General features: G+C 51.0%; 53 protein-coding genes (2 of these 53 cut by a window edge). 9 read left to right on the forward strand and 44 right to left on the reverse strand.

The window, feature by feature from the left end:
• The 10 genes from D3P09_RS00590 to D3P09_RS00635 form a co-directional block, all read right to left on the reverse strand.
• On the reverse strand, positions 1-998 hold the 5' portion of the coding sequence (locus tag D3P09_RS00590; RefSeq protein WP_243643858.1) for a chitinase. It extends 85 nt beyond the left edge of the window; only the first 998 of its 1083 coding nucleotides appear in the window; the start codon lies at positions 996-998; its stop codon lies off the left edge, out of view.
• Positions 999-1253: 255 nt separating this feature from the next.
• On the reverse strand, positions 1254-1610 hold the full coding sequence (locus tag D3P09_RS00595) for a nucleotide excision repair endonuclease (RefSeq protein WP_120106193.1): 357 nt from the start codon (positions 1608-1610) through the stop codon (positions 1254-1256).
• 100 nt (positions 1611-1710) lie between these two features.
• Positions 1711-2298: a DUF4304 domain-containing protein gene (locus D3P09_RS00600; RefSeq protein WP_341538273.1), complete on the reverse strand. Its 588-nt coding sequence runs from the start codon at positions 2296-2298 to the stop codon at positions 1711-1713.
• A gap of 87 nt (positions 2299-2385) precedes the next feature.
• A complete protein-coding gene (locus tag D3P09_RS00605) occupies positions 2386-3288 on the reverse strand; it encodes a protein kinase family protein (RefSeq protein WP_243643859.1) in 903 nt (300 codons plus the stop codon).
• Positions 3289-3362: 74 nt separating this feature from the next.
• A complete protein-coding gene (locus D3P09_RS00610) occupies positions 3363-4841 on the reverse strand; it encodes an Lsa family ABC-F type ribosomal protection protein (RefSeq protein WP_120106198.1) in 1479 nt (492 codons plus the stop codon).
• A gap of 281 nt (positions 4842-5122) precedes the next feature.
• A complete protein-coding gene (locus D3P09_RS00615; RefSeq protein WP_120106201.1) occupies positions 5123-5611 on the reverse strand; it encodes a DMT family transporter in 489 nt (162 codons plus the stop codon).
• Entirely contained in the window at positions 5608-6324 is a 717-nt protein-coding gene (locus tag D3P09_RS00620) for a Crp/Fnr family transcriptional regulator (protein WP_120106204.1), read from the reverse strand. Before D3P09_RS00620 ends, D3P09_RS00615 begins: the two co-directional genes overlap by 4 nt.
• A gap of 38 nt (positions 6325-6362) precedes the next feature.
• A complete protein-coding gene (locus D3P09_RS00625) occupies positions 6363-6791 on the reverse strand; it encodes a DMT family transporter (RefSeq protein ID WP_120106207.1) in 429 nt (142 codons plus the stop codon).
• Positions 6792-7000: 209 nt separating this feature from the next.
• The gene (locus tag D3P09_RS00630; protein WP_120106210.1) at positions 7001-7183 is read right to left on the reverse strand and encodes a hypothetical protein; all 183 of its coding nucleotides are present in this window, start codon (positions 7181-7183) and stop codon (positions 7001-7003) included.
• Positions 7184-7369: 186 nt separating this feature from the next.
• On the reverse strand, positions 7370-8164 hold the full coding sequence (locus D3P09_RS00635) for an AraC family transcriptional regulator (RefSeq protein WP_165867262.1): 795 nt from the start codon (positions 8162-8164) through the stop codon (positions 7370-7372).
• A gap of 126 nt (positions 8165-8290) precedes the next feature.
• On the opposite strand from D3P09_RS00635, the gene D3P09_RS00640 reads away from it, so the two are divergent.
• A complete protein-coding gene (locus tag D3P09_RS00640) occupies positions 8291-9511 on the forward strand; it encodes an MFS transporter (protein WP_120106216.1) in 1221 nt (406 codons plus the stop codon).
• Between the two features lie 61 nt (positions 9512-9572).
• On the opposite strand, the gene D3P09_RS00645 is transcribed toward D3P09_RS00640, so the two are convergent.
• The 5 genes from D3P09_RS00645 to D3P09_RS00665 form a co-directional block, all read right to left on the reverse strand.
• Positions 9573-10061 carry a hypothetical protein gene (locus D3P09_RS00645; RefSeq protein WP_120106219.1) on the reverse strand — a complete coding sequence of 163 codons (489 nt, stop codon included), beginning with the start codon at positions 10059-10061 and terminating at the stop codon, positions 9573-9575.
• A gap of 117 nt (positions 10062-10178) precedes the next feature.
• Positions 10179-11330, reverse strand: coding sequence for an N-acetylglucosamine-6-phosphate deacetylase (gene nagA / locus D3P09_RS00650; RefSeq protein ID WP_120106222.1), 1152 nt, complete (start codon positions 11328-11330; stop codon positions 10179-10181).
• On the reverse strand, positions 11320-12111 hold the full coding sequence (locus tag D3P09_RS00655) for a DeoR/GlpR family DNA-binding transcription regulator (protein ID WP_120106225.1): 792 nt from the start codon (positions 12109-12111) through the stop codon (positions 11320-11322). The genes nagA and D3P09_RS00655 overlap by 11 nt, the downstream gene beginning before the upstream one ends.
• 191 nt (positions 12112-12302) lie before the next feature.
• Positions 12303-13076 (reverse strand): arylamine N-acetyltransferase family protein, encoded by a 774-nt coding sequence (locus tag D3P09_RS00660; protein WP_243643860.1) that lies wholly within the window; start codon positions 13074-13076, stop codon positions 12303-12305.
• A gap of 35 nt (positions 13077-13111) precedes the next feature.
• Entirely contained in the window at positions 13112-13573 is a 462-nt protein-coding gene (locus D3P09_RS00665; protein ID WP_120106231.1) for a GNAT family N-acetyltransferase, read from the reverse strand.
• A 269-nt stretch (positions 13574-13842) separates the two neighbouring features.
• Between D3P09_RS00665 and D3P09_RS00670 the strand changes: the two genes are divergently transcribed.
• Positions 13843-15105: a glycoside hydrolase family 19 protein gene (locus D3P09_RS00670; protein ID WP_243643861.1), complete on the forward strand. Its 1263-nt coding sequence runs from the start codon at positions 13843-13845 to the stop codon at positions 15103-15105.
• A gap of 248 nt (positions 15106-15353) precedes the next feature.
• Here D3P09_RS00670 and D3P09_RS00675 read toward each other — a convergent pair whose 3' ends face one another.
• The 3 genes from D3P09_RS00675 to D3P09_RS00685 all read right to left on the reverse strand — a co-directional run bounded on the left by D3P09_RS00675 (position 15354) and on the right by D3P09_RS00685 (position 17952).
• Complete coding sequence (locus D3P09_RS00675) at positions 15354-16424, reverse strand: HAMP domain-containing sensor histidine kinase (protein WP_120106233.1); 1071 nt, start codon at positions 16422-16424, stop codon at positions 15354-15356.
• Entirely contained in the window at positions 16417-17109 is a 693-nt protein-coding gene (locus D3P09_RS00680) for a response regulator transcription factor (protein WP_120108423.1), read from the reverse strand. Before D3P09_RS00680 ends, D3P09_RS00675 begins: the two co-directional genes overlap by 8 nt.
• A 276-nt stretch (positions 17110-17385) precedes the next feature.
• On the reverse strand, positions 17386-17952 hold the full coding sequence (locus D3P09_RS00685) for a class I SAM-dependent methyltransferase (protein ID WP_120106236.1): 567 nt from the start codon (positions 17950-17952) through the stop codon (positions 17386-17388).
• Between the two features lie 938 nt (positions 17953-18890).
• Here D3P09_RS00685 and D3P09_RS00690 point away from each other — a divergent pair.
• Together D3P09_RS00690 and D3P09_RS00695 are read left to right on the forward strand one after the other, a co-directional pair.
• A complete protein-coding gene (locus D3P09_RS00690; protein WP_120106239.1) occupies positions 18891-19628 on the forward strand; it encodes an AzlC family ABC transporter permease in 738 nt (245 codons plus the stop codon).
• Entirely contained in the window at positions 19619-19945 is a 327-nt protein-coding gene (locus tag D3P09_RS00695) for an AzlD domain-containing protein (protein ID WP_120106242.1), read from the forward strand. The genes D3P09_RS00690 and D3P09_RS00695 overlap by 10 nt, the downstream gene beginning before the upstream one ends.
• Positions 19946-20206: 261 nt before the next feature.
• Here D3P09_RS00695 and D3P09_RS00700 read toward each other — a convergent pair whose 3' ends face one another.
• The 7 genes from D3P09_RS00700 to D3P09_RS00730 form a co-directional block, all read right to left on the reverse strand.
• On the reverse strand, positions 20207-20872 hold the full coding sequence (locus D3P09_RS00700) for an SDR family NAD(P)-dependent oxidoreductase (RefSeq protein ID WP_120106245.1): 666 nt from the start codon (positions 20870-20872) through the stop codon (positions 20207-20209).
• Positions 20873-21146: 274 nt separating this feature from the next.
• On the reverse strand, positions 21147-23138 hold the full coding sequence (locus D3P09_RS00705; RefSeq protein WP_120106248.1) for a Na+/H+ antiporter: 1992 nt from the start codon (positions 23136-23138) through the stop codon (positions 21147-21149).
• 158 nt (positions 23139-23296) lie between these two features.
• Positions 23297-24649, reverse strand: a complete 1353-nt coding sequence (locus tag D3P09_RS00710) for a lytic polysaccharide monooxygenase (protein ID WP_120108425.1) — start codon at positions 24647-24649, stop codon at positions 23297-23299.
• Between the two features lie 672 nt (positions 24650-25321).
• On the reverse strand, positions 25322-25525 hold the full coding sequence (locus D3P09_RS00715; protein WP_120106251.1) for a hypothetical protein: 204 nt from the start codon (positions 25523-25525) through the stop codon (positions 25322-25324).
• Positions 25522-26625 carry a GerAB/ArcD/ProY family transporter gene (locus tag D3P09_RS00720; RefSeq protein ID WP_120106254.1) on the reverse strand — a complete coding sequence of 368 codons (1104 nt, stop codon included), beginning with the start codon at positions 26623-26625 and terminating at the stop codon, positions 25522-25524. The genes D3P09_RS00715 and D3P09_RS00720 overlap by 4 nt, the downstream gene beginning before the upstream one ends.
• Positions 26615-27811, reverse strand: coding sequence for a Ger(x)C family spore germination protein (locus tag D3P09_RS00725; protein ID WP_165867263.1), 1197 nt, complete (start codon positions 27809-27811; stop codon positions 26615-26617). The genes D3P09_RS00720 and D3P09_RS00725 overlap by 11 nt, the downstream gene beginning before the upstream one ends.
• Positions 27808-29304: a spore germination protein gene (locus D3P09_RS00730; protein ID WP_120108426.1), complete on the reverse strand. Its 1497-nt coding sequence runs from the start codon at positions 29302-29304 to the stop codon at positions 27808-27810. Before D3P09_RS00730 ends, D3P09_RS00725 begins: the two co-directional genes overlap by 4 nt.
• 228 nt (positions 29305-29532) lie before the next feature.
• On the opposite strand from D3P09_RS00730, the gene D3P09_RS00735 reads away from it, so the two are divergent.
• Positions 29533-31662, forward strand: coding sequence for a heavy metal translocating P-type ATPase (locus D3P09_RS00735; protein ID WP_120106260.1), 2130 nt, complete (start codon positions 29533-29535; stop codon positions 31660-31662).
• Positions 31663-31759: 97 nt separating this feature from the next.
• Here the strand turns inward: D3P09_RS00735 and D3P09_RS00740 are convergent, their stop codons facing one another.
• The gene (locus D3P09_RS00740) at positions 31760-34132 is read right to left on the reverse strand and encodes a polyprenyl synthetase family protein (RefSeq protein ID WP_120106263.1); all 2373 of its coding nucleotides are present in this window, start codon (positions 34130-34132) and stop codon (positions 31760-31762) included.
• 601 nt (positions 34133-34733) lie between these two features.
• Here D3P09_RS00740 and D3P09_RS00745 point away from each other — a divergent pair.
• The gene (locus D3P09_RS00745; RefSeq protein ID WP_120106266.1) at positions 34734-35378 is read left to right on the forward strand and encodes a helix-turn-helix transcriptional regulator; all 645 of its coding nucleotides are present in this window, start codon (positions 34734-34736) and stop codon (positions 35376-35378) included.
• Between the two features lie 169 nt (positions 35379-35547).
• Entirely contained in the window at positions 35548-36459 is a 912-nt protein-coding gene (gene trhO, locus D3P09_RS00750) for an oxygen-dependent tRNA uridine(34) hydroxylase TrhO (protein WP_120106269.1), read from the forward strand.
• Positions 36460-36505: 46 nt separating this feature from the next.
• Here the strand turns inward: trhO and D3P09_RS00755 are convergent, their stop codons facing one another.
• Both D3P09_RS00755 and D3P09_RS00760 read right to left on the reverse strand, forming a co-directional pair.
• Positions 36506-37510, reverse strand: a complete 1005-nt coding sequence (locus tag D3P09_RS00755; protein WP_120106272.1) for an NAD(P)/FAD-dependent oxidoreductase — start codon at positions 37508-37510, stop codon at positions 36506-36508.
• 31 nt (positions 37511-37541) lie between these two features.
• Positions 37542-37910: a HesB/IscA family protein gene (locus tag D3P09_RS00760; RefSeq protein ID WP_243643862.1), complete on the reverse strand. Its 369-nt coding sequence runs from the start codon at positions 37908-37910 to the stop codon at positions 37542-37544.
• 177 nt (positions 37911-38087) lie between these two features.
• Between D3P09_RS00760 and D3P09_RS00765 the strand changes: the two genes are divergently transcribed.
• The gene (locus D3P09_RS00765; protein ID WP_120106274.1) at positions 38088-38327 is read left to right on the forward strand and encodes an indolepyruvate ferredoxin oxidoreductase subunit alpha; all 240 of its coding nucleotides are present in this window, start codon (positions 38088-38090) and stop codon (positions 38325-38327) included.
• Between the two features lie 90 nt (positions 38328-38417).
• Here D3P09_RS00765 and D3P09_RS00770 read toward each other — a convergent pair whose 3' ends face one another.
• The 15 genes from D3P09_RS00770 to D3P09_RS00840 form a co-directional block, all read right to left on the reverse strand.
• Positions 38418-39506, reverse strand: coding sequence for a Ger(x)C family spore germination protein (locus D3P09_RS00770; protein WP_120106277.1), 1089 nt, complete (start codon positions 39504-39506; stop codon positions 38418-38420).
• Complete coding sequence (locus D3P09_RS00775; RefSeq protein ID WP_165867264.1) at positions 39503-40600, reverse strand: GerAB/ArcD/ProY family transporter; 1098 nt, start codon at positions 40598-40600, stop codon at positions 39503-39505. The genes D3P09_RS00770 and D3P09_RS00775 overlap by 4 nt, the downstream gene beginning before the upstream one ends.
• Positions 40587-41921 carry a spore germination protein gene (locus D3P09_RS00780; protein WP_120106282.1) on the reverse strand — a complete coding sequence of 445 codons (1335 nt, stop codon included), beginning with the start codon at positions 41919-41921 and terminating at the stop codon, positions 40587-40589. Before D3P09_RS00780 ends, D3P09_RS00775 begins: the two co-directional genes overlap by 14 nt.
• Positions 41922-42078: 157 nt before the next feature.
• Positions 42079-43449 carry a sensor histidine kinase gene (locus D3P09_RS00785; protein ID WP_120106285.1) on the reverse strand — a complete coding sequence of 457 codons (1371 nt, stop codon included), beginning with the start codon at positions 43447-43449 and terminating at the stop codon, positions 42079-42081.
• Positions 43446-44120: a response regulator transcription factor gene (locus D3P09_RS00790; RefSeq protein ID WP_120106288.1), complete on the reverse strand. Its 675-nt coding sequence runs from the start codon at positions 44118-44120 to the stop codon at positions 43446-43448. The genes D3P09_RS00785 and D3P09_RS00790 overlap by 4 nt, the downstream gene beginning before the upstream one ends.
• A 55-nt stretch (positions 44121-44175) precedes the next feature.
• Positions 44176-46032: a serine hydrolase domain-containing protein gene (locus D3P09_RS00795; RefSeq protein WP_243643863.1), complete on the reverse strand. Its 1857-nt coding sequence runs from the start codon at positions 46030-46032 to the stop codon at positions 44176-44178.
• A gap of 292 nt (positions 46033-46324) precedes the next feature.
• Complete coding sequence (locus D3P09_RS00800; protein ID WP_120106291.1) at positions 46325-46516, reverse strand: hypothetical protein; 192 nt, start codon at positions 46514-46516, stop codon at positions 46325-46327.
• A gap of 47 nt (positions 46517-46563) precedes the next feature.
• Complete coding sequence (ndk, locus tag D3P09_RS00805) at positions 46564-46977, reverse strand: nucleoside-diphosphate kinase (RefSeq protein WP_120106294.1); 414 nt, start codon at positions 46975-46977, stop codon at positions 46564-46566.
• Positions 46978-46997: 20 nt separating this feature from the next.
• A complete protein-coding gene (locus D3P09_RS00810; RefSeq protein WP_120106297.1) occupies positions 46998-47708 on the reverse strand; it encodes a Crp/Fnr family transcriptional regulator in 711 nt (236 codons plus the stop codon).
• Positions 47709-47883: 175 nt separating this feature from the next.
• Positions 47884-48621: a pyruvate formate-lyase-activating protein gene (pflA, locus tag D3P09_RS00815; protein WP_120106300.1), complete on the reverse strand. Its 738-nt coding sequence runs from the start codon at positions 48619-48621 to the stop codon at positions 47884-47886.
• 35 nt (positions 48622-48656) lie between these two features.
• The gene (pflB, locus tag D3P09_RS00820) at positions 48657-50927 is read right to left on the reverse strand and encodes a formate C-acetyltransferase (RefSeq protein ID WP_120106303.1); all 2271 of its coding nucleotides are present in this window, start codon (positions 50925-50927) and stop codon (positions 48657-48659) included.
• A gap of 72 nt (positions 50928-50999) precedes the next feature.
• On the reverse strand, positions 51000-51608 hold the full coding sequence (mobA, locus tag D3P09_RS00825) for a molybdenum cofactor guanylyltransferase (RefSeq protein WP_243643864.1): 609 nt from the start codon (positions 51606-51608) through the stop codon (positions 51000-51002).
• A 74-nt stretch (positions 51609-51682) separates the two neighbouring features.
• Complete coding sequence (gene adhE / locus D3P09_RS00830; protein WP_120108433.1) at positions 51683-54289, reverse strand: bifunctional acetaldehyde-CoA/alcohol dehydrogenase; 2607 nt, start codon at positions 54287-54289, stop codon at positions 51683-51685.
• Positions 54290-54412: 123 nt separating this feature from the next.
• A complete protein-coding gene (locus D3P09_RS00835) occupies positions 54413-54994 on the reverse strand; it encodes a hemerythrin domain-containing protein (protein WP_120106306.1) in 582 nt (193 codons plus the stop codon).
• Between the two features lie 322 nt (positions 54995-55316).
• Complete coding sequence (locus D3P09_RS00840) at positions 55317-56237, reverse strand: poly(ethylene terephthalate) hydrolase family protein (protein ID WP_243643865.1); 921 nt, start codon at positions 56235-56237, stop codon at positions 55317-55319.
• A gap of 175 nt (positions 56238-56412) precedes the next feature.
• Between D3P09_RS00840 and D3P09_RS00845 the strand changes: the two genes are divergently transcribed.
• On the forward strand, positions 56413-57486 hold the full coding sequence (locus D3P09_RS00845) for a copper resistance D family protein (RefSeq protein ID WP_120106308.1): 1074 nt from the start codon (positions 56413-56415) through the stop codon (positions 57484-57486).
• A gap of 89 nt (positions 57487-57575) precedes the next feature.
• Here D3P09_RS00845 and D3P09_RS00850 read toward each other — a convergent pair whose 3' ends face one another.
• Positions 57576-57671, reverse strand: the final stretch of a protein-coding gene (locus D3P09_RS00850) for a GNAT family N-acetyltransferase (protein WP_120106311.1). Its footprint extends 354 nt past the window's final position; only the last 96 of its 450 coding nucleotides appear in the window; its start codon lies beyond the right edge, outside the window; it ends in the stop codon at positions 57576-57578.

Below are 57671 nucleotides of genomic sequence, written 5' to 3' on the forward strand. Positions count from 1 at the left end.
ACCCGTCGGGCGATGCGCCGGTCTGACTCATCCAGGTTGCCTTCAAGATTCCCGTTAATGATCATAATGGTAATCCCGAAGCCCGGCTGCGATAATCCTTTTGCCCGATCCGTATCCGATGGCGTCCAGCTGCCTGCCATTACATCATGGGCGGAGGGCTTCGGAGGCTGTGGCGTCATCCAGAACAGGAGAGCCGTCATAAAGGCTAGTTTGCCGTCTTGAACAATCATTTCTGGCTCCTGAAGAAGCTTGTCTTTGGTGCCGTATATAATTGCGCTAATTAACCCGTAATTGTAATTCCAGCTAAGCTGAATCGGCCCGCGGCCATGATAGGATTTGCCAGGCGCAGGCGGAAAGCTGTCATTCTCCTCTACATAATGAATGCCGGTGGTATTAATGCATGAGATCTCTTCATTCCAATACAAGCCCCATGCAAGCGGAAATCCCGGGGACGCAGGCGTGCCCCCGCCCGTCTCATGCGCGATATTGGCAAGAAAAGCTGCCAGCTCGCGCTTTCGATTCAAATCCGTCCCTTCTTTGATAAAGGAACCAAAGTCGACGGTTTGCGATATGATCAGAGCCGCTTCACTCTCAGCGGAGTCAAAAGCGGCATTTTGGTAGATGAGCGTCTCTGTTTTTGTTGCTTTATCTAATCGAAATACACGGTTGTTATCCGGATGTGCTTCTCTATACTCCACCTTGTATTTGAGATTAGCGACCTCCGTGATAGCCGCAACCAAATTGTCATACGAGTAATAATCCGTTTCATCCCCGCGATAATGCGGCTTGCCAGCAGAATATTCATGCCATGCCTGCGTCCCGATCCGGTAAGGGAACAGCCCTTCATATTCTTCTTGCGGCAGCGCGTTCTGCAAGGCGGCAATCGCATTCGCAGGCGAATACTGCGGATCTGTTTCCCCCCATAAAGCTGTGACTTCGCTAACGGTTAGAACGCGGCTTTGGCCAACCTGCAATTTATCTAAAGCATTGAATTCCATGTCCATTCCCCCCGTATTCTACACAAGTTGAGTTCTTTATTGATGCTTGCAAACAAAATTACGGTTCCAATTATAGTCAATGCTAAAAGTATTTTCTATATGAATAATCAACGATAATTGATAGTAAGCCCCCCTATTTTCGCCACCAAGCACCCGATATAAATAACAAAGTTGGCCTGATGCCATAGCAACCATCATGTAGACAGCCATACAAAAAGGAGCCCCAAGAAGAGGCTCCCTCGTACTAAATGGTCTTTACTTGTATAATACTTTGTCTACGTTGTATTTGGCCTTGAACTCATTGATAATATAAGTTTCATAGATTTCACGGTCAACTGGGTCTTCAACTACGCAAACCTCAATTTTAACCACTTCGTCCCTGTGATTTTTCATCACCGATACGGTGTCTTCAAAGTGCTTTTTGATGCGTGGTCTTAGCTTGCGTGCCTTGCCGACGAACAGAAGCTCGTCCTGGTCGTTGTAGAACATGAAGATCCCGCCCGTTTCCCGCGTAATCAGGTGGAAATCCGTAAAGCCGTAAATATGGCTTAGCTTAGGCTCTGCCTGCTTGTATATGGTGACATCTGGCGTTGGAATCGTGATTTGTATCATTTGCATTAGCTCCTCTTTTTTCCGAACATTGATTAACCGTTTTATTATACCTGCTTTTGATTGAGAAGTCTTGTATGATTTGCATGTACAATCAACTGGATTATCGCTTATCAATTTCCACCCCATATTTATCAAAGATAGCTTCATATTTCTTCTCAAATATAGCCCAACGTTTCTCCGCTCCATGCTTTTCCCGCAGCGCATACCAATATTGCTTGGCCGCTGCAACATCGTTGGATTGCAGGAGCAAGTGAAAGTTTTCTTCCCCCAGATGCAAGTACGGACCGGCGGTGTAATAATCGACAATCGATCTGGCGCTCGTCATCGTATCATAAAATTGGTTGACCTCCTCCAAAGCGCTGAGCAGCGTCGTCCTCAACTCATCTAAATCCGTGTCTGACGCTATTGTAAAACGATCTGGAGCAAGCCCCGCAAGTTCTCCAATTCTAGCCCTGAAGTGGCACTCCGCTTCGTGGGGTGCTTTTACAATTTCTTTCGATTGAATCTGTGCCAATTCCGCTGAATAGATCCCGCAATTAATGTAAAACATCACGTTATCCGCGGAGTTGCCGGAGGATTTTTGGAAATTAATCATATAAATGAGGCCATCAATTCCCTTGTAGAAATTCAAGCTTTTTTTGGAGAACCCGCGCGCCGACAGGAACGGCTTTAAGTCTTGCTTGATCAATTCATTAAAGAGCTGCTGCAATATGGCTCCCTCCTTTTTCCTTCTGTGAATTTACATGCGTCTGCAACTTCAAGAATGAATCTATTGTCAAGACTCCTTCATCCATGCCTCGTAATATTCATTTATCGTTGGATAGCGCTCGCTCTTGTCTTCATTCACCGCTTTAAGCGCTATAGCGTAGTGCCTCTCCGTGCCCTTCCATTGTTCGAACGAACGGTCCAGACCGCCTCCGAATAACTGAAACGCAGTTGCCCCCATAACGAATACATTGGACCGTTCATCAATCTCTGCGCCTAACTGAAATTCTTCAGGCGACATATAACGGGTTGAGCCCCACATTCGGCCCATTGTATTGATGACGGGCTTCTTTTGATAAAATTCAACATCGCAAATCATCGTCTGCTTTGTTCTGAAGTCATACATAATGCACCCATCATAAAAGTCGATGGCAATATAACCGCGTTCGTTCGCATGTATGTGAAACAATAGGATGTCATTATAAATAGACAGCTTTTCTTCTAGCGGCAGAGCAATAAATTTATGAAAGGATTGATATTGCTTGCCCATACATTCGCCCTCAAACCAATCAAAAACCGCCAAATACCCCTCTTTGATCTCCTTATGCTCCACCATTCCGATAAGCCTGGGGTGACACAGCTCTTCATACACCGCTATCGTGGATTGAAGTCGGCTTATTGTTTCATCTCCGTTTGTACTGCTCTCGGTCGTAGCTGCGCCAGCTATTTTCAAAAAAAGCTTTTTGTATGGATTCTGAACCCCAAAACATAGATTGCCGGAATCCTGTTTATCGAATACCGCAAATACCTGCCCATATTCGGCTATAAATTCAAAATCAAAATCTTCTTTCAAATCAAATGACAAGCCGTCAATGACCTTTGTTATCATTACTTCCTCCTTCAAAGTTGCTGCTTCTTGTATTATTGTCCGGTTGTTGACACTATTCGCCTCAGCATCTATTTTCTCCTTCAAACATGACTGACTCTGTTTATCTCTGCACTCCGCAAAAAAAGGCCAAGACGCCAGCGTCTCAGCCCTTTCCTTCCTTACAGCTCCACAATCTTAGTCGCAATATGGCTTACGAACTCCCGGTCATGCTCGACGAACAGGATGGTCGGCTCATATTCCAGAAGCAGCTCTTCGATCTGCATGCGCGAGATAACGTCGATGAAGTTCAGGGGCTCATCCCATATATGCAGATGCGCTTCTTCGCAGAGGCTTTTGGCGATCAGCACCTTCTTCTTCTGTCCGCCGCTGTAGGCAGATATATCCTTCTCGAATTGCAGTCTGGAGAAATCTAGCTTTCTTAGAATAGCCTTGAACAAGCTTTCGTCAATGCCATTATCCCTGGCATAGTCGGTCAGATTGCCCTCCAGATGCGACGTATCCTGCGAGACATACGAAATTTTCAGCCCGCTACCTACCCGGAATGTGCCTGTATGGCTGATCCGCTCGCCAAGCAGCAGCTTGATCAGACTGGATTTGCCGGAGCCATTCTTGCCGGATAAAGCAATTCGCTCGCCTTTTCCAATAGTGAAGCTGATATCCTCGCAGACAGTACGGTCGCCGTACTGAATCGACACATGGTCGAATTCGGCCAGCTGTTCCTTATGGTAGTTCAGCTGCGCGATCTTCAGGCTTTCGGAGCTTTCAATGTTTTTCAAAAGCTTCGACTTGTCCTCAATCGCCGATTGCTGTCTCTGCTCCATCGATTTGGAGCGCTTCATCATTTTGGCCGCTTTATGCCCGACGTAGCCTTTGTCTAACTTGGACCCGGAATTCCGGGTGCCGTTTTTCGATTTTTCCACTTCATCCGACCAGTTGCCCGTTCGCTTGGACGCTCCGCTCAGCCGCTTGATGTCCTTCTTCAGCTTGTCGTTTTCGGCCAGCTCATAGTTGTCCTGCCGCTGCTTATTCTCCCACCAGTCGGAGAAATTGCCCTTCTGAATCTCTATGTTCGTCCGGTTGATGGACAAAATATGGTCCACGCAGTTATCCAGAAACGCGCGATCATGCGAGATCAATATAAATCCGCGCTTGGACTTCAAATAATCGCTGACGAGCTGCCTTGCGCCCATGTCCAGATGGTTCGTCGGCTCATCGATCAGCAGGAAGCTGTTCTCCTTCAGGAATAACGCCGCCAGAAGCACCTTCGTCTGCTCGCCGTTCGACAAGGAAGAGAATGGACGATACAGCACGTCTTCCGTTACATCGAGCAGGTTCAGCTCGCGCGCCAGCTTCCAATATTCATATTCAGGATAGATCTCATCGACGATGTCGATCGCCATCTTCTCCCGGTTCCGGGCGTGGAATGGAAAATAATCAAAGCTTACCTTGGCCGAGATTGTGCCGCTGTATTCGTATTTTCCCAGCAGCAGGTTCAGGAATGTCGTCTTGCCGCGCCCGTTCCGGCCTGTGAAGCCGAGCTTCCAATCGGTGTCGAGCTGGAAGCTGACCCCTTCGAATATATTGTCGTAGCTGCCATCGTAGGCAAACGTCAGGTTCGTTACTTGAATTAATGACATATAGGATACCCTCCCTGTACAAAAAAATAAGAGCCGCAAGAAAGACGCTCTCTCGCAGCTCAAATATAGCCATACAGCCCTATCCGACGGCCCATAGCCGACAAGGAATAGAGGTATCCCGTTTGAGTGAAGAGGATGCGGTCTTTCTTGCATACAAAAAATAAAACAAGCGATGTTGTCCATTAGATCCATCTTGTTTTATTGTCTCGTATCGTGCGCAAGAAATCCTACATCGATCCTCTTCACTCCAATCCTTAAATTACAGCCATAGTAACACATCTTTACCCTTGATTCAACTGTCTGACGGCCTGAGCTTGCTTCGCAGGCCCTCTGCTCCGCCACTTGACCTTGTACATGACCAACCCGGCGATAAGCAATACAGCGCCTATCCCTTTCTGCGGGGTTAATGGCACCTGCTGCAAGCCAAACCAGCCAAGCGAATCCCACCAAAGCGCACAGAGCAATTGGGATGCCATCACAATTGCGATCGCATAGCTCGCGCCAAGCTGCTTGACGCCGTTCACGACACAAGTGACAACGCCAATTCCAAGCAGACCGCTGAACCAGTACCATGCCGGAATCGAGCCTACATCGAAAAAGCTTCGTCCTTCCATAAGCACGCCCATTCCGAATGAAGCGAGGAGGCCCATCCCGAGCACCAGCGCAGATGTGGTCTGCGAGCTGACAGCCTCGCTGACTTTGTTATTGAAGAGCGTCTGTACGCTGATCAGACAGCCCGCTGCCAACGCCATTAGAATTCCCCATATCATGGCTCTTCTCTCCTATCCTCAATTTCATATATATTCCGCCCCGCCACACGGCTTAAGCCTTGGCGGTCCATAACGATCAGTTCCCCTTTTTCCCGCTTCACCAATCCACCCGTAATAAAATTAAGCAAAACCCGGTTCATATGCCGATAGCTCGTTCCAAGCAGGCTCGCGGTATCCTTCATCGTCGATATGGCAACGCCATCGGCACTCCCGGCTTGCTCATCCGATGTTACCGACAGCAAATAACTGGCGAGCCTGACCTCGACCGGATGAAGCAGATTAAAGCTGAGCGACAGAGATTTGGAATAAAACTTTTCCGTCACCCGCTCAAGCAGGAACCGAATAAATCGCGCTTCTCCATCCAGTTCTCCAAGCACTCGTTTATGAAAGCCGATTGTCTCCACTTCCGTCACTGCTGTCACGGTATTCAAATTATCCCAGCCTCGAACGCCTTCTATCTCGCCTATAAGCCCCGGAGGCTTCATAAAAGCGACCAATAAGGTGTTTCCTTCGAATGAGGTCGTATAGACTTTAACTTTGCCTTCAACAATCAAATGAATATACTGTGGCTTTTCCCCTTGTCTGCATAGCTCCTCGTCCGGCTCTAAGCGGAACAGCTGAAGATGTTTCTTTAGCCCTTCAGGCCATACATCGGCAAGCTGATACTGCCGCAGATAGGCTTCGATTCGTTCTTCGTTATGGCTTGACTTCATCGCTCACCATTCCTTCAGCTTCATATCCGGCGCCTGTCTTATAAGGTTAGACATAGGATGCCAATAACCATCAATCCTAAGCCAGCCCATTGCGATCCCCGCAACGGAACCACTGCAGCCGGTCCGAACCAGCCTACCTTCTCCATCACCAAGGTTGCCACCATCTGGGCAATTAACAACGATGCGACAGTCAGTGCCGCGCCATTCTGATGGTAGGCAGTAATATTGCTGAACAAGATAAACGCAGCAAACGCCCCGCCGAAGAGGAAGACCGGCTTGACCTCCTTCAAGCTGCGCCACGATTGATCACGAAGCAGCAGCACGATCAGCAAAGCGGCTATAAATCCTGTTCCTTGCGTAAGCGTTGCTGCTTGCCATGTCCCAATCCGCTCCCCAATCGCCGCGTTAGCCGTGCCCTGCAAGGTCAGGAATGCTCCGCCCAGCACCGCATAGATTACGCCTTTCATATTCCGTTATCCCCCTTCAATCTTCCTACCTCTTATTTAACGATAAGGAGACAATTGCAGGAAAGGACATATGTCCTCAGCATAGCGGATAATTAAAGACTTTATCTATTCTAACTTTACTAACCCCAGGTTTTCGAAAATAAAAAAGCCCGCGGCTAATCGCCGGGGCTGGCAGCATCATGCTGCGTGGCTTGCTGTCTGACACGAAACTACGCGTCTTTGTTTCTCGCTGTTTGCAGAGCGCTCTCATTGTGGTGCAGTTCCTTCAGCATGGATTGATAGACATTGCTTTCATTCACGCTGAGCCCTTTCCGGTTGTCCTTCAGAATCATTCGGTAAATGTTGCGTTTCAACAGTTCGCTTCTCCGGCCCAACAGTTCTTTGTTTGTCATGTCTATTCACCATCCTATACATTTCCTATCTATTATATCGGAGATGAAAAAACATGAAAAACCGCATATGGCGACAATAAATTTGAAAATTCTCGCCATTTCCTGAAAATGCCCTACGGAGAAGGAATGCACGAAAAGTTGCTCGCATATGCTCGCTGAGACGCCTTTGCATCGCGTTTACAAACCTTACATCCCCCGGAAGCTCTCTGGCGTCATGCCAGTAAACTTCATAAATACCCGATAAAACTGGCTAGGACTGGAAAATCCTACAATAAAGCTGATGTCCGTTACCGTATGCGCGCTTGCCCGAAGCTGCCGCTTCGCTTCTTCTATCCGCAGACGCAGCACGTATTGATAAGGCGTTACACCCGTTGCCAGCTTGAAGGAACGGATGAAGTGGTAGCGGCTCTGCAGCGCGACAGCCGCAAGCTGGTCGATCTCCAATTGCTCGGTGTAGTGAGCGCGGATATAGTCGAGCACTTGCATCATGCTCCAGTCCGGCGCCTTCTCCGGCTTAACCTCCGCGTCAGGCTTCGACGGCCCTTCAGGTGCAAGCATAGTCCCCAGCTCGGCGAACGCCAGAGACTCCGTCTCTACCACAGCCAAGGAATCCATATGGTCCATCGCAATGTAACGAGATGCGAATCTCTGGAAGTAAGACAGCATGGCTGCGGGCGCAAAAGGCCTTCTAACCTGCCCCTTCTCCCGGCAAGCTTGCCCGATCCGCTCATCCTTCGCAATGACAATAATAATGCCCGAATCATTGCTCATCCGGAAGCAATGCCGGTCCGCCGGCTGGACGACTAGTCCTTCCCCTGCGCGAAGTTCCATTTGCCGGCTTTCGTAATGAAATTCACAGCTTCCTTTGATCGGCACTGTGATCTGATACTCATGACGATGGGCATGAGGGATGTTCGTAAATTCATTTTCTATTTTGTGCAGCTCGATATTCGGCAATATAATCTGCATCTGTGTCTGCATGGCACTCACCCTGCAGATATTATAGCAATTATTGCGGGAATAGAAAGCACTATTTGCGACGCGCATGAAGGTTCCTATCCGCTATCATGAATTCTAAATCTAAATAAAGATAGGATGTTGAGAATCATGTCGCACACCGCAACGGCCCTGCGGGCCAACCAGACAGCCATGACTGTGCTGCTCGGCGTCAGCATGGCCCATCTGCTGAATGACGCGATGCAGTCCGTCGTGCCCGCTGTCTTCCCCATCTTCCAAGAGCAGCTTCAGCTCAGCTTCGTCCAGATCGGCTGGGTAGCGTTCACGCTGAATATTACCGCGTCCGTGCTGCAGCCGCTAATAGGACTTTACACGGACCGGAAGCCGCTCCCGATTCTGCTGCCGCTCGGCATGGTGTTTACGCTGCTCGGCATGGTCGGTCTGGCCGTCGCTCCGAGCTATGCCATTCTTCTGCTTGCGGCAGCGTTAATCGGGGTTGGCTCCTCTGTGCTTCATCCAGAGTCGTCCCGCGTTGCCCATCTGGCTGCGGGCAGAGGCAAAGGCTTCGCCCAATCGGTGTTCCAGGTTGGCGGCAATGCCGGGCAGGCACTCGCACCGCTAATGGTCGCCTTTGTCATTAGCCCAAGAGGCCAATACGGTTTTCTCTGGTTCACGCTGCTGGCTGTCATCGGCATTGTGATTCAATACCGAATTAGCAGATGGTACCGCGAACAGACATCAGCTGCCGCAATAGCGAAGCGCAAAGCGAATACCTCAGCCGTTCCAGCCGCAAGATTCAGCAAGCCGTTTATCGCATTTGTATTGGGCATTCTGATTATGATGCTGTTCTCGAAGTTCGTATATTTGGCCAGCATGACAGGATACTACGCCTTTTACTATATGGATACGTATAAGCTGCCTCTCGAGCGTGCCCAGCTGGCATTATTCGCCCTTCAGTTCGCGGGGATGGTCGGAACCTTCCTTGGCGGGCCTCTCGCTGACCGGTTCGGCAGACAGCGGATTATCTGGTTCTCCATTCTGGGAACAGCGCCGTTCTCCCTGCTGCTGCCCTATGCGGGCCCGACCGGCTCCATCTTGCTTTGCATCGCGATCGGCCTCATCCTGATGTCCGGCTTTTCGGTCATTATCGTCTATGCGCAAGAACTGCTGCCGGGACATGTCGGCACGATTGCCGGCTTGTTCTTCGGACTTTCCTTCGGCCTCGCCGGTCTTGGCTCTGTCGTCATGGGCTGGCTGATGGATACGCACAGCGTAGAGCTGATGGTCAAGGTGTGTGCCTTCCTGCCTCTGCTTGGCCTGTTCGCCCTGTTCCTTCCGAAAGATTCGAAGATCATGGGAAAACAGCTTTGATCGCATTTCTACTCAAAACGTATGAAAGGAGCTGTCCCAAAAAACGGACAACTCCTTTTATTTATTGCCCTACGAATGTCGCTGAACCATTATCTCCGCTGTAAGGAGGGGCTCCCGGCCTCGTCACGTAACAAATGATTAATTTGAATGACTTTCCCTTCGCGATGTTTTGATTGAAAGTCAATAGGAAGCTTTTTCCATCCGTTCCTGACGCCTGAATTTTCACTCGATCGGGTGTAAGCGAATTGTTGCGGTTGACACTGTCATTCATCCCTAGAGTAGCAATATTGACAGGATTCTGTTCTGACGTGGCTTGAATCCAGTAATTTCGGGGATCAGTGCCTTTCGCTTGATCCACGGGCTGATCATAGGACAGCTGTAATTGATTTGCAGAAATCTGGGATAGGCTTGCAAGCATCGGAATGGATGCTGTTGGAGAACTCGTCTGGCTCTCTACCCGCTGTGCAGCCAATGCCTGATGACAAAAACTGGTCGAGCTAAGTGCAATTAGTACAGCCAGACATATCTTTGTAATGGAATGGTTTTTCATGCGCTCCTCCTATTTGCGTATTCGGCAAATAGGTTTCCCCTATAAGCAACACTTATTCTTCCATATGAAATATCAGGTTGCTTAAGAGCTCCCTCTGTCCATATTCTAGTCTATCATTCATACCCGAAACATTTCGCCCTTGATCATGGTCCATTGCACTTCAAAACGGTCGTTAAGCAAGGCCAGATCGGCATCGAACCCCTCCGCAATGCTGCCTAGCTGGTGAAGCCCCAAGATTCTAGCCGGAGTGGCCGTCGCCATTAGTACGGCATCGTGCAGCGGAATGCCGGCCTCCGCCGCAAGCCGGAGCGCTTCATTCATGGTAACGGTGCTGGAGGCAAGCGTCCCATCCTTCAATCTCGCAACGCCATTCACAACCTGAACCTGATGGCCGCCGAACACATACTCTCCGTCGCCAAGCCCCATCGCCTGGAGCGCATCGGTAATAAGCACCGTGCCATCCGCGCCTTTCAACCGATGCATCATGCGTACAATGGCCGGATGCAGATGAATGCCGTCCACAATCGCCTGTACGCTGACATGCTCTTCTTCAAAAGCGGCAACGACAAGTCCCGGATCGCGATGATGAATCGGACGCATGCCGTTAAAGCAATGCGTCACATGGCTGGCTCCTGCTTCAAATGCCAGCTTCGCTTCCTCATACGTCGCATCCGAATGAGCGATTGCGATCACCACGTCCTTCTCCTTCAGATAGGAGATCAGCTCCATTCCTCCTGGCAGCTCCGGCGCAATCGTCACCATCCTGATCAGACCTTCCGCCTCGCGGAACAGCAGCTCCATCTCCTCCAGATCGGGATGGCGCAAAAACTTCTCATTTTGCATCCCCTTCCGCTTAGGATTGAGGTATGGTCCCTCCAGATGCAGCCCCGCAACTCTCGCCCCTGCTTCATGTCCAACGACACGCTTGACGCTGCGGATCATCGCCGCCAAATCCTCCAGGCTGGAGCTTACGGAGGTAGCCAAAAATGCGGTGCAGCCCGTTGCGGCGCATGCGCGCGACACCTGCTGAACGCTCTCCTCGCTGCCATCCATCAAATCAAAGCCGTTCGCGCCGTGAATATGGACATCGATCATTCCCGGAATTAACAGGCAGCCATTGCCGTCAATCCGTTCATACCCGTCATAAGGCGAAGCTAACGTCCCCGGGTCGATGCGCTCGATTATTCCGCCTTTGATCCAGACAACACCGGGCTCCGTCTGATTGCCGGAATGGGCAATACGCACATTGTCGATTACTTTATTGGCCATGCTGCTTCTCCTCCTTAGTCGCGCCGCCATCGCATTCAATGACGGCAATGTTTTGCTGGTCGAACAGCTCCTGATATTCGGCAGGAATAGACTGGTCGGTAACGATAATATCGATCCAATCAAAATCCAGCCGATAGACGGACTTGCGGGTGAATTTGGTGAAATCCGCCACGACAATGACTTGATCCGATCGCCGCGCCATCTCCTTTTTGACCGAGACATCATCCTCATGCGGGTAGTACAAACCGTCGCTTTGGATAGCGGCAGCGCCAATAAATGTCTTGTCGGCCCTGACTTCCTTAAGCTTGTCAATAACTGAGGGGCCATACAGCCGCCGGTCCCTGGCATGCAAGTAGCCTCCAAGCACGTAGACCTGCAAATCCTCTCTGCCGGAGAGGATGCTGACGATATCAATCGAATGCGTAATCGCCATCAGCTCAGACGCCTTCATATGCTCGGCTAAGCACTGTACGGTCGTCGATACATCCAATATGACAGTCTCCCCGTCATGAATCAGCTCCGCCGCTGTCTCGCCGATGATCCGTTTCCGGTCGGATTCCGCGATCAAGCGATCCTGGTACGTCGCCAGTTCTTTCTTCAATTGCGGCAAAGCGACTCCGCCATGCGTCCGGATGACTACGCCTTGCTGCACCAGCTTCACGATATCCCGGCGCGCGGTATCTCTGGAGATGCCGAGAAGCGAACAAATATCCATCACGCTGATGGCATGATGCTCCTTCAAGTAACCAAGGATTTTAAGCAAGCGTTCCTCTTGATACATTCAACCACCTCTTTTAAACACATATTACCACAACATATAAGTAATTGATACAAATACTTAAGTATTTGTAAGTAATTAATGATATTAATTTAATCTATATGATTTGATCCGAGTTTTTGCGCAACAAAAAAACCGCATAGATATGCGGTTAAGGACTTAGCTCAAACTCAACAATATGCTGCCGAGTTGCATCATTTCGAGGTCGTGCCATCCAGAACAATGCCAAAGTACGTTCGGAGCGCTTCGGCATACTCCGCCTCATTGTCAGGCTTGAAGGTATGGACGCCATCCTTCCTGAACAAGCGGAATTCATCCTCTGCAATTGTATTGCGGCCTTCCTCCGTCTGGATGGCCAGCATCTTGACGCTTCTGAATATCGAATCCGGAGCATGCTCACACCAATAAGACGCCATCAGGTAGTCCTTGGCAAGCTGCCGCTCCTCCGTGAAGGAGAATAATCTCAACCACTCGCTCTCCTTTCGCTCCATCAAGAACCAACCGAAATCCGCATCCCTGTCCAGACGGTAGCATTCGCCGCCTTGCGGCTGCTCCAGTCCTTCCAGCAATAAGAGCGGCCTCTTCGGTACGATGCCGCCTACTCCCACATCGCATAGATAGCGGGAATCCCCAATCCTCACGAGCAGCACATGATGCCTGCGCTTCGGCGGCAGATCCGTCTCGTCTCTCCAGAAACGGGCAAAGCAGTCTGTCACGTCATAGCCGAGCTCGCGCAGCAGCCATCCGAACAGCGCATTCAATTCGAAGCAGTAGCCGCCACGTCCGCGCACCACGATTTTTTCATAAATATGCTTTGGTTCAAGCGATAGCGGTATGCCCTGAAGGATATCCAAATTCTCATAAGGCACTGACCGCAGATGGCGTTCCTGAAGCTCTGCAAGCGCCTCCGCGCTTCCGTCCTGTTTTCCGGTATATCCGATTCTTTGCAAATAGAGTTGAGCGTCCATGTTCCATGCCCCCATTGAATCAGTATGTTTAACGATTATCCGATTTTTTTCATATACCCTACCAAGGTCATGCGATTGTTGACAGAATGCTTGTATTCCGTACGCTTGTAACCCAGCTTCTCATACAAGCGGCAATTGCCCTGCTCCTGCAGGATTGTCTGCAGCTCCCATACTTGATGCTCCGGGAACAGCTTCTCCGCCATTCGAATCGCTTGCTGAGCGATGCCTTGTCCCTGGAACTCCGGCAGCACGAAGATTGGGCTGATCCATGCGCTGCTTTGCCGCTGTACGATGCGAATGGCCCCCACGACCACTCGATTCATCACGATATTGTAAAAGCGTCCGTTGCGAACCTTATCAGTCAGACGCTCCAGCGATTCGTTCGCGGGATTTGTTTCGTCATCCATATATTTTTTCAGCAGCGGCATAAAAGTGCGTCTCTGCATCGCATGCAGCTCCTCGGCCTGATCAAGCTTTACTTCCACTAATTCTATCATGTGCGTACCTCCCCGCGTAATAGTAAGTTTGATAATCACGAACATTCATAAATTTATTTCATTATTTAATATAGCTAAGTGAATATAATCAATAATTTACAATTGATAACATAAAATCAATGGATTATCATTGAAGTGCAAGCGCTTTAACTTCATAGATTCTTCCTGTGAAAGGAGTGATTCAGAACGAACCGTGATGAGCGAGGTAAGCTTCACTCAGCTTAGATAGGATCGTCCGGCACCATCATTACTTTTGGGAGGGATTTGTCATGAAAAGCATGAAGGGCAGTATGGTCAAGTTTCTATTAATTGTTGTCATTGTCATAGGAACAGTACCCTTATACTCGCTTACCGCTTTTGGCGCTTTGGCTACGCCCACTTTGAACGTCAGCGCTTCAAGCGGAACGTGTAATTTAAGCTGGAACGGAATATCCGGTGCAACAGGCTATGATATCTACCGGAACGGCAATTGGTACAGATGGGTAAGCACCACTTCGACTGCCGACACAGGATTATCCAACGGAACGGCTTACACGTACACCGTAGCCGCACAGAACGCCAACGTATCTCCGATCGACACTTCTCCTCAGAGCGCCAGCAGAACCTGTACGCCTAGCTCCGGCGGCGGTGGCGGAGGCTCCTTAGCCGCTCCAACGCTGAATGTCAGCGCCTCCAGCGCAACTTGCTCCTTGAGCTGGAATGCCGTATCCGGCGCAACCGGATATGATGTGTACCGCAACGGCAGCTGGTACAGATGGACGAATGGCTTGTCGACCGTCGACTCCGGATTGTCCAACGGCACAACTTATTCGTACACCGTATCCGCACAAAACGCCAACTCTACACCAATTGTCACATCTCCGCAGAGCGCCAGCAAGAATTGTACGCCTAGCGGATCAAGCAACCCTAATCCAAGCGGATTCGTTGTAACCCAAGCCCAATTCAATCAAATGTTCCCTAACCGCAATTCCTTCTACACGTACTCCGGATTAGTATCCGCCTTATCCTCATTCCCTGCATTCGCCAACACAGGCAGCGACACCATCAAGAAACGGGAAGCAGCAGCTTTCCTCGGCAACGTGGCTCAAGAAACCGGTCATCTTCAGCACATTGTCGAAATTAACACGAACAACTACCCATTATACTGTGCCTCCCATGCACAATACCCTTGTGCGCCTGGCAAGCAGTACTATGGACGCGGCCCGATTCAGCTGAGCTGGAACTATAACTACGGCGCTGCGGGTGCAGCACTCGGCCTTCCGCTGCTATCTAACCCGGATCTGGTGGCGCAAGACGCTTCAGTAGCGTGGAAAACTGCGCTTTGGTTCTGGGTGACGCAGACTGGCGCCGGCTCGATGACTTCGCACAGCGCGATTGTCAATGGCGTTGGCTTCGGCGAGACAATCCGTACGATTAACGGATCAATAGAATGCAACGGCGGCAGTCCGCAATCTGTCAACAACCGGGTCAGCTACTTTACGAACTTTGCCAACATACTGGGTGTCTCTACAGGCGGCAATCTCACTTGCTAAAGCATAACCTCATATTCGTGCCTTACGCTTAACTCATTAGGTTAGATTTTACACAAATTGATTTTTGGATCCGATTCATGAAGTTGCAAACGGACAGGTGCGCGGTCACTCGCTCAGCCGCATGCCTGTCCTTTTACTTTTTTGAGGTTCGAGGAAATTAGCAGGTTTATTTGGGGAATTCTTCCTTTCCCTTCTATAGAATATACAATATAAACAGTCGATCTGTAAAACGGTCTTGGATCAAACAATCAAACTTCAGGCTCAGGCAGCTCTATATAAAAAGTAAAGAAGCCCTTGTCGTGCTCCAGGCCGAGGTACCCGCCATGCAATTCAATAATATTCCGCGCAATCGATAAGCCGAGGCCAGCGCCCGGACTATTATTCTTCATATTCTGCTCCCGCCTTGACGGCTCCGCCTTATAGAAGCGCTCGAATAATCGACTTTCCTTCTCCTTCGCAATCGGTTCCCCTTCGTTAGCCACGCTCAATCGAATCAAGCCGCCTTGCCTCTTCAGGCTGACGGAAATTGCGCCAGATTTAATTGAAAATTTGATCGCATTCATGAGCAAATTATCTATGGCGCGCACAAGCTGCTCGGCATCGACATATGCCGTTACATCCTCGGCTTCCCGCTCTCTATGAAGCTGTAAGCCGTTATCCAGAATAATCGGCTCTATCTCCGTCAACATCTGCTCCAGCAGATTGGATACATTCACCGGCTTCCGATCCAGCCGGACCGCCCCGCCCGTAAGGCGTGTATATTCGAATAGATCATCGACGAGCTTGGTCAGCTGCTGCGTTTTGTTGAAGGCATTTTGAATATACCGTTTATGCTCTTCGAGATCCTCGTAATTGTCATTTTTCAGTAAATTCAAATATCCGGCAATGCTCGTAAGCGGCGTGCGCAAATCATGGGAGACATTCGTGATCAGCTCCATCTTGGACCTCTCGGCTAGCTTCTCCCGCTGCATCATCTCTTGAAGCTGCTCCGCCATAAAATTAATGTTATAAGCCACTTCGCCCAGCTCATCGTGATGAACGGGCACCCGTTTATTGAGATTGCCTTGCGCAATTGCGATCAATCCGTCGGCAAGCGTACGCATATAGCGCACAATCGGCCTTGTGAACAGGAAGAAAAAGAAGATAAACATAAACACCATCACAAACAGTTTGCCGAACGCCCAAGGCATTTTGATCTCGATCCTATCTAATGGAACCGTTACGAAAAAAGAAAGGAAGAAGCTGATAAAAGCCGACCAGAACAGCCGGCCGCGTATATTCCTTTTCCAATTCAGCACCGACAGCACATTTCTACTCAACTTTATATCCCACTCCCCAAACCGTTTTTATATATCTGGGTTGACGCGGAGTTTCCTCAATCTTCTCCCGAATATTCCGTATATGAACCATCACCGTGTTGTCGGACAAAAATTTCTCTTCCTTCCAGACGCTCCGGTAGATGTTCTCCACATTGAATACATGGCCGCGATGGGTTGCCATCAGATCCAGAATGGCGAACTCTAGCGGGGTCAGCGACACTTCCTCGCCTCGCACCGTTACAAGATGGCGCTTCTTATCGAGCGTGAGATCGCCAATCTCTACAATGTGAGCATCCCCAGACTTGGACGCCCCCGCTCCATCCAGATGCTGACGGCGAAGCTGGGCTTTGACCCTCGCAATCAGCTCCAGCGGATTAAACGGCTTAGTGACATAGTCGTCCGCCCCGGTGGTCAGCCCCATGATTTTATCCATATCCTCTCCTTTCGCTGATAACATAATAATCGGGCATTTCGTGAGCTCTCTCATTTTGAGACAAGCCGTAATTCCATCCATACGGGGCATCATGACATCCAGAATTATGAGATCAACCTTCTCGCGGCGAAGCAGCTCAACCGCATGCAGCCCGTCTTCCGCCTCCATCACGCTGTACCCTTCATTGCGCAAATAAATATGAACAACGTCGCGAATCTCAGGATCATCATCGGCAACAAGCACGTTAATCATTGGGGTCATTGGGTATCTCCCTTCTTCAAGAAAAAGCCTCAACTTACTAAGCAATAGCCTCATATCCATGTGTTCCGCTTACTGCGAAAGCCATTTCGTTGTCTAGCTATGTTCTAACAGTTATGGCGCATTAGCTTCTTACACATGTTCTTCCGCTTACTGCAGAAGAGCCCTTACGTTTACTACTCATGTTCTCTCACTAACGGCGCATCTTTATCCATATTTTTGCATGTGCAATGAATTTCAGCAAGAAGGAGCTTCGTTGTGGAAGGGTCGCTAGCTGTCCTTTTTCTCGCATACATAGACGAATGCAGGCGGTAAGTTCAGCGGCACGAAGTGAACTTCCCGGATATGAAATAGCCGAGCCAGATGCGGCTTCATTTGCTGAGAGTACTGGAAGGCGATGAATAAACCGCCCGGTTTTAATGAACGTACGATTTGGTCCAGCAGCCGGTCGCGCATCAACGGTGAGAAATTGAAAAAAGGCAATCCGCTGATGATACAATCCAGGTGGGGAATCCCTTCTGTATCCAGCACTTCTCTAAGCAGCAAGGCATCCTGGTAACTAGAATATTCGGGATACTTTTTCTGCAGCTCATTCAGTAGAAAAGGATCCTTCTCGAGCAAGACTACGCGGGTCTTGTTGCGGGCAACCTTCCCGATATGCTTCGTAATGGCGCCTGTGCCGGCTCCAAGCTCGGCTATACTGTCAACGTGCATCCATGGCACCTGTCCCAGCATCCTCAGCGCCAGAAAGGCGGAGCTTGGCGTTACGCTTCCGATTTGTTTGGGCGATCGAACAAATTTATATAGAAACAGCAGCTTCTCTTGAATGAAATTCATATGCAGTTCCTTCCCTTCGTCTTGTTATGACTACAGGATAGAAGACAATTGTGCAGAACACTCGCAGGAAATTCTGAAGAAAAGTTAAAGATTCTGCAAAGCTGCCTATGGGCGCTTTAAGTGAATGCTGTAAGCCGTGTTTTGCGGCTTGCAGTGCTCAGAGGGGCCTTCGCGCTTGCTCTAGGCCGAGTTTCTCGCGTTGCAGCGCTCAGAGCAGGGGCCCTCGCGCTTGCTCTAAGCCGAGTTTCTCGGGTTGCAGCGCTCAGAGCGGCCCTCGCGCTTGCTCTAAGCCGAGTTTCTCGGGTTGCAGCGCTCAGAGCGGCCTTTTCGCTTGCTCTAGGCCGAGTTTCTCGGGGTGCAGCGCTCAGAGGGGCCTTCGCGCTTGCTCTAGGCCGAGTTTCTCGGGGTGCAGCGCTCAGAGCAGCGGCCCTCGCGCTTGCTATAAGCCGAGTTTCTCGCGTTGCAGCGCTCTGAGCGGCCTTCGCGCTTGCTCTAGGCCGAGTTTCTCGGGTTACAGCGCTCAGAGCAGCGGCCTTCGCGCTTGCTCTAGGCCGAGCTTCTCGGGTTGCTGCGCTCAGAGCAGCGGCCCTCGCGCTTGCTCTAAGCCGAGTTTCTCGGGGTGCAGCGATTAGAGCGGCCCTCGCGCTTGCTCTAGGCCGAGTTTCTCGGGGTGCAGCGCTCAGAGCGGCCCTCGCGTGCTCTAGGCCGAGTTTCTCGGGTTACAGCGCTCAGAGCGGCCTTGGCCCACGCACTAAGCCGAGTTTCTCGGATTGCAGCTCTCGGAGCGTGACTGGCACATGCTTGCTGCTTTGCACTTCGAAGAATCTATATATTGCGGATGTTGGAAGCGCGTATTACACTAACTACTAAATTATAAACAGTGCCCCGCAGCAACTTGCGGACAGGCACACAACAACTAGGAATGGAGGGACGCCCGCGTGTCGTCAGAAACAAGAAGCATACCCGCTGGAGAGAAACTAGCTGAGCAAGACAGCTTTCTCCAGGGAGTTAAGGACTGCGTCCCAACCCTGTTAGGCTACCTAAGCATTGGGCTTGCTGCCGGCGTGGTACAAAAAACAGCTGGCCTTACCATAACCGAGATTGCCCTGTTAAGCCTGTTGCTCTATGCTGGCTCCGCCCAGTTTATCTTTGCCGGGATGATTGCAGCCGGAAGCTCGCCGGCAGCTATTATCTTTACGATCTTTTTCGTGAATCTGCGCCATCTGCTGCTAAGCGCTTCTCTCTCCCCTTACTTCCGCCATCTATCCGTATGGCGAAATATGTGGGTAGGCTCTCTGCTCACGGATGAAACTTTCGGCGTCGCAATCCAACAAGCGGTGACGCGCAAAAAGCTTGGCGAGCGCTGGATGCATGGCCTCAACGTGACCGCTTATCTGAACTGGCTAATTGCCAATCTTGCAGGGGCAATGCTGGCGAATTGGATCTCCAATCCGGAGCAGTACGGCCTCGGCTTTGCGCTTCCAGCCATGTTCATTGGACTGTTGGTGCTATCTATATTAGGCAGAGGCAAGCTTAAGCTGGATATCGCCATTGCGTTAATTGCGGCAGCAGTTGCTATTGGAAGCGCGCTCCTCTTCTCAGGCAGCATGGGCATTATTATTGCAACGATTGTAGCTTCAACTATTGGAATGGCGGTGGATAAAAGATGGAAGTAAGACCAGAAGTGCTGTTCATTCTGCTTGGCGCGGCGATCCTAACCTTTCTTCCGAGGGTAATCCCGCTCATGATCTTGTCTCGGTTCGAGCTGCCGGAATGGGCCGAGCGCTGGCTGAGTTTTGTTCCAATCGCGGTCATGGCGGCATTGATTGGGCAGGAGCTTTTTTTGCATAACGGAGAATGGATTCCAATAGGCAGCAACTTGAACCTTTTGGCGGCGATACCCGCCTTTATCGTCGCAATTCAAACAAGAAGCCTGCTGCTGACAGTAGTGACCGGCGTATTATCTCTGATGCTCTTGCGATTGTGGCTGTAAGGCTCCTGAGCGTAGATAAGCAAAAACTGACCATTTATGAATGGTCAGTTTTTTTGATAATTGCCCCGTATCAAACAAATTGATCTGCAAGAACTATTATCCCTAATGCTCCTATTAGCAACAACGCGCGCAGCATGAGCTAAACTGGCGATCTACATTTTCAACATCATACTGAGCTCGCCGATTAAGCGGAATTAGAGGCTGCGGAAAATGTACGTAGAATAGCTATCAGGAAAATATGATCGAAAGCTCAGCCCTACATCAGGAAACTTGGGATTCCTCATATACGACTTCATGACCCTGCCGATTGGCATGCAGATGCCAGTAAACCTCGGCGATTCGATCCGGGTCGAAGTGCGTATCCTTCGCAACGTAGCCCGCAATGGTCACGATACCGACATGAATGCCTTTCGGCGCCAATTCCTCGCCTAGAGAGAAAGCCAAGCTGCGCAGTGCTGCTTTGCCGAGCGACAAAGAGGCGTATTTCGTGGACGGATGCAGCGCGAAGCCCCCTCCGGTGAACAGAATCGTGCCTTTGCCCTGTTCTTCCTGCCCGGGGATTACCTGCAGCGCGCTTGCCAGCGCTCCTGACACATTGACCGTAAGCTCGCGGCTTAGCTGGTCCGGCGTGAGCGAGGTTGGCAGCCCAGCTTGAAGAGCCGCTGCATTATATACCAATACTTCTGGCGAGCCGTAGCTTGCTTTAATATTTTGGAATGCGGACTCTATGGATTCCGTCTCCCCGGCATCCCCTTGAATGCAATGCGCTTCAATGTTAGATGCAAGCAACTCGCTTACGAGCAGTTGAAGCGACTGCTCATTGCGCGATACTAGAATGACGCGATAGCCATGCTTGCCGAACGCTTTGGCCACGCTTAGCCCGATTCCAGGCCCAGCGCCTACGATAACTGCCGATGGTTTGCTCACGCTAAGGCACCCCTCCCACGATAATTGGCATGCGCTCGCGAATTAAATTTTTTCAATTCACATAAGGCTGCACCCGAGTTCATTATGGCATTCTAAAACCTATTTATCCAATAGGAATTATTGATATTATTGGTCGTGATTCTGGTTTGATCTATAAATCGCTATATCGCTTCCTTCTATCACTTCCTTCCATCGTTCCCTTTATAGACCTCAAGTCATTCAGCTTGCTGCCTACGACAAAGGTTCCGATAGCACTCCTGTATCGTTGCAGCCATTAAGATTCCATCGTTTCATTCTCGAACAGGCTGGCCTCCCGGTAATTGATGAACATATGCAATTTGCCGGTCATGGAGCGGTCGATATCCCCTTGCTCATACAGCGCTTGAACGACATTGCGCTCGCTTTGAATCGCCTTTGCCTGCAGCTCCTTCTTCTGCTCCTGCAGCTCTTCATTCATTGATGCTCTGAACTCATCCGACTGGAGCATCTCCTCGATCTGACGATAATGGGAAATGACCGACATTGCAGCCGCGCGGTTCGTATCATCAGTGCATGCTTTTATCTCATCAACCGCATTATGGATGCACTGAAGCTTTATCTCCTTGTACTGCTCGAGCCCCTCTTTGGTCCACTTTGGCTTGCGGCCGGGATACAGGCTTTTTTTGATAAAATGGCGAATGGTGAAGAGAACGGCTGAAAACATAAATTTAAGCCGATTCGTCAGCGCCACTTCTGTCTGCTTAAGCGCATATTGGCAAATGCCCGCAACTTCCTCATTAATTTCCCCTTGCTCCAGCTCGCGCCGCACAGTCTTCGCTTCTGCACGCAAGGCGAGCAGCCGCATTTCTACCGTTTTCTTCTGAATATCGGCAAAGCTTCCTTGTTCCCTGCCCTTCAGCCATTGAAGCTCCTGCTGATATTGGTTCATGATCGTTAATGCTGCCGCCCTATTCTCATCGTTCATATGATCGCGCACCGTCTTCAGTCCCGCTTTCAGCACTTTCATTTGCGCCTGATTTTCCGAGTAGCCTTCCAGGGCCTCAAGCTCGGCTTTCGTATCCCTGCTTAGGACAGGGAGCAAGGCACTAGCCAAAATCAGCGTCAGCAAGATCACACCCGCAGACAAGCAAATGATCAAATCCCGCTCTGGAAAAGGCGTTCCGCCTGATACAATAAGCGGAATCGAAAACGCGCCTGCCAGCGTTACAGCCCCTCGCACCCCTGACAGCGAGGTGAGCAGCGCATCCCGGAGCCGCCGCCCTGATGCGAACAAGTACACCCACACAAACCGCAATAGAAGCAAGATTGCCGTTATAAGCAAGGTATACCCTATGACAATGCCGTTCGGGTACGCCTCATTTTCAATAATGACGGATGCTACGCTCGGAACCTCCAGCCCAAGCAGAACGAACACCAAGCCGTTCAATATAAACAAAATAACCGTCCATGTGCTTTCCGACACGATACGGAGCTCCGCTGTAGCCGCCTGTAGCCGATCCCGTTCAATCGCATGGACGATGCCCGCAGCAACAACTGCCAGGATGCCCGATACGCCTAACTCCTCCGATACCAAATAAATCAGAAACGGCGTCAGAATCATAATCAGCATATGTACCGTGACGTCCTCCATGCCCAACCGCCGCAGATAGACGCGCAGCCATATGATCAGGAACGCCATAATGGCGCCAACCGCCAGGCCTCCGATTGCAATAAGGAAAAAGCTTACCGTCGCTCGGGCCGCAGAGAACTCCCCCGTAACGGCAGCCGCTATCGCAAATTTGAACGCCACAAGTCCCGATGCGTCATTCATCAGAGCTTCACCCTCCAGCAGCCTCATGATGGAGGAAGGAAGCCGGATTCGCCCGGCCAGCGATCCGACAGCCACCGCATCGGTCGGCGACAGAATCGCGGCAAGCGCGAATGCCGCAGCCAGCGGAATATCCGGTATAAGCCAATGAATGAACGGCCCTGCCACAAGCACCGTGGCAAGGACAAGTCCCAGCGCCATCAGCAGAATCGGCGCCCGCAGCTGCCACAGCTCATTGCGCGGCGTTCTTCTTCCATCATTAAATAGCAGAGGTGCGATAAACAGCACAAAAAATAATTCCGGATTCAGCTCCAGATGCTCCGCCAGCGGCGTTAATGCGATGGCCATGCCAAGCGCAATCTGTATGAGCGGTATCGGAATAAAGGGCACAAAGCGGTTCAGCACATTCGATAATCCAATAAATCCAATCATGATGAAGACGAGTAAAAACAGTTCCATGGTTCTGCTCCTTTTGCATAACGATGCAGCCTAGTCTAGATGGTTATTATTTGATACCTTGCCGTAATTATGCCTGGACGCAGAGAGTTCACACGATTCAAATGAGAGAAGCCCCCGCTCCTCCATATGGAGGAACGGGGGCCCATTATTTCAATTGATTAAGGCTGCAGCTGCCATAGAGCCGGCACATTGCTTGGCTCCCAGCCATTCAGCGAAGTATGCGCTTGGATACACTTGTAGACTTTGCCGTTATAGGATACAAGCGCATTCACCGCATATGCCGTATTCGGCGCCCAAGCCGTTGCGCTAGGGCCTTGAGCCGTTGTGACCGTAATGGCATTGCTGTTGCCGGATTCATTGTTCGACGGGTCATATGCCCTGACTGTGAACGTGTAATTCGTGTTCGGCGACAAGCCCGTTACGAGCTTCTCGGTTGCTGTGCCAACTACCGTTGCGATCACAGTATTGCCGGAGTAAATCCGGTAGCCTGCGATGCCGTTCGCATCCGTCGATGCATTCCACATGAGCGTTACCGAATTGGAGCCCGGCGTGCCCATGACATGCAGTCCTGTCGGATTGGTCGGCGGAGTATTATCGATCGGCTGCGCAACCGTCGTCACCGTGACGCTATTGCTCGCTGGTGAGCGGTTGCCTGATCCGTCGAAGGCCTTCACCGTGAAAGTGTATGTCGTTCCGGCGAGCAGATTCGTCAAATTCACACTCGTCTGAGTGCCCGGTACAGTAGCAATCGGCGATGGGTTAGAGCCGCTATAGATCTCATAGCCGGCTACACTGTTGTTATCCGTGGAAGCTCCCCACGAAAGCGCAGCAGTTGTAATGCCGACTGTGCCTGCTGTCAGGTTGGAAGGCGTTGTTGGAGCGATTGTGTCCGATGGGCCGAATTGCGCATCAATGGCGATATACCATGCGTTTTGCGTATCGGCAATATCCCATACCGCAAGAATAATATGGTAGCCCGTTCTGGACGGAACGTTACAAGTATGCGACAGCGTAGCCGGCGGCTGCTGCCCGTTGCCGTTAATGGTACAGAACGGCGTCAGATCCAGCTGCGCGCGAGTCAGCGGCGCATTCGGATTCCAGTCCGGCTTTGTGATGAAGTAGCGGTAGCTCGTCGTAGCGTGACGCGCCGTGAACTTCCAAGTGAACGTATTCGTGCCGCTTGTCATATTGACTTTGTTCCAACGTGTTGCCGATTGCTGATCGAGGGCAGAGAAGGCCGCGAGCCCCGCACTGGCGATTTTACCGTCAGCCGGACCTGCCTGCGGGAAGCCCTTCAGCCCTTCAAGGCTTTGCGGCTCATAAATAATCGGGCCGCAATTCGTATTGAGGCCGTTCTTGCACTGGATGGCCCGGCTTGCCGGATCATCCACGTAACCGTGGGCGGAGACAGACTTGGAGAAAGCAAGCATACAAGCGAATAACAGCAAGAGACCACCGCTAACCATCAGAACGCGCCTTATGAGAGTTGAATTCATACGGACTTGAAGCATCATCACATTACCTCCTTGGGTTTAGGTTGGTATGGGTGTCCACCTATCTCCTACACAAACTTATGGAGTGCTATTGCGGGCTGCCTCCTCTCTGCAATGTGGCCAAACCTAGCGGCAAAGCATAACGAAATAGACCAACCCCTTATACAACCGATTTATATAAACTCATAATGAGCCTATATACGCATGGAGACCTCTGCATAATCGAGTTGAGACGGGTTCATCGCACGTACGCTTTTCTGGCAAGCGCGAAGAAGTATGTAGCGGTAACGGGATGAACGCTGCGCTATCCGAGTTGAAATATACACACTTGGTGTGACAAATATCACAATTTTATTTTGTAAGCGTTGTCATTAAAATGATTATTCAAAATGAAAATGAATTGGCCTGATTAATGATAAAGAGATAGCGAGTTAGCCGGTAAGGGATGTGGGTTGTCGGAATGCAAGGACAAATGCTGGAGCAATGATGGATTCAATCCAAGTGGGACTGATGCATAGTCGAAGAATAGTTGTGGGGTCGAAACTAGCTGAATCTAACCGGATAAGTAGGTGTCCTGGTTCGGATTCGTGCTGGGGTTTTAGAATAATTCTATTATAATGCAGATTCTACTATTTGTGTACTATTATTTTTGAAAAAAATAGAATTTGCCCAAAAAGCTGACAAACTCCCCTATAGCCCGACTAAATCAATCAGCAGCGCGATGACTTTGCTCGACTTGAACTTATGGTTCAGAAAGACGCTCATCCAGTCAGCGAAGCCGAGCAGCAGCAGAGTTGTTACCAGCACAATCTCCCTCTTCTCCGTGCGCTGCCGGATCATAAGGGTCAGACTGCCTCCGAATATAACGATGAACAGGAGTATAAACCATATCATGAAGCAGGCTCCTCCCGCCGCTTGCCCCAGCCCTTCCGTATCCATGACACGAGCAGCAGCAGACAAGGGATAAAGATGCTGTACAGCAGCGTGTACTCAAAATCATACCGCTGGCTGAACTCAATGTTCTCGACAACGTTATCGTAGCCCAGCGCCAGCCCGGATATGAGCAGGATCAATGCAATCGTCACCCAAAACCGGCTTGAAATACGGAACAGCTGGCATAAGCCCAGTACCGAGCAATAGTAAGCGATGGAGAGCTTAATGAAAATCGCAGCAAGCAAGATAAGCGCAATCGTCGATTCCAGATGCTCGAAGAACGTCCCTACATGAACCTCCTGCGCAATTACAAACAAAGGATACGTATCGTGAGAAGCGCGCGTAACGCCGAGCACCCCGATCGTAAAAAATGTTGTTAAGCTAAGAAGTGCCGTCGCCATTATAATCGCCCAGATAAAACTGCGCTTCACCTTCGCCTGCACAAATGGAAACAGCATCAAAAATACCAGCGACTCCAAAAACGGGAATCCGAAGATGTTTCTTGTTTCCACAAGACTCTCCCATACATTCATGCGAAAGCTGCCCTGAAAGTGGTTCCAGTCCCACTGCGCCAGCGCCATGCAGAAAATGAGCACAAAAGTAAGCGCCATAATGATGAACAGCAGCTCAGAAGATCTGGCGATCGTCTCAATTCCTTTTATGACCGCATAAGCCGTAATGACGAGGAACATGGAATGAAAGACCGTCAGCGGCGTAATCGGCATCATAGTCTGCTTCATAAAGTCTCCTACATTGCGGGTAATAAAGACTGACAACTGGATAAAGTAGGTAATATACAAGAACGCCAGCAAGCCGCCTATCGGCTTGCCCGCTACCTTCATGCAAATATGGATAATGGACATGCCCGGGTATTGCCGGGCAAGCCTAATCCAAATTAGCGCAGCCGCTATGCCTGCGGCGCCTGCCCAAAACGGGATGATCCATGCATCCTGCTTGGCTACGGCTATTAGACCGCCCGGAATAAAGAAAAAAGAAGTTCCGGCAAGGAAGGATAGCGTGAGCACAAAAAATTGCCATACCGTTATTTTACTACTTTCCACTAGCCTTCCCTCCCATATATGGATTAATTATTTCTCCTACATCGTTCACAGAGCTGGTGACTTTCAAGTTAAGCCTCGTGTCCTTCCAGGCCTCCTCCTTGTCCTGAATGGCTTTCCACGCGCTACCCCGCTTGCTCTTGATCATGTCCGCCAAGCCGAACAAATCCCATTCTTTCTTCAGTGCCCTCTTATAAAGCTGGTTGGTTGTCTCGCTGACCTCGCGATTGAATTCATCCGTAAGCTTGGACAGATTCTCCCAGGTAAGCTTCTCCATCTGTTCATTGTTATGAATCGCCAGATTTGCTGTGATCTTCACATTCCAGACCGGGACTCCGCCTGCTTGGGTCAAGCTTTGCTTCACCTTTATTTTGTTGGCAAACAAGTCGATGTCCCTGTTGTTCATTTTTATAGTTTGGAAGAAGGTGTTCGTCTCGCCTTTCAACAGATTGTAATAGCCGTTATCCCTCAGCCCAATTCTCCCGACCATTCGATCCTGCTTGATTACGGCAACGCCGCTCAGGACCAGATTGCTTCGATTGGCTTCAATCGTCTCAAAGCGCTTAATCGTCTGGAACGGCTTGGAATCGCTCAGGCTGATGACAGGAAGCATAGTACATTTGGAGGATTCCATGTTCTCCACCAGATCCTTTACGCGAGACTTCAAGCTGATTCGGCCTGTGGACATGTTCGTATTATGCACAAGCGCCCGCAATGTGCGGCCGGGAAGCTGCTCAAGCGGCGTATAGGTCATCATGACATCGGACAGCTTGGAGTCTGTGATGAACAACAGCAAGCTGGAGCGGCGGTTGTATTGCCTTTCGTAGAAATTGACGAATTGCCTCAGACCCTTGCGGGCTAGCGCCTCCGTAATAATATGGGTCTGATAATGATCAGTGAACAGCTTGCGCGGCAAGCTCTCGGCTGACCTGCGCCCTGTCTCTCCCCTCGATTCGCCTTCTACCTTGTATGTATATACGGGGGAAGTTCCGCCTTTTCCCGATTCTTGCGAGAAGGCCACCGGATTGACGATTTGATAATAGACAATGCTGGCGCCGGTTTCCTTATTCTCCTCGGAGCCGACCAGACCGACTATCGCCAGTTCATTAATTTCTGTCCGATCCCAGCATCCCGTCAGACAGCATAGAGCAAGTCCAGCCAGCGCGATCCTCCGAATCGCCGGTCTCATAGCCCCCTCCGCCCTTTTTTCGCATGATTCTCCGTCGGGTAGTTCTTCATCCATGGCCGGGGCACCCTGACAAGGACATCCTTCCAATCGGATAAGACCACAGGCGCTATTGGCGACAAGTAAGGCACATTAAACGACTTGATGGATGCCAGATGAACGATGGTGAACAGTACACCGCATAATACACCGAACAATCCCATTGCACCTGCCATCATCAGGTAAAAAAACTGGAGCAGCCTCTGCGTGATGCCGAAGCTGTAGGAAGGCGCGACAAAGTTGGAAATCGCCGTAATGGCCACGACGATAACCATCGCCGTCGATACAAGCCCGGCTGTTACAGCCGCTTGGCCAAGCACTAGCGCCCCGACGATGGAGATCGCCTGACCGGCGATACGGGGCATTCGCAGTCCAGCCTCCCGCAGCACCTCGAAGGTGACCATCATGATTGTCGCCTCTACAAATGCGGGGAATGGCACACCCTCCCTCTGTCCCGCAATGCTGATCAGCAGCGATGTCGGAAGCAGCTCCTGGTGATAGGAGACGACCGCCACATACAGGGCCGGGACAAAGATCGAAAGCATAAATGACAAGATGCGCACCCAGCGCAGCAGCGTCGCGATATCCGCCCGCTGATAGTAGTCTTCGGGTGCAATAAAAAACTGGAACAGCGTAATCGGACCCACCAATGCGATCGGACTGCCGTCAACGATCACCGCTACGCCGCCCTCCAGAAGGTGGGCCGTCACAATATCCGGCCTTTCGGTGCTTAGCAGTGTAGAAAACGGAGAAAAAGTGCGGTCTTGAATCCACTCCTCCACATAGGCGCTATCCAGTACGCTATCGCTCTTTATCGCATGCAGCCGCTTGCGAAACTCTTCTACTACTTCATCAGCGGCCAGGTCGTCCATGAACAGCAGCGCCACATGATTTTCTGTCTCCATGCCAAGAGCTGTTTGTTCAATGTGCAGATGCACGCTTTTGATCCGTTTGCGAAGCAGCGACAGGTTGCTGCCGAGCTCCTCCGTAAATCCAAGCTGCGGCCCGCGCACGGTCGATTCCGTAAGCGGCTCAGACACATCCCGCTTGCTGCTCTGAGCCATCTGAATCATCATCACTTCAGGCGAGCCGCATAGGACGACCAGACAGTAGCCTTTTAGCAGATTGTCCGCACAAAGCTTAGGATCATCGGTGCAGGCTATCGAACTGAACGGAATCCGTTTCCTAATCACTGCCATTCTGTCTTTCGGCTCATGCACATCCTCAAGAGAGTCTGTCTTGCTCAAAAAGGCCAACAGCTCTTGCTCAATCTTGTTTTTGTCGGTCAACGTATCCAGAAACACGCAATAGCAGGGTATATCCGAAGTTATGACTAGCGAATGAATCATAAGATCCGGCGGATCATGCAGCGTATCCTTCAGCCAATCGACAAATGCAGACGGGTTATGGCGGTCATAGCTAGGTTTCTGTGCCTGGCGCGGATCTTGATTGGACATACGCGAAGCTCCATTCATCAACAGTAATCTTCTCCCAGTATGTCCAACCGGGATGTGGATATGCACATTTGCAGCACTGCTGCCCATACAGTGATACACGGGAATATCGGGTCATATACGACTGATGGTTTTATTCCAAATTGGGTAAATTAGGTTTGACTTATCCTTCGGGATAACATAATATATGAGTAAGTATTCATACATTGTTTTTGAAAGAAGGTTGCCTTTATGAATGAATATCGTGTCAAAGGACTGTCGTGCGCAGGCTGCGCACAGCGGATTGAAGATGAGATCAAGAGATTAGAGCATGGCCAAGACGCCACGCTGAGCTATAACTCCGGCAAGCTTACCCTGAATCCGGACGTGTCTATGAAAGACGTGAACCGGATCTTGAAATCGGACAACGCGTATATCGCCAAATCGCCGGAACATGATCATCATCATGCTGGCGAGCACGGCGGCCATGACGGCCATGACCACAGCCATTCGCATGCGGACGGCAATAATAGAATGCTCAAGCTGCTTATTGGCTCAGGGGTCATCTATGTTGCCGCTTTGTTGCTGGAAGGTACGCTGAATCAGCAGGCCATCATCCTGCTCTTCCTGGCGGCAACGGTAATAAGCGGATATACAACGTTCATTCGCGGCTTAAAAAATCTGTTCAAGCTTACGTTTAATATCGATACCCTAATGACCATCGCTCTTATCGGGGCCATCGCCATCGGCGAGTGGAAGGAAGCTACGCTGGTTGCCATCTTGTTCGGCCTCAATGAATTGCTTGAGGGCTACGGGATGGAAAAAGCCCGCAGATCGATGGAAACTTTGCTGCAAGTCGCGCCTAAGGAAGCGATTAAGCTGGAGCATGGACAAGAGACAGTCGTTCCTATTGCCTCCCTGCAGGTTGGCGATCTGGTGAAAATCAAGCCCGGCGAGAAGATCCCTTCCGACGGAATTGTATCGGATGGCCGAAGCTCGGTGAACGAAGCCGCCATTACAGGGGAATCCTTGCCGGTAGAGAAGGAAGCCGGGGAGCCGGTCTTCGGAGGCAGCATCAACAATGAAGGCCTGCTGATTGTCCGAATCGAGAAGGCTTATAAGGACTCCTCACTGGCGAAGATTCTGCATCTCGTCCAAGAAGCACAAGAGACCAAGACGCCTACCGAGCTGTTCATCAATAAATTCGCAAAATATTATACGCCGCTCATCATGCTCATAGCAGCGGTTGTTATCGTGCTGCCGCCCCTCTTCTTCCAGGCGGATTGGATGAGTTCCCTATATCAAGGACTATCCGTTCTTATCGTCGGATGCCCTTGTGCCCTGATTCTGTCTTCGCCGATCGCTATCGTTTCCGGCATTACGCGTACAGCCCGCAACGGCATACTCGTGAAAGGCGGCGTATTCCTGGAGCAGCTCGGCAAGATCGATACGCTGGCTTTTGACAAGACGGGCACATTGACGAAAGGCGAGCCGCATGTTGCACAGGTTGAAGTCTATGATGAAGAGCAATTCTACCGGGTTACCGGCGCAATCGAGAGCACCTCTTCCCATCCGCTGGCCAAAGCCATCATGAAGGAAGTGCAAAGCAAAGCGATAGCGATCCCTGAGCCGGATGAGATTACAACCTTATCGGGCAGCGGCATTCAAGCTCGCATAGAAGGAAAGGCGTATTGGCTCGGCAATGAAAAAAGCATCAGCCATCTATCCATCCCGGACGAGATCCAAAACCGGATCAACAGGATGAAAGAAGAAGGCCTGACGCTTGTCCTTGCCGCAGACGACCAGAAGGTGCTTGGCTTGTTCGGCATCTCCGACGAGATTCGTGAAGAAAGCCGTTCCGTTATTGCTTCGCTGCATCAGCTCGGTATTAAGCATACCGTCATGCTGACTGGCGACCATCCGAAAACGGCGGAAAAAGTAGCCTCGGCTGTGGGCGTATCCGATTATTACGGAGGACTGCTCCCCGAAGATAAGGTAAGCCGGGTGAGGGAGCTGTCCGCCGGGGGCACTGTCGCCATGATCGGCGACGGCATCAATGACGCTCCTGCGCTGGCCTCCGCACAGCTTGGCATTGCCATGGGCAAAGGCACGGACAGCGCGATCGAGACTGCGGATATCGTCTTGATGCAAGACCACTTGGGCAAGCTGCCGGAAGCGGTATCGGTAGCGAGGCGCGTCAACCGCGTCATCAAATTCAATATCATTGTTGCGCTAGGCTTAAAGGTGGTCGCTCTGCTCTTGACCATTCCGGGCTGGCTGACGCTATGGATCGCCATTCTCTCGGATATGGGCGCCACCATATTTGTCACTTTGGTCAGCTTGACCATTATGATCGAGCGAAAATCGCTTCGTAAAGCTTAGTGAAACTCACTCGATCCATCTCGCTATAACGCCAAAGAACCTTCAAGCGGCCCATCAAGCTGCTGAAGGTTCTTTTGTCGGCAAATGCGCTGTTGGCTTAATGATCGCGGTTGACCATGAAATGCAGAAGCTGCTTCAAGAATCCGTTAGGCCGCTCCATGCCATCAAGCACGTCCATCGCCAGACAATAATGCTCCCACATCTCTCTCTTGGCAGCATCCAGGCCCAGAATAGCCACAAACGATGAAATATTGTTGTCCGCATCTTTCCCTGCGGGTTTGCCAAGCGTATGGGTTTCGCCTTCAGCATCCAGCAAGTCGTCTTTGATCTGAAAGGCGATTCCGGCATGATAAGCAAAAGCCTTCAGCTTCCCCATCTCGGCATCGCCGACTTGAGCGAGAATAGCCGGCATGACCAGACATGCCTCGAAGGCGATGCCCGTCTTGTAATACGAGACTGCACGGAGCTGCTCCAGTGTCAGCGTCATCCCTTTGAACTGCAAATCCATCGCTTGACCCATACTCATCTCCCCTGCTTTTTGGGACGAATATCGCATCAAGGCTAATACTGCATGCGGATCGAAATCGGTAAGCGAAGCCTGTTCCTGCGTTGCTTTCTGGATCAGGTACAGTCCCGTCAGCTCCGCTGCCGCGCTGTCATGGAGCTGATGCAAGGTCGGCTTTCCTCTGCGTACCGACGCATTATCCTGAGACGGGAGATCATCGAAAATGAGAGATGCGGTATGCATATATTCGAGCGAGCGTATTAACGGCGTTAGCGAGGAAGTCGGAAGTCCGTACACCTGCACGCCCATTACCCACGCCAAGACAGGCCTGAGGCGTTTGCCGCCGCCTTCAAGGCTATAGTTCGCCGCATCGATCAAGGATATCTTCATCGGCGGAGCATCAGGGTCGGCTGCGATTGGCAGATGATAATTGATCTGTTCCCGCACGGACTCGACTGTATTGCGGAAAGCTTCTTTTTCCTGCCTATTGCGCCTAAGCACATCTATCAACCTGTCCCGCAGCAGCTTGTCGTAGAAATCGACATCCTCCGCCTTGTTCACCATGTGCTGAACAAGCCGATTGAATTCCGGATTGCCGGAAGCCAGAATACCCATCAACTCGTTATATTTCTCGGCGCCAATCCGCTCCTTGCACCGCTTCAACCCGTTGATTGCCCGGTCCAGCAATATATCCCGCGTCTTGCCGTGCCCGCGGTAGACCTCGCGGATCAAGTGAGCAATCACAGTCCAATACAACTCGAATGGATTAATCAAGTCCGGCCGCTTAACACGATATCGAAGATAATAAGTATAAGGCGTTACTGCGCCATCCCGCATATCCTCGAATACATCTGCAAAATCATCCGCCAGCTGATTATAGATGCCGTAATAGAACGTATGCTGATCGAAATCCTCATCCTCGGATGCGCTAAGCACCGTTCGCACGATCAATCGTGAAGCGGCGGATTTCAGAATTACGGGGTAATACAGCTCTTCGTTCGTATATCCGGGATTGTCGAGCTTCTTGCGCCTGTCGACGTCCTGCGCTTGGAAGAATACATAAGATTGCTCATAGAACGCATGCAGCCGATCTGGCTTCTGATAATGTTTAATGTAGTTAAATGCCTCCCGCAGCTCTGCATGAACATACTGAACAAGCTCTTGGTTCGGTCCCGGCCACTCACAATGCTCGGGAACCGTTCCCTCAAGCAGCGATGTCCGTATCATATCCGAATACTGCTGCTTCTCCTCCGCATTAAGCAGGCTGCAATCCAGCAAATCATCGATAAATGGATACGTTAAGCCGTAGGAGTAGCCCAGCCGGATGGCTTCATCCAGCCTTTTGGAGCGTTCATCAGCGTCCGCTGCCCCATCCATTTCATCCGTAACATGCATGACGACACCGACTATAATCTTGATCAGCTTCCGCAAAGCATGATCCGCATCCATCTCCTTCGGCAATCTTGCGGATACAATCCTCAGCTTATCCATTACCCATATGACGGCATCCTCGACGCCTTCCTTCTGAGCCCAACGGTAGAGATTAGCCAGATTCAGAGCGTCTCCCTCGTGCTGCTTGGAGGCAGCCGAAAGCTTTTTCTTAACGTCATTAACTACCTTGCGTATCTTTTTCTGCGTCTTATGAGAATGGAGCGCCTGCCCCAGATCTCTCATATAAATATAGGACACGCTTCGATCCAAATAATCATCAAGCTTGCCTGTGTACCGCAGCCACTGAATATAACGGTCATATTGCTTAGAATCTGGCTTGCGGGCGCTTCGCGCCATGAGCGAAAGCACGGATTGATGAATCGGATTTCTCTTCCATTGACGAATATCCTCTGTCAAAGCAGGCACATAGGACTTGCTTGCCAGCCCTATCCTCAAAGCTGCGAAATAATGAGCGGCTTTCCCTTCCGCCCGCCGATACCATGCATCGGCATCATCCATGATCGTCTCATTCATACAGTAGATTCCCTCAGCTTTTATTATGATAATTTGATCTATATGTTCCACTCGGGCAGATGAGGTCTATCCTGGGATGGCTGGCTAGCTTTATTTATCTATTCCCGCCGGCCGGATGATCTCACCACTATATACGTGAAGGAATCTCTTGGGTTACGAAGTATCAGAGGGAATGAAAGGGCATTGCAGCTAATCCCCATTAGTTAATACCATTAAGTATTGCAGTTTGCCAAAAAGCGCAAGATCGCATCATTGACGAATACAGGGTTCTCCCTGATCATCCCCTTTTTTGCTCAGCGTTATTAGCTGTTTCAGCTTCTTGTCCACTTCAATATCAACATACAATTCTATTCTATAGATGTAAATACTTGCAGCGATGCCATCTCCGCCGATTCGCCCGATTGCTCCATTTGACTATTGTCATATCTTACAACAAGAGATGGAAGGGCTTTGTGCCGCTAATTAGTATACATAGCTTCATCTTTTATATATAATATAGAGATGATGTAGGTTCACGTGGATAAGGTCTGAGGACTCTCATTCATTCTCCCTACTTCTTTTTTAGGTTGGAGCCTATTCTTATAGGGGAGGTGAAACGCGGATGAAAGAGGAACTCGAGTTGTCTACACGAGAATTGATTATGAAGATGCTCAAAACCCAAAGCGAATTAAGCGCCAAGGCAATTACAGAGCAGCTCGGCATTACCGGAATGGCCGTCCGCCGACATCTCGCCGTACTGGAGAAGGAAGAGCTGATTGAATATACGACAGTCCGCCAGCCCATGGGGCGGCCGGTCTCGGTCTATCGGCTGACCGAGAAGGCGGAGGATTTTTTCCCTAAGCGGTACCATGCAGTCGCGCTTGACCTATTGTCTGAGCTGAAGGAAGAAGCAGGCGAAGATATGGTCAATCACCTGTTCGATCTGAGGCAAGTTTCCTTGCAGAAGCGCTATCTGCCCAATCTGGACGGCAAAGACCTTGAAAGCAAAGTCGCTGCATTAGCCGAGATACAAAGCAACAACGGCTATATGGCAACTTGGGAGAAAACCTCGGATGATGTCTACGAGCTGACAGAATACAATTGTCCTATCTATCAAGTAGCCAACAATTACAATCACGCATGCACTTGCGAGCTTCGGCTGTTCGAGTCGCTGCTCGGCGCTGAGGTAAGACGAACGGAATGTTTGGCCAAGCAGGGCAAAAAATGCGTCTACCGCATTCGGAAGAAGCCTGCAACAGATCAATAACAACTGCGTAATAGCGGCTTCTGCATTTCTACTTTATATACATTGGTATTCACTATGTTGATTTTATAGAAGATGCAGCTTCACTGCTGACAGCAAGTAACCAAGAACGAAACGCAGCCGTTCATCAGCCGGATGAGGCGAGCGTCAACTAATGAGGAGTGTACTGAACATGGAAACAAATCAGCCTTACCGAATTTTGCTGTACTACAAATATGTAACGATTGCGGATTACGAAGCTTTCGCAGCGGAGCATCTTGCTTATTGCAAGGAGCTTGGCGTGAAAGGCCGGATCCTGATCGCTGAAGAAGGCATCAATGGCACATTATCCGGCACGATCGAGCAGACGGATGCGTATATCGCCCATATGCGCAGCAACCCCCTCTTCGCGGATATGGTATTCAAGATCGACGAGACCGACACGCACGCCTTCAAGAAGCTGTTCGTCCGTCCGAAGAAAGAATTGGTTACGCTGCGTTATCCTACTCCGCTTGACCCCAATGTCATAAGCGGCAAGCGCCTGTCGCCAGAGGAATTCCATGAGCAGCTGCAGCGCGACGATGTTATCATTATCGACGGAAGAAACGACTACGAATACGATCTCGGCCACTTCCGCGGCGCGATCCGTCCAACCGTAGAATCGTTCCGCGAGTTCCCGGAATGGATTCGGAATAATCTGCAAGACGCAAAGGACAAAACCATCTTGACCTACTGCACGGGCGGCATCCGCTGCGAGAAGCTGACCGGGGTGCTCTTGAACGAAGGCTTCAGCGATGTTGCCCAGCTTGATGGCGGCATCGCAACGTACGGCAAAGACCCAGTCGTACAGGGACGTCTCTTCGACGGCAAAATGTATGTATTCGACGAGCGCATCTCGGTTCGCATCAACCAGACGGACGAGGATATAACGGTCGGCAAATGCCATCATTGCGACAGCCCGACAGATCACTACATTAACTGCGCGGACGATCTGTGCCACCGTCAGCATCTGGTGTGCGAGGAATGTCTGGAGAAGCATGAGGGCTATTGCTCCGATGATTGCAAGACCAACGATAATCTGAACAAGCAACAACAAGCCCAGTAACAACAAGCGGCGAGCTCCCCAACCGGGAAGCTCGCCGTTTTGTCTTCTATTTGAATTTCATATGGCTGCTATGTCCGGGCGACAAGCGCGCCTGCGGATCGATATACACCTTGGCATTGTTGACGGCTGTCGGCGCTTCGCCGAAGCCGACCGCGATCAGCTTCAGCTTGCCGGGATATGTGGTGATATCCCCTGCAGCGAATATGCCTGGAATGCTAGTCTCCATTCTGGAATCTACACATATGGAGCCCTGCTGCACGTCAATTCCCCACTCTGCAATCGGTCCAAGCGAAGAGACAAACCCGTAGTTCACAATGAGCGAATCGCATGGAAGAACCAATTCCTCTCCGGTCTTGCCGCTCGCTAGCGTGATCCCTTCCAGAAGCCCTTCGCCGGCTAAGCTCTTCACATCCATCGAGGTCAACACTTTCACGCTAGACTTCATGAGCTGCTCTACGCTATGCTCATGCGCCCTGAACTTGTCCCTGCGATGAACCAGCGTTACGCTCTTCGCGATCGGCTCCAGCATAAGCGACCAGTCGACTGCGGAGTCGCCGCCGCCGCAGATGACAACATCCTGCCCAGAGAATGCCTGCAGATCCTTAATGAAGTAATGCAGGCCCTTGCCTGCATATTCTCTCGCCTCAGGCAGCTCCAGCTGTCTCGGCTCGAAAGCGCCTACGCCTCCTGCAATGATGACGGTGCGCCCGTAATGGACGCCTTTGTCTGTCACGACTTTGAATTGCCGCTCGTCTTCCTTCACCACCTGCAGCACCTTCTCCTCCAGATGTACCTGTACCGGGAACATGCTGATCTGCTGCTCCAGGCGCGACACCAGCTCTCCTGCTGTAACCGCAGGAAAGCCTGCAACGTCGTATATATTCTTCTCCGGATAAAGAACGGCCAATTGCCCGCCCAATTGCGGCATGCTGTCGATGATTTTCATGCTGGACTGCCTCATTCCGGCGTAGAAGGCCGCAAACATGCCTGCTGGTCCTCCTCCGATAATGAGCATATCTACGATATCTAGTTCATTCTGTTCTGTATTCATTACTGCTGCATTCCTCTCTGCTGCTTGGTTGTTAGCACTTCTTGGCCGTGCCTCTGTATGTTGCGGTACGGAAGCTTGCCCCGCAGCCGCAGCTTGCTTTCACATTGGGATTGTCCATTGTGAACCCGCCGGTCATGCCTTGCATCTGGTAATCGATTTTAAGTCCCTCTAAGAATGGAACGCTGCGCGAATCGACAAGCACCTCATAGCCATTCATCGACACATTTATATCTTCCTCCGACCGCTGATCGTCGAAGCGCAGGTCATACGATAAGCCGCTGCACCCGCCATCGACGACACCAACACGGAGATACATGCGCTCTTGATCCAATCCGCTCAGCATCTCTTTAATCTGCCGGGACGCATATTCACTAATTTCGATCATTGCTTTCACCCTCATTTCATATGGACTCCACACTTTATATATATATGTGTATAAAAACTATATACGTAGATCATAATCATAAATTTGCGCGGAGTCAATAAGTAAACTTTTTAAACAACAATGTTGACTAAGTGGCTGTGCGTGTCTAAGATTAAAGTGTTACTTCCCACAACGAAGAAGGAGGAATTCAATATGGCATTTGTCATTACATCTCCCTGCATTCCGGAAAAAGCGGCAGAATGTGTGGACGTATGCCCGGTAGACTGCATTGTCGAGGGCGACGATCAATATTACATTGATCCCGACCTATGTATTTCCTGCGGAGCATGTGAAGCGGCTTGCCCTGTAGGAGCCGTATTCGAGGAATACGACGTTCCGCCAAGTGAGGCGCATTACATAGAGAAGGCTGTACGGTTTTTCCAGGATGCGTAATACATGAAGTCATATTGCCAGCACAAACAGGACTGGATCGGAAGACCAACGGGTCCTCATCCAGTCCTGCTTTATATCCTATCATGAGCATTAAGCGCCCATTTTCAGCTCGCCTTCGCTTTCAATCGAAACCTTGAATCTAATATCGGACTTCAGATGCGGCAAATATTGGGATCGCCATGCCTCCAGCTGGTCCCGCTTCAGCTTATTGCGGTATAACTGGCCAAGACCCAAAATGTCGGCTTGATCGGCTTTCATTTTGTTCAACACGTTTTGAAGCCGCTGCTCTAATATCGCTTGCAGTTGCTCCTTGATCTGCTCCTTGGTCGGATTGCCCTTCATCTCAAGGAGCTTCACCTTCAGATGTACCGTGCTCTTCAGGACTGGAATTCCATTCTCCATGGAGCTCTTATTGTGAATCCGATTACCCACGATCTGGACGGTTGCACTGTTCATGACCTCTATCTTGCCCTTTACATTCAAGCCGTTGAAGATGTTGGCTAACAGCGTCTCATTGGCGCTCAGCCTTCCCACCATCTTCCCGTTACGGATAATGGCGCTGCCCATCGTCTCGATCACAGTCCCGCTTCCGGACTTGATAATCGGAATCGCTTCGTCATGCGTGAACGAGTGCACGCTTCGGAACAACTCCCATATGCGCGACTGCGCTACCTGCGGACTCCACCCGGCGTCGAATTGGAAAAAGTCCTCCAGGATCGTGCCGTTGTTCCGGCTGTAACGCTTAATCTTCGAGAAAAAATGCTCGATTGGCTCATCGCAGATGACAGCCATTGTACGCGGGGAGATGACATTCGTTCGCATAAAGGCGGATACGGCATCATTAATTCCTTCTTCAGCATACGCTTTCTCAATCAGTATCACTTTCAGATGCAGCAAATCCATCTGTGTCTCCATATTGGCACCGATGCGATCTACGATCTCATTAATCGTGCTTCCTGTCGCCCCTACAAAGCGAAATTCCGTCCCCGAATTGTTGGTTTGGCTAGGCTCCGGTATTTGGAGCAGAATTTTGTACAAGTCCTCCGACTTGGAGATTCCCATCACGACGGGAAGCGAGCGATGATTGATATCTTTATTGTCCCAACAGCCTGATAATATCCCCATCGCGGCAACAATTAGCAACAGCAACGATACTCGTGCTAGCAGGCGCTTCCTCATTGCTCTGCCTCCACCTTCCTCTTCTTCATATAACGGTACCCCATCACCAGCAATGCAACAGGCAGAACAATAATCGAATAGATTCGAGGAATCACATTCCACCAGAGCAGCCGGTCCAGCACAAGCCAGTCCGGAATGAAGAGGCAGACCAGATAGATAATTGCTGCTAGAATGAGCAAGGGTACCCAGTCCGGTGTGCGGGCCGCCATTCGAAGCACCTGTACAATCATCCATATGATAAGCGCGAGCAGCAGCATAATGAAGGAGATCAAACAGATCATAAAAAACATGGATACGCGGTCGAACATCAGCCATGTGATCTCCACCGTCTCTGCCGCCTCCAGAAAAGGCAAATTGAACAAAACCGCGGTAGATCGGCCATAGGTCAGAACCGGGATATAGACCGACAGGAGCAGAATCGGCAGCATACAGACGCATGCAACAATCACCTTCGACGGCTTATACGTGAGGGCAGGCTGAATAAAGCCAAGGAACAGAAATCCGCCGCTAAAGACCAGCATGCTTTTGTAGAATGCGGTATGGCCTAAAAATGAAAACGACATAGTTCCCTTGTCCAGCAGCGGAAAGACATAATACCAATCTGCATTCTGGAACGAGCTGAACAGAACGAACAAGATAATAGGTACGCCTAGCAATACGACTAGCAGAGCAGTGCGAAATATGGCTTCCAGTCCCAAATAAGCGATGTATACCGCTGTACCTAGCAGGAGCGCCATAATCGCCCAAATCGGCGTGCTGGTAAGAAATAGCGACATAATGACTTCAGCGTAGGCGCGAAGCGTGACAATCGCTACCACGGTGAAGTAGACGGCAACCGGCAGCAGCATAGCCAGTGCGACGATTTTCCCCCTTTCTTGCAGGATTGTGATAATGCTGCTCCGTCCGCCGAAGCAGCGGATTCCCTTCAGATAGATGCCGATCATGACGAGATAGAAGCAAAAACCGATTGTAATGGGCAGCCAATGGCTGCTTTCGGCGCTTTCGAGAATTTGGCCCGGATAGAAGATAAAGATAATCCCGATATGGCTTATCAAATAAACCGCAACGACTTGTCCTGTCTTATCCATTCGCATCACCATTCGGCCTCATCAGATGCACATAAGGAATGCCGAACGATGTAACGCTCGCCATATATGCGCAGATGAGAACAAGCCCTGCTACCAGTCCGTAAAGTCCGAATATGGCAGAGAGAAACAAAATTAAATATTTGAAGACACGAATCGTCAGCGAGTTATGGTATCCAACAACTGTGGAGCTTGATATCGTCGTCGCCGCCAGCACAATAATGAGAATATTGCTGACCAGCTTGGCGCTGACGACAGCCTGACCTAAGATAATTCCGCCAACCATCGTGAGCGTAGGTCCGATGCTCTTCGGCAGCCGGATGCTGGCCTCGATAATTAGCTCCAGAATAATAAGCAATAACAATGTCTCTACCAGTGAGGGATATGGCACATCCATCCGGCTCCTGGCAATCGTCAAAGCGATCTCGATCCGCAGCATATCGGGGTTCACGGATACAAGCGAAACATATAATCCCGGTATGATGACATTAGTGAGGACCCCAATAACTCGGAGAAAACGGGTCAAATACGTGTACACCAGCGGATAGTTGCGGTCATTCTCCACAGCGAACATATCTGTGAGCAAACTTGGCACGATTAGCGCGAACGGGAAGCGGTCAAGCAGCAGCACGACCTTGCCTTTCTGCAGAGCACGTTCAACTTCTTGCGGAAGCTCAGTCGAGTTGAATTTGGTAATGCCGGTCCAGGGGTTGAAGCCAAGCATGCTGCTCAGATTTTGCAGATTCTGGACATTCATGCCGAGATTCTCTTCCAGCTTCTGAATGATTCCCTCCAGCAATCTGGGATTCGCACATCTCTCCCGGTAGATTAATACGATCTGCTTCTGCTTGTCCGCGCCAGTCCAATAGGTGTGTGTCCTTAAGTCCTCAGCAGCCGCAGTCTTGCGAATCAATCCGATATTCGTGTCTATATCCTCAACAAATGCACTGATCGACCCTCGCACAACACTTTCAGTTATTGGCGCCTCGATACTACGTGACAGTATGCGTGCAGTCGGAGTAAAGCTAATGATCCGGTCTCTGGCCTCGAACCAGATCAGCAATTGTCCGCGCAACACTAATGATACAAGCATATCCGCATCGGGATTATCCAGGAATTCCCCCAGTCCTTGAATAAGACGGGGCGTTACCTCCCATTCCGTATCCGCAATTCGGGCTGATTGGGCCTGTAGATGACGCAGCGTCTCAGCAAAGTCAAAAAAAGTCTGATAACCGAGTAGTATAACCGATTCGCCAGCCATCGTTGTAGGAAACCGTATGAAGTCTGAATCTTGGCCTAGGCGCAGGATGACCCTTTCGAATAATTTCAAGGCAGATTCACCTCATCATTTTTCGTATTATATTTTCCCGTATTTTGGATATTATGCACATGCTTAATTTAATGAAAAAGCCAGCCCATGGCGGGCTGGCTTTTGCTTCTGAATTTATTCATGGAAATTACAAACTAATGCTTGTATTGATCTTTCCTTAACTCTTACAGCCCTCTTGTTCTGCAGGCAATTGAACCGAGACAGTAGTTCCCTTGCCCTCTTCGCTCGCTGCTGCGATTCGGCCATGATGGAGCACGACAATCTTCTTGGCGATAGCCAGTCCAAGTCCGCTTCCGCTAATGCTGCGGTTGCGCGATTGATCGGATTTGTAGAACCGCTCGAATACCTTATCTAGCTGCTCCGGCGCAATGCCGATCCCCGAATCGGCAATCGCAAACCAAATCTCGTTGTTCGAAACGCTCAGGCTGATCACAATATGTCCGCCTTCAGGCGTGAATTTGATGCTGTTGCCAAGCAAGTTCATCCATACCTGATTAAGCTGATCCCGGTCTGCCGTGATGGGGATCGAACCTTCCCAATCCAGATCAATGATGATCTTCTTCGCTGACCATTGCGGCTCGCAGGTTACGACAACCTCTCGTATTTGCTCATCCAGATGATAACGAGTCGCTTCAAACGGGTGATGCTCCGAGTCCAGCGATGCGAGCTTCAGCAAATTGTCGCTCAGCTTGGACAGCCTGCCGCTCTCTGCAATAATGATATCAAGGTAATGGTTTCTATTGCCCTCGGCAACCAGGTTGCCTTGCTTTAGAGCAGTTGCAAAACCGCTAATAGAGGTCAGCGGCGTCTGGATCTCGTGGGATACATTCGAGACAAAGTCTTGTCTCATCTGCTCCAATTGCTTCAGTTCCTTCGCCATGACATTGAAATGATGCGACAATGCTCCCATTTCATCCCCGCTTGTCGCTTTGACGGTGACATCAAAGTCACCCTTGGCGAGCCGCTTGGTCGCATGAGTGAGGGCTTGCAGCTGTTTCACCAAATACCTGGCAGCCAGCACGATACAGATGCTTCCTATGAATAGTCCGACTATCAAGATGAGCAGCATCATCCGATTCATAATATTCTCATTCTGCGAGGAGAACTGCATGAACATCGCATACGGCTTGCCATCGATCAAGAATGGAAGACCGATGAAAGTCGGCTCTCCGCGGCCGGGAGAGCGATACTCCTTCCCTTGCAGCACCTGGTTTATCACTTCCGGCGCAACCTTGACATGCTCCGTATCGGGAATGCTGTAGTACTTCACTGAGCCCGTTCTGCTGTGAAGCTGGATCGGATGCGCCGAGACGTTCACCATACGTTGAAGGAAGGCATCGGGATCATTCGGCTTCGTTTGCTCATAGAGAAGCATCATATTCTCGCCTACAGCCATCATATCATCTTGCCCGGTGGAGTGAATTTCTTGCTTGAAGAAGTAATAGCCTATCAGGAAAGCAGAGAGCAAGCTGAATAAAATAATGGCAAGAAATACGGCGATAATGCGAACATACAGCGTTTTGATCATGCTAGAACCAGCCGGTAGCCCAGGCTGCGCGCTGTCTCGATCTGGAAGGAAGGCACGTCCCCGGCAAACTTCTCTCTGAGTCTCTTGATATGAACATCGACAGTCCGATCGTCGCCTTCATAATCTTTGCCCCAGATTTGAGCAATCAGCTGCTCGCGGGTGAAGATCTGTCCCGGATGATTCGCCAGCTTGAACAGCAGTTCAAATTCCTTCAGCGGGAGGCTGATTCTCTCCTCTCCCCGCGTCACTTGATAGCTGCCGCGATTCAGCGTCAGCTCGCCAAGCTGTACGATCTGCGAGGATGCGATCCTATACCGTTTCAGGAGGGCTTTCACCCGCATGACCAGCTCCAGCGGATCAAACGGCTTGGTCACATAATCATCCGTCCCAAGCTGGAAGCCCTTCACCTTCTGTACCGTCTCGCCCTTGGCCGTAACCATCAAGAGCGGGATATCCGCATGATACTCACGAATGGCTTTGCATAAGTCCCACCCGTTCACATGCGGCATCATAATATCCAGAATAACCATATCGACATGGCTATTCTCTACAATCCGGAGCGCCTCTGCGCCATCCCTGGCCTCCACAATCTCAAAGCCTTCCGCGTTCAAAAACAAAGCGAGCAGCTCGCGAATATGCTTATCGTCATCTGCAACCAGGATTTTGGTCATCCCCTATTTGCCTCCAATTGTTTCTGATTTCCTATTAGCGGAAGAAGCCTATCTGTTAACCAAACTGCCAGCCGAGCAGGTTCCAGTGATAGAAGAACAAGCTCATTACAATAGCAGCCAGTGCTGTGAGCGAATAGTGTACCCGCTTCATCACCGTCCAATATTTTTTTCTCCACGCCCATGCCGCAGCGAGTACCATAGCTATCGACAACACGACGAGCAGAAGCGGCATGAACAAGTAGAGCTGCAAGGATGTTGTGATCCGGCTAAGCCGATCGACCAAATCCATATTCAATACGATAACAAAGGTTGCCGCGCAAGTCATCAGCGCCCAAGCGGCGGTAGCGGCCGATAGACGCGATGCCCATCTCTGAGGCTTGGGCATCGCCCGAATGGCGCGTATTCGGGGGATGAACCCGAGCACGGTCGTGACGAACACGGCTGCCGATAATGCTAGCAAAGGCAGCCAGAGACTCGTACGGTTGATAAGAGGCGTCCGTTCAAGCGGTTCGGATGACAGGAAATCCATAAGCAGATGTGTAACCTGTCCTGAATCATCCGTTCTGAAGCCGATTTGATTCGTCCCTCCGACAGCCTGGAATAGATTCGGGCCAATCGGAGCAAAAATCTGCTGCTCCGCTCCGCTGCCGATTGTGAGCCTATTATCGGCCACGCTGATGCTGATCTGTGCCAAAAAGCTGTAGAACTTATCAATATCCGTGTGATTCCGGCGCAAAAACTGATACGAGCCCGCATACTTCTGCAGGTCTTGTTCAAGCTCAGCCGCGACAGAAGGGAAGCTGTTCTCCCCGACTGGAAAATAACGATTAAAGAAGGCCTGCGACATCTCGCTGGCAGCCGTCCCTCCTTCACCGCCGCTATATGATACAAAAATGCCAAGTCCTTGATCCGGCACAAGATACAGCTCCGTATTGAACAACGGATCGGCGCCTCCGTGCGAGATGATGCGTTGACCGTTCAGCCTCAGCTCATAGAAGCCAAGTGCCATACCTGGCAGACGTTCGTCGAACTGAAAGGCAGGCGCATGCATCACTTTCGCCGTCTCCGGTTTAAGCAGCCGTGCCTCCCCATACTGCCCGTTCTGGAGATGGGCAATCATGAAGCGGGACATATCCAGCGCCGATACTGAGCCCGATCCCGCAGGCCGGAAGCCCCCTTCGAACGTAAGCGGCTTGGCAGCGAACCGGCCATTCTCGCGCGCATATCCGACAGCCGCATAAGGCGCCAGCTCTGCCGGCACAGGCTCATGAACCGTTGCATACTTCATGCCTAATCTATCGAAAATATTGCGCTGGATATAATCGTTATAAGCGATTCCGGAGACATCTTCAACAATTAATCCGGCCAGCGCCGTCCCGTAATTGGAATACGCAATCATCTCGCCGGGCGGCATGACACGCGCAGGCATATGCCTCGTGAGCGTCTCCGCAATGGATACCGGCAGCTTCGCCGGATCAGTCGTAATCTGATAGCCTACGCCTCCATCCTCAAAGCCTGCAGTATGGGTCATCAGATGGCGCATCGTAATCGGCTCTTCATAAGTTGCCGGAATGCGCACCTCCTTCAAGTAGGTGTTGATATCCTTATCCAGATCAATCTTTCCCTGTTCGACCAACTGCATGACAGCCGTCCATGTGAACAGCTTCGTTGTAGACGCAATCCGAAATAAACTTTTCTCGGGATCAACCGGCTTGCCCTCTTTTATATTGGAGTAGCCATACCCTTTCGCAAGCAAGCTCTTTCCGTCCTTTACGATGGAGATTACCGCACCGGGAATGCTCATATTCTTCAACTGAATTTCCATAATTCCATCGACGAACGCTTCCAGCCGGGCGGCATCATTCAGATCGGGCGCTCCGCCTTGACCTCCTTCGGCCGGCTTCTTTATCACTGCGGATGCCTCTGCAGACGCAAGGGCAGGCATACCTACTATACTTGCAACAGTCCATACGATCAGTAACCCTACGATCAAACCTTTTAAAGACCACTTATTCTTGGATGCAGTCATCATAAACCCTCCAGCATTCATTGAAGTGCGGTTCGGAGCTCCGACTCTCTGAAGCGAGCTTATCACAGTAATATGAATGGAGAGTGAACAGACGAAAAAAGACACCTTCCCTGGCAGTCAGCAGACTGAAGGAAGGTGTCCTTGTGATTAGCAGCCATATATTCGATGAGAGCAGCTATTCCGCATATTGCCTCAGCAGCTTCGCTGTCGTAACCGTTTCTTCCAAATCCTCTTGCTTGATGATGCCTTTCGCTTCCCAGCATGCGATGCATTTCTCTTCCGTGTCGCACTTATGGGCCTCAGGGCAAGTGTAGCAGTATTTGATCATATTTTCTGTCACAACGTTAACTTTGATGTTCGTTGCCATATCGCATGACCTCCCGCTAGTATGAAGCTTTTGTTCATGTCTCGTATTTAATAATCCAGCTTGCTGAAAAATCTCTCGATTTCCACTTTGGCATTGTCCACGGAGTCGGAGCCGTGAATGACGTTGGCTGCAACATCGAGACCGAAGTCGCCGCGGATCGTGCCTGGAGGGGCTTCCGCCGGGTTCGTCGGACCGATCAGGGAACGAGAGTTTTGAACGGCGCCTGCTCCTTCGATAATCATGGCGAATACGGGCCCGGAAGTGATATATTCCACCAATTCTTCAAAAAACGGCTTGTGCCTCAGATGCCCGTAATGCGCCTCCGCTACTGCTCTATCGACTGACTTCAGCTCGGCTCTTACGAGCTTCAGTCCTTTTTTCTCAAATCGATTGACGATTTCACCGATTAGTCCCCGTTCTACGCCGTCTGGTTTGATCATCACAAATGCTTTTTCGCTCATCGTCGTATCCTCCTTGGTGCTTACATGCGGCAAACTTGCTTCGGACAGTTCTCGCAATGGCAGACTTCCCGCAAATAGGCGATATCTTTGATGACCATATGGCCATGTTGATTACTAATTATACCATCTTTCTTCAGCTCGCTGAGCATCCGGTTGACACTTTCACGCGTTGCGCCGATCATATCGGCCAGCTCTGTATTGTTGATTTTCAGATCGATGAAGATGCCGTCTTCCGTTTCTGTGCCATACGAATTGCTAAGCCTTATAAGCAACGAGCATAAAGCTCCGGTTTTGCCGAACATAATCAAATCGCGGAATTTCGTCTGGGTCAGCCTGTGCATGAGACCCATCCATTTCATAAACTCAATCGCCAAATCGCTGTTCTGCCACAGCAGCACCTCAAGGTCTTTCCGCTGAATGACGCCTACCTTGACATCTTCTGTAACCTCGGCGCTGAAGTTGTGCACCGAGTCTTGGAACGGGTCCATCTGACCGATCAAATCGCCCTGTTGATGGAGATACAAGGTTAACGTCCGGCCATTGTCAGCCGACTTCGTCGTCCGGACACGTCCCTCCATAATGTAATAGAGATGATTGGCCGCGTCGCCCTCCCAGAATAAGCAGCTGCCCTTCTCGAAATGCCTGATGTACATAATGCCTTGCAGCTTCTCGAAGTTCTCTTCCGACAGCAGGGGCGCCAGTCCTTCCGGTTGCCTCACCTTCATACCCATTTTGTTCCTCTCCTTCCGAGCGGTTCTTATACTCCTATCATACCGCCAGACGGGTCAGGGGAACATCGGGGGGTTCACTGATCTTTTGAGGGAAATATCCCCTATATGTTGGAAGGGTCCCTGCTGGCATGATCAGGAAATAGACCTACAGGAATCCGTAATCGGCCCGCTTGCCTTATGCCAGCAAGGAACCGCGCTCCCTGGCATCCTCAATAATCCCTTTGGCGCGCGCAACTTCCCGCTCCGTCGGGGCTTGCACATCATTCAGCGTATATTCGCGGCCCAGCTGCTGCCACTTGTATACGCCCATCCGGTGATAAGGAAGCAGCTCCAGCTTCTCGACCGATGCCAGCCTGCCGACAAATTCGCCTAGCGCCTGAAGATCGGCCCCATGATCCGTCACGCCGGGGATCAGCACATGCCTGATCCACATCGGCTGCCGGCGGACCGAAAGCCACTGCGCAAATGCGATAATCCGTTCATTGGGCTGAGTTGTCAGCCATTGGTGCTTTTCTCTGTTCATTTGCTTCAGATCAAGCAATACGAGATCTGTGTACCGCATCAGCTCTGCCGCATGACTCGTCTCGCAAAAGCCTGAGCTGTCAAGCGCGGTATGCAGTCCATACCTTTCCTTGCATGCCTTGAACAGTTCGGCGACGAAGGGAGCCTGAAGCGTAGGCTCCCCTCCAGTCACCGTTATTCCCCCGCCTGACGCCCGGTAATAGGGCAAATAAGGTTCAATCTCCTGCAGGATATCATCAACGGTTACTTGCCGTCCGCCGGAAGTGTCCCAGGTGTCTGGATTATGGCAGAACCGGCATTGCAACGCGCATCCCTGCATGAACAAGACAAAGCGTATGCCTGGTCCGTCCACGGTTCCGAAGGTCTCGATGGAATGAATTCGGCCTTTCATGCGGGTCACGCTCCTCTCTTGGTGACGTTCACCTCTTAGACCTCGCCGTGGAAGGTACGGCTGATGACGTCCAACTGCTGCTCCCTGGTCAGTCTGATGAAGTTGACGGCATAGCCCGATACGCGGATCGTCAGCTGCGGGTATTGTTCCGGATGCTCCATGGCGTCCAGCAATTGCTCGCGGTTGAAGACGTTCACGTTCAGATGGTGGCCGCCGCTTAAGGCATAGCCGTCCAGCAGCGCGGCAAGATTGGTGACGCGCTCCTCATCCGCTTTGCCCAGCGCCTTCGGTATAATCGAGAATGTATTCGATATGCCGTCAAGGCTATGCGTATACGGAATCTTTGCGACCGATGCGAGGGAAGCGAGCGCTCCCTTGCGGTCCCGGCCATGCATCGGGTTCGCTCCAGGCGCGAACGGCTCTCCAGCCTTGCGACCGTCAGGCGTGCTGCCGGTTTTCTTCCCATATACCACGTTCGATGTAATTGTAAGCACCGACATGGTAGGGATTGCGCCGCGATACGTCTTATGCTTGCGCAGTCGGTTCATGAAGTTCTCCGCAAGCCCGACGGCGATATCATCCACCCGGTCGTCGTTGTTGCCGTATTGCGGGTAGTCGCCTTCAATCTCGAAGTCTACCGCGACGCCCTGCTCGTTGCGGATCGGACGCACCTTCGCATATTTGATTGCGCTCAGACTGTCGGCCACAACGGACAGGCCGGCGATGCCGCAAGCCATTGTCCGCACGATATCCCGGTCATGAAGCGCCATCTCGATCCGTTCATAGCAGTACTTGTCATGCATATAGTGTATGACGTTCAGCGTATTCATGTACAGCCTCGCTAGCCAATCCTGCACAATATCGAACTTCGCTTTCACTTCCTCATAATCAAGCACATCCGCAGTAATCGGCGCAATCGCCGGTCCGATCTGCTGGCCAAGCTTCTCGTCCACGCCGCCGTTGATCGCATACAATAACGCTTTTGCCAGGTTGGCGCGGGCGCCGAAGAACTGCATTTGCTTCCCGATCCGCATGGCTGATACACAGCACGCGATGCCATAATCGTCGCCGAAGTGCGGCCGCATCAGATCATCGTTCTCGTATTGGATGGAGCTGGTCTCTGCCGATACGCGGGCGCAATAACGCTTGAATGCCTTCGGCAGCTGAGTCGACCAGAGCACCGTCAGGTTCGGCTCAGGCGCAGGACCCAGATTATAAAGGGTATGAAGGAAACGGAACGAGTTTTTCGTCACTCGCGTCTTGCCGTTCAATCCCATGCCGCCGAGCGCTTCCGTCACCCATGTCGGGTCGCCGCTGAATAACTCATTGTAATCCGGCGTGCGCAGGAACTTGACGATCCGCAGCTTCATCACAAAGTGATCGACCAGCTCTTGGGCTTCGCTTTCTGTCAATGTACCTTCTCTCAAGTCGCGATCGATATAGATATCAAGGAAGCTGGACACCCGGCCAAGGCTCATTGCCGCGCCATTCTGCTCCTTGATCGCGGCCAGGTAAGCGAAGTACAGCCACTGCACCGCTTCCTTCGCATTCCCGGCAGGCGCTGACAGATCATAGCCATATGTCGCAGCCATCTTCTTCAGCTCTGCCAAGCTGCGGATTTGCTCGGACAGCTCTTCACGAAGCAGGATGACCTCTTCCGTCATTGAATCCACTTCCAGCTGAAGCAGCTCCTCCTTCTTCGCGGCAATCAGCTTATCTACGCCGTACAGCGCAACGCGGCGATAGTCCCCGATAATCCGCCCGCGTCCATATGCGTCCGGCAAGCCAGTTATGATGCCTGCTCTTCTTGCCGCACGCATCTCTGTCGTATAGGCATCGAATACGCCTTGGTTATGTGTTTTGCGAATCGTCGTGAACAGCTCCTCAAGCTCGGGAGCCAGCTTATAGCCGTAAGCATCGCAAGCGTCCGCTGCCATCCGGATGCCGCCGAACGGCTGGACCGCACGCTTCAGCGGGGCGTCCGTCTGCAAGCCGACAATCTTCTCTTTGGACTGATCAATATATCCCGGCGCATGCGACGTTATAGACGACACCGTATTTACGTCAATGTCATGCACGCCGCCCCGCTCGCGTTCTTCCTTAAGCAGCTTGCTTACTTGCTGCCATAACGCTTCTGTGTTCTCCGTCGGACCTGCTAGGAAGCTCTCATCGCCATCATAAGGCGTAAGGTTGCGTTCGATGAAGGACGGAACGTCCACTCCCTTCCGCCAGCTTCCTGCCACGAATCCGCGCCAGGCTTCAGGTGTGCCGGACCGGTCCGTGATTTGCTTCTCTGTCATTGCCATATGAAACACCTCCGTTATAAGGTAAGAATACGCCTCTGCCGCACGCTTCTCTATGACATTGCTCACAGCCCGCTAACACGATTTCATCGCGCTGCGCACTAGGCGTTCGTAATCTTCCTCCGTCTGAATCGATTGAACGAATCTACTCGGGATGCCGTTCTCCTGGAAGAGCCACTCACTTCCTTTTTGCCATTTGATCTGATTAAGCAAAGCGGACTTGCTGGAATAGCCGCCCTTCAGCAGCTTCTCGATCGGCTCCGCACTGGAACGGTCGTAGACGCCATGCAGCGGGTAGGCTTTGCCCTTGACCCACGGGATAATGGCGTCCGCACCCTCTTGCAGATGCGAAAGCAGAAGCCTCGCGGCATCAGCAGATGGAAAAGGCATATGGCAGCCCAGCAGCCACACATGGCGGTGTCTTGCAAGCGCAAGTCCGGCATGCATGCCGCTGAGCAGCCCATGACCGATAAAGTAATCGGTTATGATGCGGATATCCCGGTCAACAACGCGAAGAAACGGCTGCGGATCGTTCGTCACGATCGTAATCTCGCTGCAGCAGGCCTGCATCTCGCGGATTTGCCGATAAAGCATAATTTCCCCGTCCACCTCCAGGAAAGCCCGGTTGCGACCGTTCATGCGGGGGTGATTGCCGCCCGCCAAAATTACGCCTGACATCATCATAATTGCTCCTCCCATCTAATAATGGATGAAAAAGGAGCTGCCGACCCTTGCGAATCGGCAGCTTCCCTGTTCTCTTAAAAGTTGCCGTAGAATGCATTGCGGTAGACGTCCGCAAGCTCCTTCACCAGCGGCATTCTCGGGTTCGCAGTTGTGCACTGGTCCTCGAATGCCCGGTCTGCCAAATAATCGACCTTCGCCTCGAAGTCGGCCGGATCAACGCCAAGCTCCTGAAATTTCTCCGGGATGCCCAGCGACTGGTTCAGCTTGCGTATCGCTTCGATCAAGCTGTTCACGCCTTCTGCCGTCGTGCGGGCAGGCAGGCCCAGCATGCGGGCGATATCCGCATACCGCTCATCGGCGACGAAGTGGCTGTATTTGGGGAACGAAGCGAACTTGGTCGGCTTCTGCGCATTGTAGCGAATGACATGCGGCATCAGAATCGCATTCGTCCGTCCATGAGCCGTATGATATTCGCCGCCCCATTTATGCGCCAAGCTGTGGTTGATGCCCAGGAATGCATTCGCAAAGGCCATGCCGGCAATTGTCGAAGCATTATGCATCTTCTCTCGGGCCAGCGGATCGGCGGTATGATACGACTTCTCCAGGTTCTGGAACACCAGCTTGATCGCATGAAGCGCCAGTCCGTCCGTATAATCGCTCGCCATGACCGACACATACGATTCAATCGCATGAGTCAGCACATCCATGCCGGTATCAGCCACTGCGGTCTTCGGCAAGCTGTAGACAAATTCAGGATCGATAATGGCGACATCCGGCGTCAGCTCATAATCAGCCAGCGGGTACTTGGTATGGCCTTCCTGCTTGTCGGTAATAACCGCAAACGACGTAACCTCCGAGCCGGTGCCCGATGTCGTCGGGATAGCTACAAACTTCGCTTTCTCGCCCAGCCTTGGATACTTATAGACACGCTTGCGGATATCGAGGAACTTCTGCTTCAGCGAATGGAAGTCGGTCTCCGGGTATTCATAGAAGAGCCACATCGCCTTCGCCGCATCCATCGGCGAACCGCCGCCCAGCGCAATGATGCAGTCTGGCCTAAAGCCCTCCATCAGCCGCGTTCCGCGCTCCACCGTCTCCACCGACGGGTCAGGCTCGACATTGGCGAACACTTCAATCGATACCGGGGAGGTCCGCTTCCTGAGGTAGTACTCCAGCTTCTCCACATACCCCAGCTTCACCATCATCTCATCGGTAACAACGAGCACACGCGAGATGCCAGGCATCTTCTCCAGGTATTGCGTCGCGCCCTTCTCGAAGTAGATTTTCGGCGGAATCTTGAACCATTGCATATTGACTGTCCGATATGCTACTCGCTTGATGTTGAGCAAATTCACAGCCGTAACGTTCGAAGTCGTCGAGTTGTGGCCGTACGAGCCGCAGCCCAGCGTCAGCGACGGCAGGTTCGTATTGTACAGATCGCCGATTGCGCCATGCGTCGAAGGCGAGTTGACGATCACCCGGCCCGTCTTCAGCCGATCCGCAAAGGCTTGAATCACTTCGTCATTCTGCGAATGGATAACCGAGGAATGGCCGAGGCCGCCGAAGGCGACAACTTCCGCTGCCCGCTCAATGCCTTGCGTCGCTGTCTTCACTTTGTAGCACGCCAGCACAGGGCTCAGCTTCTCGGCGGACAGCGGGAACGCAGGGCCTACGCCGCCAAGTTCAGCAACCAGAATCTTCGTCTCTTGCGGCACATCGATGCCGGCCATCTCCGCAATCTTGGCCGCCGGCTGCCCGACGATAACTCCGTTGACCGCACATTTCTCGCTATTGATCACCAGCTTCGATACCGCTTCTGTCTCGCTCTTGTTCAGGAAGTAACAGCCGTTCTCCTTCATGAGCTTGCGCACTTGGTCATATATCGGCTCTTCAATAATGACGGCTTGCTCTGAAGCGCAGATCATTCCGTTATCGAAGGTTTTGGACAAGATAAGGTCGGTAACGGCTTGACGCAGATCAGCCGATTGCTCGATGAAGCAAGGCACATTGCCCGGCCCGACGCCTAGCGCCGGCTTGCCTGTGCTGTATGCAGCCTTCACCATAGCCGACCCGCCTGTAGCGAGCACAAGTGCCACATCCGGATGATTCATAAGCTGCTGAGTCGCTTCCACGGAAGGCGTCGCTATCCACTGGATACAATGAGCCGGAGCACCGCTTGCCACCGCTGCTTTCAGGAGCGTCTGGGCTGCCGCCGCGCTGCAATTCTGCGCGGATGGATGGAAAGCAAAGATAATCGGATTGCGTGTCTTCGTCGCGATAAGCGCCTTGAACATCGTTGTGGAGGTCGGATTCGTCACCGGCGTCACACCGGCGATTATGCCTACAGGCTCAGCGACCATCCGATAGTTCTCATAAGCGTTCTCTTCAATGACGCCCACAGTCTTGTTGGACTTGATGTTGTGGTAGATGTATTCTGTCGCAAAGATGTTTTTGGTCATTTTGTCTTCATAGACGCCGCGTCCCGTTTCTTCCACCGCCATTTTCGCCAGCTGCATGTGCTGATCCAGTCCCGCCAGCGCCATCGCCTGGACAACTCGGTCAATCTGCTCCTGTGTCATGGACAAAAAGGCTTCTTGCGCGGCTTTTGCCCGTTCGACCAACTGGGCAACTTCCTCAAGAACTGCACTTTGAACATCTACTTGGCTTGCTTTTACCGCCATAGGTTCCTCCTCCTTGGAGATCGTCATTTGGGATTCTCTATCTCCTTGATGACCTTATCTTAACGGAATGAAGCTTAGAAGACGGTGACATAAATCACAATAATTTGGTAATTTAAATATTTTTTATGAGAATAAATAATCCAGGTCGGTCAAAATTTCCTCTGCCAGCGGGAAGATCAGCTCTTCCTCCATCTCAAAGTGCCCAGTCAAGATCAAGCAGCCTTGCGTCAACTGATCGCAGCCATCCTTCAGCAGCTTCATTAGCGTCAAGTCAGGACGGCCCTTATCCAGCATCAGCATACCGATCAGCGTACGGCTGGATTGCAGGAAGGAATCAAAAAATTGCAGCGCCAGCTCATGGTCCTTCTCCAGCACCCATAGGGACGGCAGTATCGTCGGCTCATCTTTCTTGTCATAATAGCGCGAGAATACAGGGAACAGCTCTTCATCCTCCCACTTCGCATGGCGCTCCAATTGTTGCAGCAGCTCTTCCGCTTGCGCACGAAGCTCTTTCAGCAGCTTCACCGTTCCGTAATCGCCGTGGCTGGATGCCACTCTCGCGCTAAGCTCGCCCAGTGAGGCACAGCTTGCTTTCAATTGCTCATGCTCCGCCTGAAGTCGAATAGCCAGCTGCATGAATGCGCTTGGCCTCGCAGAATCGTTGGGGTCCAATTTCACTGCTTTAGACGGGGTATGGAACATCATATCCACCTCCATATTTAGTTCAGTCAGCTCATTGTCCCTTGTAGTATAAAGGCTTCACAGCGGCTTCGCTGTGAGATAAATCACCATCTTGAGTGACAAAAAAAAAGAAAGCTTCTCGCCATTGCGACAGCTTTCTTATTGGACAAACTCCTATTCACTTACTGTCGCCCGTCAAGCGTGCGAGGTAACCGGAAACGCAGATGCTTGTGATGGAATGGCAGGGCGGGCTTGACGAATAAGGCATCGTCCTCACTGACCACCAGTTGAACCTGAAGCTCCTTCCATTCCCCATCCGGCGCAAATAGTTAGCTGAAGATTCTTCCTATTCGATTCCCTTAGATAAGGCACTCTTCCAATCTGTATTCCGTAAGATCTCAGCTTCATCGCCGGCAAAGGCTGTCATCGCTTCGCGGTCATCCATAAGCTGATACCGCATCCATGCAGTTAAATATCCTCTGTGCTTGCCTCCGTCGTCCTCAATGGCGGTATGCGCGGCCCCTTTCGCCATTGCCATCATTACTGGAATGTCCGGGTTAGCGTTCTCCAGCGCCAGCTTATTGGAAGAGGTTGGCGATACGATAAAATCACGGGTTCCCCCCATGACGAAAAAAGGAACCTTCAGCGCCGATGTATCATAGATATCCTCTGGATCGCACCACTTTAAATCCGGCAAAGCAATGGAGACGACGGTCTTAATGGCCTCACCGCTGCTGTGATTCGTATGGGCGTTGATGACACCTGTGGAGCCTTGAGAATGACCAGCGGCAGCAATTTGTTCCGTGGCGATTCTCCTATAGAACGGGCTTGCTGGATCGCTATTCTCGATTAACATATAATCAATTGCACCGGCAATTTCTTCACCGGTTCCCGTAGTAGTGCTGAACGTGTCGATGACTACAAATCCCCATGAGGCCAAATGGCGGAACAACCCGTCATACCGCTCAGGCAAGGCGTCTGTCCCATTGCCCCATGCAATAAGCGGATGTGTCTGCCCCGAATCTTGCGGATAATAGAGCATATATCTGCTTTCTCCTTGCTCATCCTTAATCTCGATCGATTCCACTTGATATTCTCCTGCTCCTGCATACTTCGCCTCGATTGTTCCTTCTTTATAAGTGACCGGAACAGAGTTGATAAGAAAATACATCAAGATGGTGAAGGCCAGCACGACAAACAGAAGAAAACCTAGTATCCCCTGTGTCCATTTGCTGCGCATTCCTCTCTTCATTCGTTGCAGCATCATGATTCAACTCCTCGTCCCTATGTCTCTCTTGTTTATTTGAATAGATAAATATGGATACAACCAGTTTATCATACAATGAAAAACTATTTTGAACTTTTATATGAACATATATTGATTTATGTAACTGTGTGATAAGATTAATTCTGGCCTTTATTCTTTTGTCGGAGCTGATTACGTGTATATTTACTTTTTTGAAACGCTGCTTTATCTATCCTTCGCTCTTACTGGCGGCTACATCTTGCTCCTGTTCATACCGGAACGCTCCAAGCCGCAATTAAACGTTCCATTCGACTTGTTCCAGTATGGCTTGCTGGCTATACCCGTCTTCTCGTTTATGTCCATATTGCGTACCAGCTTTATCCTTCGGGAATTTGCCGAGACCATGCCCTATTACGAGCTGCTGCTTATTGTGCTGAAAGATTACAAGTACGGCAACGCATGGATCTGGATATTAATATGCGGTACGGCGATGTATGTCATCTCACAGCTATTTCAGAAGAAGATTCAGCGTTTCAAATGGCTGCTTTCCTTATTATGGCTTCTAACCGTGCTCGCTCACGGATGGGCGAGCCATCCTGCCGGCTTCTCAAGCTGGGGCTTCCTCTATCAATCGGTCCATGTCGGGGCTGTCTCGGTCTGGCTGGGCATTCTGATATTGGTTGCCTGGTATACGAGAGGCACGCTGAACTGGAAGCCTTTCGTCCGCTGGTACACGCCTATGGCGATCTGCAGCATGGTTCTCATTCTATTAGCCGGATTAGGCATGATGTATATACTGGTCGACGGTTACATCCGCTCGTGGGGGATCAACTACGGCGAAGCGCTTCTGCTCAAGCATCTCGTCTTTGTGCCGCTTTTGCTGCTAGCTTTTATGAACGGCTTCCTGTCGAAGGTCACGAATCAAGGCACGGAGGAGCGAAAGCTGATCTGGTGGCTGCGTGCGGAGACCTTCATAGCGCTTGCCATTCTGGCTATTACTGCATACATGGGAATGCAGGAGCCGCCGCATGAAGGCGAATTTGAGGACCCGGCGCCATCCCGGCTATTCAGTTGGCTGCATGGCGAAGTGGAGCTGTTGTCGATGCAATGGCATTGGAACTTCCCTTCCATCGGACTGATCCTCGTCGGAATTGCCGCCTTAAGCTTGTTAATCGCCAGCTATAAGAATAATCGGCGCGGAACATTCATTTTGCTAGCTCTCATCGCTGTTCTATGTCCGTTCATTGGGTTGATTCTAGCCGTATACTAGGAGGAATCTCCGCCTTGGCGCCTCACTATGAAATCCAAAAAACTTCCGCGAATTCGCGGAAGTTTGCTGCTTATAGCCTTTCAATATCTTCACAAGACCAGCTTCATGCCCTCATGAGTCGCTGTAAAACCCAGCCGCTCATAGAAGCGGTGAGCATCGCTTCGCGACTTGTCCGTGGTCAACTG

Origin of the sequence: Paenibacillus pinisoli (assembly GCF_003605435.1) — a bacterium.
Lineage (GTDB): Bacteria > Bacillota > Bacilli > Paenibacillales > Paenibacillaceae > Pristimantibacillus > Pristimantibacillus pinisoli.

Coding starts and splice junctions, on each gene's coding strand:
- D3P09_RS00710 (WP_120108425.1), bottom strand. CDS start 24,649: ATGCTTCAAGTCCGTATGAATTCAACTCTCATAAGGCGCGTTCTGATG.
- ndk (WP_120106294.1), bottom strand. CDS start 46,977: ATGAGCGAAAAAGCATTTGTGATGATCAAACCAGACGGCGTAGAACGG.
- mobA (WP_243643864.1), bottom strand. CDS start 51,608: ATGATGATGTCAGGCGTAATTTTGGCGGGCGGCAATCACCCCCGCATG.
- D3P09_RS00785 (WP_120106285.1), bottom strand. CDS start 43,449: ATGATCAAAACGCTGTATGTTCGCATTATCGCCGTATTTCTTGCCATT.
- D3P09_RS00640 (WP_120106216.1), top strand. CDS start 8,291: ATGTCGCACACCGCAACGGCCCTGCGGGCCAACCAGACAGCCATGACT.
- D3P09_RS00680 (WP_120108423.1), bottom strand. CDS start 17,109: ATGATTAACGTGCTTGTTGCCGATGATGATCCTGAGATTCGCGACGTT.
- D3P09_RS00630 (WP_120106210.1), bottom strand. CDS start 7,183: ATGACAAACAAAGAACTGTTGGGCCGGAGAAGCGAACTGTTGAAACGC.
- D3P09_RS00595 (WP_120106193.1), bottom strand. CDS start 1,610: ATGATACAAATCACGATTCCAACGCCAGATGTCACCATATACAAGCAG.
- D3P09_RS00745 (WP_120106266.1), top strand. CDS start 34,734: ATGAAAGAGGAACTCGAGTTGTCTACACGAGAATTGATTATGAAGATG.
- D3P09_RS00715 (WP_120106251.1), bottom strand. CDS start 25,525: ATGATATGGTTTATACTCCTGTTCATCGTTATATTCGGAGGCAGTCTG.
- D3P09_RS00840 (WP_243643865.1), bottom strand. CDS start 56,237: ATGATGCTGCAACGAATGAAGAGAGGAATGCGCAGCAAATGGACACAG.
- D3P09_RS00765 (WP_120106274.1), top strand. CDS start 38,088: ATGGCATTTGTCATTACATCTCCCTGCATTCCGGAAAAAGCGGCAGAA.
- D3P09_RS00755 (WP_120106272.1), bottom strand. CDS start 37,510: ATGAATACAGAACAGAATGAACTAGATATCGTAGATATGCTCATTATC.
- trhO (WP_120106269.1), top strand. CDS start 35,548: ATGGAAACAAATCAGCCTTACCGAATTTTGCTGTACTACAAATATGTA.
- nagA (WP_120106222.1), bottom strand. CDS start 11,330: ATGGCCAATAAAGTAATCGACAATGTGCGTATTGCCCATTCCGGCAAT.
- pflA (WP_120106300.1), bottom strand. CDS start 48,621: ATGAAAGGCCGAATTCATTCCATCGAGACCTTCGGAACCGTGGACGGA.
- D3P09_RS00660 (WP_243643860.1), bottom strand. CDS start 13,076: ATGGACGCTCAACTCTATTTGCAAAGAATCGGATATACCGGAAAACAG.
- adhE (WP_120108433.1), bottom strand. CDS start 54,289: ATGGCGGTAAAAGCAAGCCAAGTAGATGTTCAAAGTGCAGTTCTTGAG.
- D3P09_RS00725 (WP_165867263.1), bottom strand. CDS start 27,811: ATGAGACCGGCGATTCGGAGGATCGCGCTGGCTGGACTTGCTCTATGC.
- D3P09_RS00695 (WP_120106242.1), top strand. CDS start 19,619: ATGGAAGTAAGACCAGAAGTGCTGTTCATTCTGCTTGGCGCGGCGATC.
- D3P09_RS00670 (WP_243643861.1), top strand. CDS start 13,843: ATGAAAAGCATGAAGGGCAGTATGGTCAAGTTTCTATTAATTGTTGTC.
- D3P09_RS00770 (WP_120106277.1), bottom strand. CDS start 39,506: ATGAGGAAGCGCCTGCTAGCACGAGTATCGTTGCTGTTGCTAATTGTT.
- D3P09_RS00835 (WP_120106306.1), bottom strand. CDS start 54,994: ATGATGTTCCATACCCCGTCTAAAGCAGTGAAATTGGACCCCAACGAT.
- D3P09_RS00625 (WP_120106207.1), bottom strand. CDS start 6,791: ATGAAAGGCGTAATCTATGCGGTGCTGGGCGGAGCATTCCTGACCTTG.
- D3P09_RS00615 (WP_120106201.1), bottom strand. CDS start 5,611: ATGATATGGGGAATTCTAATGGCGTTGGCAGCGGGCTGTCTGATCAGC.
- D3P09_RS00800 (WP_120106291.1), bottom strand. CDS start 46,516: ATGGCAACGAACATCAAAGTTAACGTTGTGACAGAAAATATGATCAAA.
- D3P09_RS00735 (WP_120106260.1), top strand. CDS start 29,533: ATGAATGAATATCGTGTCAAAGGACTGTCGTGCGCAGGCTGCGCACAG.
- D3P09_RS00740 (WP_120106263.1), bottom strand. CDS start 34,132: ATGAATGAGACGATCATGGATGATGCCGATGCATGGTATCGGCGGGCG.
- D3P09_RS00685 (WP_120106236.1), bottom strand. CDS start 17,952: ATGAATTTCATTCAAGAGAAGCTGCTGTTTCTATATAAATTTGTTCGA.
- D3P09_RS00790 (WP_120106288.1), bottom strand. CDS start 44,120: ATGACCAAAATCCTGGTTGCAGATGACGATAAGCATATTCGCGAGCTG.
- D3P09_RS00730 (WP_120108426.1), bottom strand. CDS start 29,304: ATGTCCAATCAAGATCCGCGCCAGGCACAGAAACCTAGCTATGACCGC.
- D3P09_RS00645 (WP_120106219.1), bottom strand. CDS start 10,061: ATGAAAAACCATTCCATTACAAAGATATGTCTGGCTGTACTAATTGCA.
- D3P09_RS00655 (WP_120106225.1), bottom strand. CDS start 12,111: ATGTATCAAGAGGAACGCTTGCTTAAAATCCTTGGTTACTTGAAGGAG.
- D3P09_RS00705 (WP_120106248.1), bottom strand. CDS start 23,138: ATGGAACTGTTTTTACTCGTCTTCATCATGATTGGATTTATTGGATTA.
- D3P09_RS00620 (WP_120106204.1), bottom strand. CDS start 6,324: ATGAAGTCAAGCCATAACGAAGAACGAATCGAAGCCTATCTGCGGCAG.
- D3P09_RS00635 (WP_165867262.1), bottom strand. CDS start 8,164: ATGCAGACACAGATGCAGATTATATTGCCGAATATCGAGCTGCACAAA.
- D3P09_RS00665 (WP_120106231.1), bottom strand. CDS start 13,573: ATGATAGAATTAGTGGAAGTAAAGCTTGATCAGGCCGAGGAGCTGCAT.
- D3P09_RS00810 (WP_120106297.1), bottom strand. CDS start 47,708: ATGGGTATGAAGGTGAGGCAACCGGAAGGACTGGCGCCCCTGCTGTCG.
- D3P09_RS00610 (WP_120106198.1), bottom strand. CDS start 4,841: ATGTCATTAATTCAAGTAACGAACCTGACGTTTGCCTACGATGGCAGC.
- pflB (WP_120106303.1), bottom strand. CDS start 50,927: ATGGCAATGACAGAGAAGCAAATCACGGACCGGTCCGGCACACCTGAA.
- D3P09_RS00760 (WP_243643862.1), bottom strand. CDS start 37,910: ATGAGGGTGAAAGCAATGATCGAAATTAGTGAATATGCGTCCCGGCAG.
- D3P09_RS00775 (WP_165867264.1), bottom strand. CDS start 40,600: ATGCGAATGGATAAGACAGGACAAGTCGTTGCGGTTTATTTGATAAGC.